The following is a 57,274-nucleotide window of genomic DNA, read 5'->3' on the forward strand; positions in this document are numbered from 1 at the left end:
ATCTCGCCACGCGCACGCTTACCAAGAACGGCCAGGAAATTCCGCTGACCACGGGCGAATTCTCGGTGCTGAAGGTGTTTGCACGGCATCCGCGTCAGCCGCTCTCGCGCGAAAAGCTGATGGAACTCGCGCGCGGCCGTGAATACGAAGTGTTCGACCGCAGTCTCGACGTACAGATTTCCCGCCTGCGCAAGCTGATCGAGCCGGACCCGAGCAGCCCGCGTTTCATCCAAACGGTGTGGGGCCTGGGCTACGTGTTCATTCCCGACGGCGCGGCCTGATGCCTCATGCTTTGACGCGAGTCCGCCACGCTTTTTTTCCTCCATCGAGCCGAACCCGATAGACCCATGCGCATCGACAGGCGGCTACTGGCGCTTGCGTTCGGCGGCCTGTTCTGGCGAACCTTCGCGCTGATCGCGCTGCTCATCGCGGTCAGTCTCACGGCATGGTTCCAGAGCTTTCGAGTGATCGAGCGGGAGCCGCGCGCGCAGCGCGTGGCGCTTCAGCTCGTCGCCGTGGTCAAGCTCACGCGCACGGCCCTGCTCTATTCCGATCCCGATCTTCGTCGCGCGCTCCTGCAGGATCTGGAGAGCAACGAAGGCGTGCGCGTGTATCCGCGCGAGACCACCGACAAATACCGCCTGCAGCCGGATGAATCGCTCAACCGTCTGATCGAGCGCGACGTGCGCGGACGCCTTGGCAACGACACGATCATCGCGCAATCCGTGAACGAGATTCCCGGCGTGTGGATCAGCTTCAAGATCGACGACGACGACTATTGGGTTGCGCTCGACCGCGATCAACTGGATACCGTCACCGGTCTGCAATGGGCCGGCTGGGGCGTCTTCGCGCTCGCGCTGTCGCTCTTCGGCGCGGCGTTTATCACGAGTCTCGTGAACCGGCCGTTCGCGCGACTGGCGCTCGCCGCGCGCAAGGTCGGTTCGGGACAATCGCCCGAGCCCTTGCCGGAGCGCGGCATGGGCGTCGCCGCGGAAACCAATCGAAGCTTCAACCAGATGGTGCAAGACCTCGAACAGCTCGAAGCGGACCGCGCGTTGATGCTCGCGGGCATTTCGCACGATCTGCGCACGCCGCTCGCGCGTTTGCGGCTCGAAACCGAAATGAGCCCGTCGGACGAGGCCACCAAGCTCGCGATGATCGACGACATCGAACAGATGGACATGATCATCGGGCGCTTCCTCGACTACGCGCGGCCGATGCAGCGCATGCCCGAGGCCGTCGATCTCTCGATGATCGCGAGCGAACTCGTCGCGCGCTTCCAGGCCGACGAAGGCGTCGTGATGCGCACCGACCTCGCGCCCGGCGCGGTGATCGAAGGCGACCCGACGGATGCGCGCCGCGTGGTCGGCAATCTGCTCGAAAACGCGCGCAAGTACGGGCGCAGCGAGCAGGACGACATCGCGCGGATCACCGTGCTTACGCGCGTCACGCATGGCAAGGTCGAACTCTCGGTGATGGACGAAGGCCGCGGCATCCCCGACGACCAGGTCGCGCTCATCACACGGCCCTTCTATCGTGTCGACGCCGCGCGCACGCAGGCGAACGGCACGGGTCTCGGCATGGCGATCGTGCAGCGGCTCGTCTCGCGTCAGCGCGGCACGTTGCGCCTGCGCAATCGCACGCCGCTTGCGGGCTTCGAAGTCACCATCGATTTCCCGGTGATGAAAGGCGCGCGTTTCGACGGCGTCTGACACCTCCCGCGTTTCCTGGAAATTCGTCAAAAACTATTTGAAGTTATAGTCAAATACTATTGCTTCGATTTAGTGATACGCTTAATATGGATTTGTGCAGCGCGATGGCATGACGATTGTTTTCATGTCCGCGTTACGAAGATTCAGTAGCCTCATTTTGCGTTTGTCCTTTCAACGAACACAGGAGTCACTGCATGAAGACCGTTGGCGATAAAGTCGAAGCATTCACCGTCACCGCTGCCAAGCCGGGTTTCAATCACCACGAAGAAAACGGCCAGTCGGCATTCGAAGAAATCACCGAGCAGTCGTTTCCGGGCAAGTGGAAAATCATCTACTTCTACCCGAAGGACTTCACGTTCGTCTGCCCGACTGAAATCGTCGAGTTCGGCAAGCTGGCGAAGGACTTCGAAGACCGCGACGCCATTTTGCTCGGCGGCAGCGTCGACAACGAGTTTGTCAAGCTCGCATGGCGTCGGGAGCACAAGGACCTGAACAAGCTGAACCACTACTCGTTCGGCGACGTGAAGGGCGAACTCATCGACCAGCTCGGCGTGCGCGACAAGGAAGCCGGCGTGGCGCTGCGCGCGACGTTCATCGTCGATCCCGACAACGTCATTCAGCACGTCTCGGTCAATAACCTGAACGTCGGACGCAATCCGGAAGAAGTGCTGCGTATTCTCGACGGCCTGCAAACGGACGAACTCTGCCCGTGCAATCGCGCGGTCGGCGGCTCGACGCTCTGATCGCACGAGCCTTTAAGCGCCTCGGGCAACGCCCGTAGCCCGCCCTCTTTCGAGCGCCCGCTTGGAAGCCGGCGGGCTTTATTGACGCCATCGAATAAGGAGAACGCATGGAATTCCTGTCATCGATCAAGGAGCTGGTGCCGGACTACGCGAAAGACATTCGCCTGAATGTCGACGGGACGATCGCCCGTTCGTCGCTGGAAGGCAACGACGCGGTCGGCGTCGCGCTCGCCGCCGCGTATGCCGCGAAGGCGACGAAGATCGTGAATATCATCCGCGAGTCGGGTGTCATGGCGCCGGAAGAAGTCAATGCCGCGCTCACGGCGTCCGCGCTGATGGGCATGAACAACGTCTGGTATCCGTACCTGGAGATGGCCGACAACGCCGATCTCAAGACGCAGCCGGCTGGACTGCGCATGAACGCGTATGCATCGCACGGCGGCGTCGACAAGCGGCGCTTCGAGATGTACGCGCTCGCGGCGTCGATCATCGGCAAGTGTCACTTCTGCGTGAAGTCGCACTACCAGAATCTCGTCACCGAAGGCATGTCGACGACCCAGTTGCGCGATGTCGGGCGCATCGCGGCCGTGATCAACGCGGTGGCGCTCGCCATCGAGGCCGAGGCGAAGTAAGCCCTTGACGCCACGCGCGCGTGGCGTTCGATTTCAACTATCGATCGACGTGCGCCGCAACAGCACCGCGGCCTGCGCCTCGATACCTTCCTTGCGGCCGAGATAGCCGAGCTTTTCGTTGGTCTTCGCTTTCACGTTGACGCGATCGACGGCCAAGTCCAAGTCTTCCGCGATATTCGCGCGCATCGCCTCGATGTGCGGCGCGAGCTTCGGCGCCTGCGCGATGATCGTGCTGTCGATATTGGCGATGGCGAAACCCGCTTCCGACACGCGCTTGAACGCTTCGCGCAGCAGCACGCGGCTGTCGGCGCCGGCGAATTCCGTCGCGGTATCCGGAAAGTGCCGGCCGATATCGCCGAGCGATGCCGCGCCGAAGAGCGCGTCGGTGATGGCGTGCAGCAGCACGTCCGCGTCCGAATGGCCGAGCAGGCCGCGTTCGTAGGGAATCGTCACGCCGCCGATGATGAGCGGGCGGCCCTCGACGAGCTGATGTACGTCGTATCCCTGTCCGATTCTGAAATCCATCGATGCAACCTTGCTGTAGAAAGTGTGTGTCGGAGCCGTCAGGCCTTCGTGGCGAGCATCGCGCCCGCGAGCGCGAAGTCTTCCGGATAGGTCACCTTGAAGTTGCGCAGGCTGCCCTGAACTAATCGCGGCGAGTGGCCGAGCCATTCGACTGCGCTCGCTTCGTCCGTGAGATCGTGACCGTCGTGACGCGCACGTTCGATCGCTTCGCGCAACATGCCAAGGCGGAACATCTGCGGCGTTTGCGCCTGCCAGAGCCCGTCGCGCGATTCCGTGCGGGCGACACGCGGGTGGTCATCCGCTGCATCGGGCATGCTCGGTGCGACCCGTTTCAGCGTATCCGCGACCGGCAATGCGAGAATGCCGCCCACGGCGTCGTGACGCAGGGCGCCGACGAGCTTGCGAATCAGTTCCGGCGTGATGCCGGGACGCGCGGCGTCGTGGACGAGCACCCAGTCGTCGTCGCGTGCGCCGAAATCGGCCAGCGCGACGAGACCGTTATACACCGATGCCTGTCGTGAAACCCCGCCACAGCGCTGCACCGCGAAGCGCAGGCCGGCAAACCGGCGCGCATCGAAGTGATGATCGTCGGGAGCGAGTACGACGAGGGTCTGCGAGAATTCGGAACACGCGTCGAAGGCGGATAACGTGTAACCAAGCATCGGGCGGCCCGCGACGGTCTGATATTGCTTCGGCATGGGTGCGCCGGAGCGGCTGCCGTTGCCGGCGCACGGAATCAGCGCGAACAGGCGCGAGGTAGTGGCGGGTGAAATCGTTGGCGCAGTAGACGGCGCATTTGACGAATTTGCAGTCGTAGTCACGGGCAGATCACTGAGCCAGGTCAAAGTGGAGCCCGGATTTTATAATAGGTCTTTAGCGACCACGTCCGGCGCGTCCTCGAAGAGGGCGAAAGAGCCGACGGTTAATTGCATATATATGTCCTCGAAAGCCGTCAACGCGCAGTCCAGTTCTCCCATCCCGCTCGTGAAGGCGGGTCAGCGCTTTGTCTTCGACGGCGCGCCCGGTTCATCCGATGCCCTCGCCATCGCGCGTTATTACACGGCTAATCGCGAGTCCGTGCGGCTCTTGACGGTGCTCTGCGCAAGCGCGGTCGATGCGCAACGCCTCGCAACCGAAATCCCCTATTTCGCGCCGGATGCCCGCGTGCGTCTCTTGCCGGACTGGGAAACGCTGCCGTACGACACGTTCTCGCCGCATCAAGACCTCGTGTCCGAGCGTCTCGCGACGCTGCACGATCTCGGCGAAGGACGTTGCGACATCCTGCTCGTGCCGGCGACCACGGCGCTTTATCGCATGCCGCCCGCTTCGTTTCTCGCGGCTTACACGTTTTCGTTTACGCAGGGCGAGCGCCTCGACGAAAGCAAGCTCAAGGCGCAGTTGACGCTGGCAGGTTACGAGCACGTGAGTCAGGTCGTGCGTCCCGGCGAATATTGCGTGCGCGGCTCGCTGATCGACCTTTATCCAATGGGCTCGCCGCTGCCGTATCGCCTCGACTTGTTCGACGATCAGGTCGATTCCATCCGCGCCTTCGATCCCGACACGCAACGCAGCCTGTATCCCGTGCGCGACGTGCGCCTCTTGCCGGGCCGCGAATTTCCGTTCGACGAAGCCGCGCGCACCGCGTTTCGCAGCCGCTGGCGCGAAGTGTTCGAGGGCGATCCGAGCCGCTCGCAAATTTACAAGGACATCGGCAGCGGCGTGCCGTCGGCGGGCATCGAATATTACTTGCCGCTCTTCTTCGACGACACCGCAACCCTCTTTCACTATCTGCCGGAGAACTCGCAACTCGCGTTCGTCGGCGACATGGATGCCGCGATCAAACGCTTCACGGCCGACACGAAGCAGCGCTACAACTTTCTTTCGCATGACCGCGAGCGGCCTTTGCTCGAACCGCGCCGCCTCTTTCTCAGCGACGACGACTTTTTCACGTTCGCCAAGCCATTCGCGCAACTGAAGTTCCCGGCGTCGCCCGAAGGCGGCTGGGCCGTGCCGCTGCCAGGGCTTGCTATCGACCGCCACGCGGACGAACCGTTGCTCGCGCTGCGCCATTATCTGGAGCAGACCGAAAACCGCGTGATGCTGGTCGCGGAATCGGCGGGACGGCGCGAAGCCATCCAGCAATTGCTCGTCGATAACGGCCTGCGCGGCGAACTGCGCGACACGTTCCAGGAATGGCTCGGCGCGGATGCCAAATTCACGCTCGGCATAGCGCCGCTGGCGAACGGTTTTTCGTTGCCGGAAGCGAAGCTGTCTATCGTCACCGAGACCGAGCTCTACGGGCCGCTCGCGCGCCGCGCCGGACGCCGCCGCCAGGAACAGGCGAGCAATGTCGATTCGATGGTGCGCGATCTCGCCGAACTGAAAATCGGCGATCCGGTGGTACACGCGCAGCATGGCATCGGCCGATACATGGGTCTCGTGTCCATGGACCTCGGCGAAGGCGAAACCGAGTTTCTGCACCTTGAATACCAGAACGACGCCAAGCTCTACGTGCCCGTCGCGTTGTTGCATGTGATTTCGCGCTATAGCGGCGCCGATCCCGAAAGCGCCCCGCTCCACACGCTCGGTTCGGGCCAATGGGAAAAAGCCAAACGCAAGGCCGCGCAGCAGATTCGCGATACCGCAGCCGAACTGCTCAACCTCTACGCCCGCCGCGCCGCGCGCGAAGGCTACGCGTTCAAGCTCGATCCACGCGACTACGTAAAGTTCGCCGAGAGCTTCGGCTTCGAGGAAACGCCCGACCAGGGCGCCGCGATTGCCGCGGTCATCGGCGACATGACGAGCGGCAAGCCGATGGATCGGCTCGTGTGCGGCGATGTCGGCTTCGGCAAGACGGAAGTGGCCTTGCGCGCGGCGTTCATCGCGGTGATGGCGGGCAAGCAAGTGGCGATACTTTCCCCCACCACGCTGCTCGCCGAACAGCATACGCAGACTTTCACCGACCGCTTTTCCGACTGGCCCGTGCGGATTGCTGAACTGTCTCGCTTCAAGAGTTCGAAGGAAGTCACGCAGTCTATCGCGCAGATCAACGAAGGCAGTGTGGATATCGTCATCGGCACGCACAAGCTGTTGTCGTCGGATGTGAAGTTCAAGCGGCTCGGGCTCGTGATCATCGACGAGGAACATCGCTTCGGTGTGCGGCAGAAGGAAGCGCTCAAGGCGTTGCGTGCGGAAGTGGATGTACTCACGCTCACCGCGACGCCCATTCCACGCACGCTCGGCATGGCGCTCGAAGGCCTGCGCGACTTCTCCGTGATCGCGACCGCGCCGCAGAAGCGCCTTGCCATCAAGACCTTCGTGCGGCGCGAGGAAGACGGCGTCATTCGCGAAGCCATGCTGCGCGAGCTGAAACGCGGCGGGCAAGTCTACTTCCTGCATAACGAAGTGGAAACCATCGAGAATCGCCGTTCCATGCTCGAAGCACTCGTGCCCGAAGCGCGCATTGCCGTGGCGCACGGCCAGATGCACGAGCGCGAACTCGAACGCGTGATGCGCGATTTCGTCGGCCAGCGCGCGAACGTGCTGCTGTGCACGACCATCATCGAAACGGGTATCGACGTGCCGAGCGCGAACACCATCATCATGCATCGCTCGGACAAGTTCGGACTCGCGCAGCTGCACCAGTTGCGCGGGCGTGTCGGGCGTTCGCACCATCAGGCTTATGCGTATCTGCTCGTGCACGACCCGCAGTCGCTGACCAAGCAGGCGCAGCGCCGGCTCGAAGCCATTCAGCAGATGGAGGAACTCGGCTCGGGCTTCTATCTGGCCATGCACGACCTCGAGATTCGCGGCACGGGCGAAGTGCTCGGCGACAAGCAATCGGGCGAGATTCACGAGATCGGTTTTCAGCTTTACACCGACATGCTCAACGACGCCGTGCGCGCACTGAAGGAAGGCCGCGAGCCGGATCTCAACGCGCCGCTCGCCGCCACGACCGAGATCAATCTGCACGCACCTGCCATCTTGCCCGCCGACTATTGCGCGGACGTACAAGAGCGTCTTTCGCTCTACAAGCGGCTTGCGAACTGCGAATCGAGCGATGCCATCGACGGCATTCTCGAAGAGCTCGTCGACCGCTTCGGCAAGTTGCCGCCGCAAGCGCATGCGCTCGTGGAGACGCATCGGTTGCGGCTTGCGGCGAAGCCGCTCGGTATCTCGAAGATCGACGCCAACGAGAGTTCCATCGGCTTGCAGTTCGTGCCGAATCCGCCTGTCGATGCCATGAAGATCATCGAGATGGTGCAGAAGAACAAGCACATCAAGCTCGCGGGACAGGACAAGTTGCGCATCGAAACGCGCAGCCCCGATCTCGCGGTGCGCATTGCCACGGTGAAGGAAACGTTGCGCGCGCTCGGCGCGCCGGTGCGGCAGTCGGCGGCCGTGGCGCGCTAGGTTCATCCGGCGCGTTGGTATCGACGGGAGACACGGCGCGCACATCGACCGGAAGAAGGATCAAGCGCCCGGCCCAACGCACCCCGTCATTGCCGCTCTTTTGAAAGGCAGTGACGGGAGCCATGCCGCAGCGCATATATTGACCAGAAGGTCAGCAAGCGTGGTTTCGGCTATGATCGGCTTCTACCCCGCAGGAGCGAAAAATGTCCCAAATCGCCGCTGAGGCGCAACAAGCCACGACCTCCGCCACGCCTCAATCCTTACCTTGGATCGAACGTCTCGTTTCCTTCGATACAGTCAGCCGCAATCCCAACCTCGGCCTCATCGAAACCGTGCGCGACGAACTGCGCAAGGCGGGTGTCGAAGCCAGCATCACGACCGATTCACGCGGCCAGTGGGCCAATCTCTTCGCCACGGTGCCCGCGCACGACGGTCAGACGAACGGCGGCATCGTGCTGTCGGGACACACCGACGTAGTGCCGGTCGACGGTCAAAACTGGAAAAGCGACCCTTTCAAGCCCGAAATCCGCGATGGTCTGCTCTACGGTCGCGGCACCTGCGACATGAAGGGGTTTATCGGCGCGGCGCTCACAATGCTGCCGAAGATGCAGGCGACAAAGCTCGCCAAGCCGATCCACTTCGCGCTTTCGTTCGATGAAGAAGTAGGCTGCGCGGGCGCGCCGCTCATGATCGCCGACTTGCAAAAGCGCGGCGTCAATCCGGATGGCTGTATCGTCGGCGAACCGACTTCCATGCGCCCGGTCATCGCGCACAAGGGCATCAACGCGTTCCGCTGCTGCGTGCGTGGCTTTGCGGCGCATTCGTCGCTTACGCCGAAGGGGCTGAATTCGATCGAGTACGCCGCACGCCTCATCTGCTTCATTCGCGACGTCGCCGATGAATTCCGCGCCAAGGGCCCGTTCGACGAGTTCTACGACGTACCCTTCACCACCGCGCAGACGAGCACGATCAAGGGCGGCAACGCGCTCAACACCGTGCCCGCGGAATGCACTTTCGACTTCGAATTCCGCAACTTGCCGACCATCGACCCGGACCCTATCTTCAAGCGCATCGAAGCGTTCGCGCGCGACACGCTCTTGCCGAAAATGCAGAAGGAGCACGAGAACGCGGCCATCGAATTTTCGAAGATCGCCGCCGCGCCCGGACTCGACGCCACCGAGCAGGCCGCCATCACGCAACTCGTGCGCGCGCTCACCGAGAATCAGGAGAAGCGCAAGGTCGCTTACGGCACCGAAGCGGGACTTTTCGCGATTGCGGGCGTGCCGAGCATCGTGTGCGGACCGGGCAACATCGAACAGGCGCACAAGGCGAACGAATACGTGTCGCTCGACCAACTCGTCGCTTGCGAAGCGTTTCTCGGCAAATTCATCCATAGCATGTCGGTCGAAGCACAGGCGCGCTAGTCATCGACCGTCGCACGATCCATCGAGCCATGTCCACAGCAACGCATTCCGACCATACGATCGACGGCACGCCCATTCCGACCCTCGACGAGATCGCCGAGCAGCATATGGCGCTTACGCCCTGGGTAGCGCGCACGCCGATCTTCGAGCGGCACGATTTTCCGACGCTCGAAGGCACACCCGTCACGTTCAAGTTCGAGCTGCTGCAGGCAAGCGGCACGTTCAAGGCGCGTGGCGCGTTCTCGAACATCCTCGCGCTCACCGACAGCGAACGCGCGGCAGGCGTGACGTGCGTGTCGGCGGGCAATCATGCGGTCGCGGTGGCTTACGCGGCGCAGCGCATGGAAGTGGGCGCGAAGGTGGTCATCACGAAGAACGCCAGTCCGACGCGCATCGCGCTTTGCCGGCGCTTCGGCGCGGAAGTCGTGCTGGCGGAAAATGTGATCGAGGCCTTCGAGATCGTGCGGCGCATCGAGGCCGAGGAAGGACGCTTCTTCGTGCATCCGTTCAATGGTTATCGAACGGTGCTGGGCACGGCGACGCTCGGTTACGAGTGGACGTCGCAGGCGCCGGATCTCGATGCGGTCATCCTGCCAATCGGCGGTGGCGGGCTGTCCGCCGGCGTTTCGACCGCCATGCGTCTCGCCAACCCTTCGCTGCATGTCTATGGCGTGGAACCGGAAGGCGCGGATGCGATGAGCCGCAGCTTCGCCGCCAATCACACGATCAAGCTGAGTTCCCTGCACAGCATCGCCGATTCATTGATGGCGCCGCATACCGAGCAATACAGCTATGAACTGTGCAGGCGACATATCGACGAGATCGTCACCGTATCGGACGACGCGTTGCGGCACGGCATGCGGCAGTTGTTCAACGAACTGAAGCTGGCTGTGGAACCGGCGTGCGCGGCGGCGACCGCTGCGCTGCTCGGACCGTTGCGCGAGCGTCTGCAAGGCAAGCGCGTGGGCGTGTTGCTGTGCGGAACCAACACGGACCCGGCGACGTTCGCGACGCATTTGGCGAGTACGTGAAGTGCCATTGCAGGCGCTGCGTGGAACTGAAGCATCTGGCAATTGCTCGATGCTCACAGTGACATCGTAGGTAAAAAGCGGCTTGAACCGGCGCTTGCCGTGTTCAGGCGAACACGCGGAAAAGCGCCACTCTCGCGGTTCCTCGTCAACGAGAGCAGACTAACGCGCCTGCGTTCACAGTACCTCGGCCAGCCTTCTGCGCTCATTGCGCTGCATGAAGTAATTCGCGGCGATCACCCCGACCGTCACCAGCGCGATGAACAACGTCGCGAGCGCATTCATTTCCGGATTCAGCCCCAGCCGCACGCGCGAAAACACGACGAGTGGCAGCGTGGTCGATCCCGGTCCCGACAGAAACGCGGAAAGCACGAGATCGTCGATCGACAAGGTGAACGACAGCAGCCAACCCGCCACGAGCGCCTGCGATATCAGCGGCAGCGTGATCGCGAAGAACACGCGCAGCGGTGTCGCGCCGAGATCGAGCGCGGCCTCTTCCAGCGACGGATTCAGCTCCCGCACGCGTGACTCCACGATGATCGCCACATACGAGATGCATAGCATTACGTGGCCGATCCAGATGGTGAAGAGCCCGCGCCCCGCCGGCCAGCCGATCAGCTTGGCCATCTCCACGAAAAGCAGCAGCAACGAGATGCCCTGAATGACCTCGGGAATCACGAGCGGCGCGTTGATCATGCCCGTGTAGAGCGTGAAGCCGCGAAAGCGTCCCATGCGCGCGAGCACGAACCCCGCCCACGTGCCGATCACGACCGACGCGCACGCCGTCAGAAACGCGATGCGCAACGACAGCCATGCCGCCGCGATAAGCTCGTCGTCGTACCAGAGCGCCTTGTACCAGCGCAGCGAAAACTCCGTCCACACGGTGACCAGCTGCGACTCGTTGAACGAATAGACGATCAGACTGAGGATGGGGATATACAGAAACGCGAACCCGATTCCGAGCGCGGTGATCTGCAGCGGACGGCTCGGCTTGATCATCGTTTCTCCTCCAGTTGCTTCGCCTGGAAGTGCTGGAAAAGCGCCATCGGCACGAGCAGGAGGAGCACCATCGCGCAGGTGACTGAGGATGCCATCGGCCAGTCGGCGTTATCGAAGAACTCGTTCCACATGACGCGGCCGATCATCAAGGTATCCGCGCCGCCGAGCAGCTCGGGAATGACGTATTCGCCCACCGCCGGAATGAACACGAGCAGACATCCGGCCATAATCCCGTTCTTCGACAGCGGCAAGGTAATCTGCAGGAACGCCTTCCAGGGCTTGGCGCCGAGATCGTAAGCGGCTTCGAGCAAGGTGAGATCCATCTTCACGAGATGCGCGTAAAGCGGCATGACGAGAAACGGCAAGTACGAATACACCATGCCGATATAAACCGCGACATTCGTGTGATAAAGCTCGATTGGCGAATGGATGAGGCCGATCGACATCAGGAAGTTGTTGAGCAAGCCGTTGTTCTTGAGAATGCCGATCCACGCGTAGACGCGTATCAGGAACGACGTCCAGAACGGCAGCATGACGGCCATCATCAGCAGATTGCGCGAGGCCGGATTCGCCCGCGCGATGTAATACGCCATCGGATAGCCGATCACGAGGCACAGCAAGGTCGAAACCGCCGCGACCAGCAGCGAATTCATGTAGGTCGCGAAGTACAGGCTGTCGGTGACGAGAAACGCGTAGTGCGAGAAATCGAGCGCGATATTCAGCACGCCCTCTTTCAACGCCACGATATCCGTGTACGGGGGAATGCCGAGCTGGCTGTCCGCGAAGCTGATCTTCACGACGAGCAGGAACGGCACGAAAAATAGCAGCAACAGCCACAGGAACGGCCCGGCGATGACCGCGGTGCGGCCGCTCACGCCCATGCGGTCGAGCAGTTTCATCATCATGCCGTCAGCACCACGCCCGCCGACGCGCTCCAGCGCACGTAGACTTCATCGTCGAAAGTGGGGGAATCGATTTCGCCGAGCGCGAGGCTCGATACGTTCGCGACCACCGTCTTGCCGCTTTCGAGCGTCACGTGATAGAGCGTATAGCCGCCCATGTAAGCGATATTCGTCACATGCCCGCGGCCCCAGTTGAACGCGCCCTCGGGCGGCTTTCTCATGAGCGCGATACGTTCCGGGCGCACCGAGATGGTCACCGGCATGCCGAGCGGCCCGGTAATGCCGTGGTTCACATAGAGCCTGACCGGCAGTTCCGGCGACTCCACGAAGATATGGTCTGGCTCGTCCTCGACCACGTTGCCGTCGAAGAGATTGGTCGAACCGATGAACTGCGCCGAGAAGCGGCTGTTCGGATACTCGTAGACCTCGTGCGGCGTGCCGATCTGCACGATACGCCCTTCGCTCATCACGGCGAGGCGCCCGGCCATGGTCATCGCCTCTTCCTGATCGTGCGTGACCATGATGCAGGTGACGCCCACCTGATCGAGGATGTTGACGAGTTCCATCTGCGTGCGCTGGCGAATCTGCTTGTCGAGCGCGGACATGGGTTCGTCGAGCAAGAGCAGCTTGGGACGCTTGACGAGGCTGCGCGCGAGCGCCACGCGCTGCTGCTGGCCGCCCGACAACTGATGCGGCTTGCGCTTCGCATACTGGCCCATCTGCACGAGTTCGAGCGCGGCTTGCACGCGCTCCTTGAGTTCGCCGCCGCGCACGCCTTCCTGCTTCAAGCCGAATGCGACGTTCGATTCCACGCTCATGTGCGGAAAGAGCGCGTAGGACTGAAACATCATGTTCACCGGCCGGCGATACGGCGGCATCTGCGCGAGGTCTTCGCCTTCGATCAGAATCTGCCCTTCGGTGACGGTCTCGAGCCCGGCGAGCATGCGCAACAGCGTGGACTTGCCGCAGCCGGAACTACCGAGCAGCGCAAACAGTTCGCCCTTCGCAACCGACAGGTCGACGCCCCTCACGGCCACCGTCTCGCCGAACTTCTTCACGACGCCGACGACCTGCACGAAGTTGTCGTCCGACACGAGTCCGGTGGACGGAAAATTGTCCGGCGCTTGTCTGCCGGAATTAGGCGCTGCCTTCAACGCGCTCGACTGCTCACTCATGATTGCCTGTTCGACTCCCGCAACGTGTCCTTCATCGATGACTTCGTCTGCCCGGCTACGCGACGATCACGAACAAAGCCCCCGGAGGTCCAGGGGCTTCGTCGGTTCAAAGCATAACCCGCTTTTGCTAACTAGCGGCCGGATTTGAGTTCGGTCCACAAGCGCGTCTGCAGACGCTGGATTTCGGGCGGCAACGGCTTGAGCAGGAACAGCGTCTTGATGACCTCTTGCGGCGGATAGACAGCCGGATCGTTCGCCACGTCCTTGTCGACGTACTTGCGCGCTTCGAGGTTCGCGCTCGGGTAATACACCGCATTCGTGATCGCGGCGTGCACCTGCGGCGTCTCGATGTAGTTAATCCACTCGTGCGCGGCGTCCTTGTTCTTCGCGTCCTTCGGAATGGCCATCACGTCGAACCACACCGGCGCTCCGCCCTTCGGAATGTAGTACTCGATCTTGTAAGCCTTCTTCGCGTCCACGGCGCGATGCTTGGCAATGACGACATCGCCCGACCAGCCGTAGGTGAAGCACACGTCGCCGCCCACCAGGTCGTTGATGTAGCCCGACGAGTTGAATTGCGTGATGTACGGGCGAATCTTCTTGAGCATCGCGAGCGCCTCGCGATAATCGGCGGGATTCGTGCTCATCGGGTCCTTTCCGATGTAATGCAGCGCGGCGGCGAACATCTGGTCGGGTGCATCCAGCACGGACACGCCGCACGCCTTTAGCTTCGAAATGTTCTCGGGCTTGAAGAGAATGTCCCAGTTATTGAGTTCGACGTTCGCGCCGAGTATTTTCTTTACCTTGTCGACGTTATAGCCGAGGCCGGTCGTGCCGTACGCCCAGGGCACCGTGTACTTGTTGCCGGGGTCCGCGCCTTCCACGAGCTTCATCAGTTCGGGATCGAGATACTTGAGGTTCGGCAGCTTGGACTTGTCGAGCGGCGCGAAAATGTTTGCCGCGATCTGCTTGCCCGCGTAGTTGCTCGTCGGCACGACGATGTCATAGCCCGAATTGCCCGTCAGCAGTTTGGCCTGCAGCGTGTCGTCGCTGTCGTAGTTGTCGTACTTCACCTTGACGCCGGTTTGCTTGGTGAAGTTGGGGATCGTGTCCTTGGCGATGTAATCCGACCAGTTGTACACGTTGAGCTGCGTGTCTTTCGCCGATGCCGTGAGGGACATCAGCGGCAACAGCGTCGCCGCGCACGCCAGCGCGCCCGCGAATTTGGCCAGCTTGGCCACGGGGGCCGCCAGTTTCTCGTTCATCTCGTTTCTCCCTTGTTCCGACTGTCGACGGCGTCGTGTCGGGCCCGGCTCTCAAGGAACGGCCCGCGAACCCCATAAAAACCCGAAAACTACCATTAAACCGAAGCACGACAAAAATAATGTCCGGCTTGTCGCGCGAATCTCACGTGCGTCGAGGGCAGCCGCCTGGTCATAAGGCCTGCCCGTGCCACGGTTCATTGATCTGCTGTACCGAAAGTGCGCGCATTTTAGCGTCTAATGTCGCCGTGCGACACCTGATAAAACCACACTCGTCAAAGGGAACCACGCCGCGAAAGCATCGCGAAATGTCATTATCGATGGAAGGGACTTGAGGCATCCACGTGCGACCGTCGCTCGTAAAGACAGAAGAGCAGCGCGACGGCACGGGTTGAGCCCAATTCCTTGCCTGACGAATAGCCAGCGGAACACTCGTTGCTAGCCAATTCGGATGTGCGTTGATTTTTCCCACGCATTCTCAACCGGCAACGCGTGCGCTCGTGCCGCGGCTTCAGAAGCCGTGACACGACAGCGCTGTTGCAACGCTATTCAAGGCAACCGACCGCATGAACACCAATCCGTCCGCGCTTGCGCAGCTTTCGGCTACCGAGCCCGACGTACCGCCTCAATCCGGCAATCGTCAAGACCGGCCCCGCGCGCCGCGCGGCCGCTGGTACACGTTCGTCGGCGCGGGTTCGCTCGTCGCGGTCGGCTACATGGACCCGGGCAACTGGGCGACGGCGCTGGCGGGTGGCGCGCGTTACGGCTATCAGTTGCTCTTCGTCGTGCTGCTCGCGAGTCTCATGGGCATGCTGCTGCAATGGGTGGCGTCGCGCGTGGGCGTCGTCGCCGGCCGCGATCTCGCGCAGTTGTGCCGCGAGCGCTATAGCCGCCGCACGACGCTCGTGCTGTGGCTCGCGTGCGAAATCGCCATCATCGCGTGCGACGTGGCCGAAGTCGTCGGCAGCGCGGTCGCCTTGCAGATGCTGTTCGGCGTCTCGCTGACCGCAGGCGTGTTGTTCTCGGCGGTCGGCACTTTCATCATGCTCGCGTTGCAAAGCCGTGGACAGCGGCCGCTCCAGCGTGCCATCACGGCGATGATCCTTTTCGTCGGCTTCTGTTTCGTCGTCGAACTGGCGCTGGCGCATCCCGTCTGGAGCGATGCCTTGCGTGGCTTCGCGCCCCCGCGCGAGCTTCTGCGCGATGCCGGCATGCTCTGGCTCGCCGCCGGCGTGCTGGGCGCGACCGTCATGCCGCACAACCTTTATCTGCACTCGGCGCTGGTGAAGGAACATGCCCCTCACCACGACGACGCAACCATCGGCCGCGCGCTCAAGGGCGTGAATATCGACACGTTCGCATCGCTCGGGCTGGCGTTTATCGTCAATGCGTCGTTACTGGTGGTGGCCGCGTCGGTGTTTCATGCAAGCGGCCACTTCGATGTCGATGATCTCGCGGACGCGCATCGGCTCATCGCACCGCTCGTGGGAAGCCACTGGGCGGGCATTGCGTTCGCCGCCGCCCTGCTCGCGTGCGGCTTGAACGCGACGGTCACGGGCACGCTCGCCGGTCAGGCAGTGATGGAGGGCTTCCTGCAGCTGAAGATGGCGCGCTGGGCGCGGGCGCTTTTGACGCGCTCGCTTGCCATCGGCCCGGCGCTTTTCGCCGTCGCGAGCTTCGGGCAGCACGGTTCGAATACACTGCTGGTCGCGACTCAGGTCGTGCTGAGTCTGCAATTACCGCTGGCAGTGATTCCGCTCGTGCGCTTCGCTTCCGATGCCGGTCTCATGGGACGCTGGCGCGTCGCCCGCGTGCCGCTTGCACTTGCCTGGGCTTGTGCAGGACTGATTCTTGCACTCAATGGCGCGCTGTTGTGGCAGATGGTGGGTTCGGTCTGAGCGAAAGGCGTTGGTATCGGCGTCGGCGCCTGGGCAATCCTCCCGCGCGCTTGAGCAAGAAATGCCTGCAAGCGCGATAGTGCGAGTGCCCAACCAATGACTCGGCACAGCGCGCCGCGTCAGCAGCCCTGCCGCACACCCCGACAACAAAACGCCAAACTACCCGATGCATCGTCCAAATTCGTTTGTTTTGCCGACACTCCTTCGTGCGGCTCATGCCCAAACCGGCGCTCGGCGCCGTCTACGCGCCGCGACGTTCGCCCTTGCTACGCTGAGTGCAGCGAGCACGGCGCATGCCACTGTCTCCGTGCTGCAACCGGCACGCGAAGCGGCGGCGTCGCAGCCGCTCGAAATCACGCTGCTTTATACCGATGACGGTAGCAAACCGCTTTCCATCGATGTGCCGAAGCAACTGACGGTGAATCTCACCAATGGCGATCTGCCGCCTGCGCCACTCACGCTCGCCCGCGATCCGAAGGTGCCGGACCATGTGCGCCTCGCGCCTGGGCAGTATCGCCGGGTGCGCTTTACGGCTGCGTGGCCCGAAAGCGCGCGCGGCACGATGAAGATCGATCCGGTCGGCTTCGATGCTTCACCCATGCTCGTCACGCTCAACCGCGGCAATACGCAGACGCAGGTGGTCGCCGCCGAGAAACGCGAAGCGCAGGCGACGACGCCCGCGCAAATGGCCACCGCCACCGCCGCCGCGAACACGACGGCCGTGCCGACGACGACCATCGACACCATGCTGTCCGGCCGCCTTTCGACCTTCGAGCCGATGTACTTCGCCGATGGCGAAAACGGCGACAATCTCGCCAAGTTCCAGTTCAGCTTCAAATACCGGCTGCATCTGCCGGACGACCCGCGCTCGCGCGGCTTCCTCGACAATCTCTACTTTGCGTACACCCAGACGACCATCTGGAACCTCTCCGCGCCGTCCGTCCCGTTTCGCGATACGAGCTATCAGCCGCAGCTTTTCTACTACGTGGAAGACACGGGCGTGAAGAGTCCGTTGTTCACGCGCATGGGCGTGGCGGCGGGTATCGGGCATGAATCGAACGGCAAGAGCGGCGATGAATCGCGCGCGATCAACATCATGTTCGTGCGGCCGACGTGGGATTTTGGCGACCTGAACGGCGAGCATCTGACCATCTCGCCAAAGATCTATTACTACTTGTCGAGAAGCGGGAATCATGACATCGCGGATTATCGCGGCTACACCGACTTCCTGGTCAAATACGGCAGCCCGGATGGGTGGCAGCTCGCGACGACCTTGCGCAAGGGCACGAAGCACTGGTATGGCAGCGTGGATTCGCAGCTCACCTACCCGCTGGCGAAGCTGATCGGCAGCGCATGGGGCGGTTATGTGTTTGCGAGCTACTTCAACGGTTACGGCGAAGATATCCTCGATTACAACCAGCGGCGTCACTGGATCGCGCGAATAGGCTACAGTATTGCCCGCTAATGTCTTTCAATGCGCGCGTCATGGCTTTCGTATGGCGCGCGGCAATCAACGAATCCATGTCTTCGAATCTCCACGATCTTCCTGATAGTCCCTGCATCGGCGTGTGCTCCACGCTTTTCGACGACATCTGCAAAGGCTGCGGCCGCACGGCGGGTGAAGTGTCGAATTGGGTGTTTCTTTCCGATGCCGAGAAGCAGGCCGTGTGGGAGCGGATCAGGCGTGAAGGGACGGCGATGCGGTTTAGGAAGCCAACGTGAACCGGCTCGGCTAAAATGGTTTTGGCGGACCCGGTCGAGCAGCATCCGCCTCAGTCATGGCGAAACCCGGGATGGGCTGCCGATGCGGGGTTGCTGGTTTCCCGACACAACAAAACCAGCGTCATAACCAATAAAAAAGCCGCGCATACGTCTGTATGCGCGGCTTTTGTTTGCAATGCCGACTGCGGCTTTACTGAATGCCCTGACTCGACAAGAAGTCCTCGTAATTCCCACCGAAGTCGCGCAATGTGCCATCCGTCTTCACTTCGATGATCCGGTTCGCCAGCCCGCTCACGAACTCGCGGTCATGCGACACGAAGATCAGCGTGCCTTCGAACTTGTCGAGTGCAATCTGCAGCGATTCGATGGACTCCATGTCCATGTGGTTGGTCGGCTCGTCCATGAGCAGCACGTTATGGCGGCCGAGCATGAGCTTGCCCCAGATCATGCGGCCCTTCTCGCCGCCCGACAGCACCTTGACGTTCTTCTTGATGTCGTCCGCGTTGAAGAGCAGGCGCCCGAGCGTGCCGCGCACCATCTGGTCGTCATCGCCTTCCTGACGATACTGGTCGACCCAGTCGGTCAGCGTCTCGTCCTTCGGAAACTCTTCGTAAGTGTCCTGCGGCATGTAGCCGACGTTCGCGTTCTCCGCCCACTTCACGCGGCCGCCGTCCAGGTCGAGCGCGCCCCTGAGCGACTTCAGAAGCGTGGTCTTGCCCGCACCGTTTTCGCCGATGATGGCGATCCGCTCGCCCGGCTGCACGCTCAGGCTGAAGTTCTGAAAGATCGGGCGGTCGTACTTCTTCGTGATGCCCTCGGCCACCACCGCGATGTTGTGCAGCTTCTTCTCGAACTCGAAGCGGATAAACGGATTCTGCCGCGACGACGGCTTGAATTCCTCGATCTTGATCTTGTCGATCATCTTGAGACGGCTGGTCGCCTGACGCGCCTTCGACTTGTTCGCCGAGAAGCGGCGCACGAAGTCCTGCAGGTCGGCCACGCGTTCCTTCGCCTTCGCGTTCGCGTTCTGCTGACGCTCGCGCGCCTGCGTGCTCGCCAGCATGTAGTCGTCGTAGTTGCCCGGCCAGAGCTTGAGCGTGCCGTAATCCATGTCCGCCATGTGCGTGCAGACCTGGTTCAGGAAGTGTCGATCGTGCGAGATGATGATCATCGTCGAGTTGTACTGGTTGAGCACGTCTTCCAGCCAACGGATCGAGTTGATGTCCAGGTTGTTGGTCGGCTCGTCCAGCAAAAGCACGTCCGGTTTCGAGAACAGCGCCTGCGCCAGCAGCACGCGCAGTTTCCAGCCTGGCGCAACGTTGCTCATCGGGCCATTGTGATCGGCGATATCGATGCCGATGCCAAGCAACAATTCGCCCGCGCGCGCTTCGGCCGTATAGCCGTCGTATTCGGCGAACTTCGCTTCGAGGTCGGCGGCGCGCATGTAGTCGTCGTCGGTGGCGTCGGGGTTCGCGTAGATCGCGTCGCGCTCGGTCATCGCGGCCCACATTTCGCTGTGACCCATCATGACCACATCGAGCACGCGCATGTCTTCATACGCGAACTGGTCCTGACGCAGCTTGCCCAGACGCACGTTCGGCTCGAGCATGACGTTGCCCGAACTCGGCTCCAGATCGCCGCCCAGGATCTTCATGAAGGTCGACTTGCCGCAGCCGTTCGCGCCGATCAAGCCATAGCGGTTTCCCTCGCCGAACTTGACCGAGATGTTCTCGAAGAGGGGCTTGGGCCCGAATTGCATGGTGATATTGGCGGTAGACAGCACGGCGCGTCCTTTGAATGATGTACGGCGAAAAACCTATGATTTTAGCAGATTTTGGTGGCGATTCTGGCCGGGAGCGGCATGAGCCTTGGCATCCCGGCAGATTACGCGGATCAAAAAACATCGGGGCGCCGGCCGAACCGGCCGCGCCCCGCGCTCAACCGCTCTCGATCCGCGCGCGGCGGATGCGCTTTAAGTCCGTTCAGCGATAAACGCCTTCACCACGGCTGCATCCGCAGGAACGATATCGAACCTTTGTGGCAGTTTTTCAAGTCCCACGAACGCGACGGGACGCTCCGGCTCGCGGTTCAACGCCTCGCGGATGGTCTCGCCGAATTTGATCGGCTGCGCGGTCTCGAGCACGATCATCGGCACGCCGGGTTTGAGGTTCTCGCGAGCAACCTTCACGCCGTCGGCGGTGTGCGTGTCGATCATCGTGCCGTAACGCTCGAACACATCGCGAATGGTGTTCACGCGGTCGTCGTGATCGCTCTTGCCCGACACGAAGCCGAATTGCTTCACCCGCGCAAAGTCGCCGCTCGCCGCGAGATCGAAGCCGCCCTTCTCGTCGACGTCGCGGAACAGTTGCAGCACGCGCGCCGGGTCGCGGCCGAGCAGGTCGTACACAAAACGCTCGAAGTTCGACGCCTTCGAAATATCCATGCTCGGGCTGGTCGTGTGATACGTCTCGTCCGCGCCGCGCACGCGATAGATGCCCGTGCGGAAGAATTCGTCGAGCACGTCGTTTTCGTTGGTGGCGACCACGAGCTGATCGATCGGCAGACCCATCATGCGCGCGATATGCCCCGCGCAGACGTTGCCGAAGTTGCCCGACGGCACCGTGAACGACACGCGCTCGTCGTTGCTCTTCGTCGCGGCAAAATAGCCCTTGAAGTAGTACACGACTTGCGCGACCACGCGTGCCCAGTTGATCGAATTGACCGTGCCGATCTTGTGCTTCGCCTTGTAGGCGTGATCGTTCGATACGGCCTTCACGATGTCCTGGCAATGGTCGAAATTGCCTTCGACCGCGAGGTTGAAGATGTTCGGGTCTTGCAGCGAGAACATCTGCGCCGTCTGAAACGCACTCATCTTTTTATGCGGCGAGAGCATGAACACACGCACGCCGGTCTTGCCGCGCATGGCATATTCGGCGGCGCTGCCGGTATCGCCCGACGTTGCACCGAGAATGTTGAGCGTTTCGCCGTGCTTTTCCAATGCGTACTCGAAGAGATTGCCGAGTAGTTGCATTGCCATGTCTTTGAAGGCGAGCGTCGGACCGTTCGACAGTTCGAGCAACGACAGCGGCGTGCCGTTCTCCATGCCCAGCGTCTTCAGCGGCGTGATCTGCGCGGCGCTTTCTTCGTGGCGCACGTTGCTGTAGACCTGCGCGACGTAAGTCTTGCGCGTAAGCGAACGCAGGTCGTCGGCGGGAATGTCATCGCTGAATTTCGACAGCACTTCGAAGGCGAGATCCGCATACGACAGCGTGCGCCAGCGCGCGAGTTCATCGGCCGATACGCGCGGATATTCCGCCGGCAGATACAGACCGCCGTCCTTTGCGAGACCGCCGAGCAAGATGTCCGAGAACGTGTGGCGCTCGTTCGAGCCGGCGCCGCGCGTCGAGATGTAGTTCATGTCGCGTTCCTGTGCTTAATTCAGCGTTGCCATGCGCAGTTTCGTCACCTTGGAGACGACCGTGGAGAGCGCTTCGATCTGGGCGATCGCCGCGTTCGCGTTCTTTTCCACCGTCTCGTGCGTGATGAGGATGATGTCCGTCTCGCCCTTGTGCTCGCCGCCGACGTCTTCCGATTCCTTCTGCAGCAACGCGTCGATGGAGATGCCCTTGTCCGCGAGAATGCGCGTGATGTTGGCAAGCACGCCCGTCACGTCGGCGACACGCAAACGCAAGTAATAGCCGCTCGTCACTTCGTCGATTGGCAAGATGGGCGTGTTCGCCAGACTGCCCGGCTGGAAGGCCAGATGCGGCACGCGATGCTCCGGGTCGGCCGTATGCAGACGCGTGACATCCACGAGATCGGCGACCACGGCCGACGCCGTCGGCTCCGCGCCCGCGCCCTTGCCGTAGTAGAGCGTCGTGCCGACCGCATCGCCATGCACGACGACCGCGTTCATCGCGCCTTCGACGTTGGCGAGCAGACGCTTGGCCGGCACCAGCGTGGGGTGCGTGCGCAACTCGATGCCCTTCTCCGTGCGCCGCGCGATGCCGAGCAGCTTGATGCGATAGCCGAGATCCTCCGCGTAACGAATGTCGATGGCCGCGAGCTTGCTGATGCCTTCCACGTACGCGCGGTCGAACTGCACCGGCACGCCGAACGCGATCGCGCTCATGATCGTGACCTTGTGCGCGGCGTCGACGCCTTCGATGTCGAAAGTGGGATCGGCCTCCGCGTAACCCAGATCTTGCGCGCCCTTCAACGCGGTCGCGAAGTCCAGCCCGCGGTCACGCATCTCCGAAAGAATGTAGTTCGTCGTGCCGTTGATGATGCCCGCGATATATTCGATACGGTTCGCGCTCAGGCCCTCGCGAAGCGCCTTGATGATTGGAATGCCGCCCGCCACCGCTGCTTCGAACGCAACCATCACGCCCTTTGCGTGCGCGGCTTCGAAAATCTCCGTGCCGTGCACCGCGAGCAGTGCCTTGTTCGCCGTGACCACGTGTTTGCCGTTGGCGATGGCGCGCAGCACCAATTCGCGCGCGAAGCCCGTGCCGCCGATCATTTCGCAAACGATGGATATCGCCGGGTCGTCGACGACGGCGAGGAAGTCGTCGGTGACCGCCACGTCCGCTGCCGCTTGCACCTTCGACGGTGTACGCACGGCAATGCGCGTGATTTCGATACCTCGTCCCGCGCGGCGTCTGATTTCTTCCTGATTGCGGCGCAGCACCGTGAAGGTGCCGCTGCCAACCGTGCCGAAGCCCAACAGTCCTACCTTGATCGGTTCCATACAGCGTGAGTCTTCTAAGAAAAGTTAAGCGGAGTGACGTTTGCGATAGCCGTCGAGAAAGCGCGCGATGCGGTTGATCGAGTCGGCCAGATCGTCGAGGTTCGGCAGGAAGACCACGCGGAAGTGATCCGGCGTCGGCCAGTTGAAGCCCGTGCCTTGCACAAGCAGCACGCGTTCTTCGAGCAGCAGGTCGGTGATGAATTGCTGATCGTTTTCGATCGGGTACATCTTGGGATCGAGCTTCGGGAACATATACAGCGCGGCCTGCGGTTTCACGCACGTAACGCCCGGAATGGCCGTGAGCATGTCATAGGCAAGCTCGCGCTGTTTGAACAGCCGCCCGCCCGGCACGATCAGGTCGTTGATGCTCTGATAACCGCCGAGCGCCGTCTGGATGGCGTATTGGCCAGGCACGTTCGGGCACAAGCGCATGGACGCGAGAATGCCCAGACCTTCGAGATAGTCTTTCGCGCGACGGCGATTTTCCTCGATGAGGCCCGACACGGCCATCCAGCCCGCGCGATAACCGCACGAACGGTAACTCTTCGAGAGACTGTTGAACGTGACGGTAAGCACGTCCTCGGAAAGCGCGGCCATGGACGTGTGCGTCATGCCGTCGTAGACGATCTTGTCGTAGACCTCGTCCGCGAAAATGATCAGGCCGTGTTCGCGCGCAATGTCGATCAGTTCGAGCAGCAGTTCGTCCGAATACAGCGCGCCCGTCGGATTGTTCGGGTTGATGACGACGAGCGCCTTGGTGTTGGCGGTGATCTTCGAGCGGATGTCGTCGAGATCGGGCATCCAGCCATTGCCTTCGTCGCACATGTAGTGACGCGGCGTGCCGGCGGAAAGACTTACCGCGGCCGTCCAGAGCGGATAGTCGGGCGCGGGCAGCAACACCTCGTCGCCATCGTTCAGAAGCGCCTGCATGGCCATGACGATAAGTTCCGACGCCCCGTTGCCGATGAAAATGTCGTCGAGCGTCACGCCCGTCACGCCCTTTTGCTGCGTGTAATGCATGATCGCCTTGCGCGCGGCGAATACGCCCTTCGAATCCGAATAGCCCGACGAACCCGGCAGATTGCGGATCATGTCCTGAATGATCTCGTCCGGCGCTTCGAAACCGAACGGCGCCAGATTGCCGATATTGAGCTTGATGATGCGATGCCCTTCTTCTTCGAGACGCTTCGCGTGTTCGAGCACGGGCCCGCGAATGTCGTAGCAGACGTTTTGCAGCTTGTTGGATTTGAGAATCGGTTTCACGGGCGCGGCTCTTGTGTTTGGGCTGTCTGGTGGATTCGTTTTAAGGATTCGTTCTGGCGTTCTGTCGTTTCGGCGTTTCGATGCAGCAGGTGCTTCGGTCGATGCTCCGGCGGTTCGTGTCCGCTTCCGGAACGCGCACGCGAAGCGGGATGACACGAAGTGACGCGGGATGGCGACGGGTTGCGGCAGACTACGGCATGTTACTGGACTGCCGCCGCTTCTCGGGATTTCGAACCCTGGGCGAGGAACACCGCGCCGGATAGGGGCGCAGGCGTAACGGTACGGATTGCGTGTCGAAGGCGGCTTGTGGCGGCACGCGAGCGCAACGGGGGCCGCGCGAGCGGTCCGCGCGGCTGGAAAGTTATAATTTACTGATTATGGCCCGGTTCCGCAATGCACCAAACACTGGCGCGAAGCGCCTTTTGGTGCGTTTTCCGCCGCCTTCTCGCGCTTTTTTCAGCCGCGTACGGCGGATGCCGGGTTTTACTCCTTTCCTTGCCGGACCATCGTTTTGAAACTTCATCAAGACTCCAGCGGCGCGCTCAACACCATCACGAGCTACGGAGACGACTTCGTCGCGATCAATCTCGAACGCCATGAGGGCAGCGTGATCGTCATGCCCGAGGCGCCCGTCGTCAAATGGCCGGTGGCATCGTTCGACGCGCTCGCGCCCGAGCATTTCGAGGAACTCGTGAAAGCCGCGCCCGAAGTGGTCATCTTCGGCAGCGGTTCCAGATTGCGCTTTCCGCATCCGCGGCTCACGGCGGCGTTGACCAAGCATCGTATTGGCGTGGAAACGATGGATATCGGCGCTGCCTGCCGCACCTACAACATATTGATGTCCGAAGGCCGGCGCGTGGCCGCCGCACTGCTGATCGAGGAATGAGCGGAAACTAAGGCTCGGCTAAGGATGCGCCGCAATACTTCGGCGACAGGCGCCTCTTTGGCGCACGCGCTGGCGTCGCGACGCCCGGCGTGCGCCAATTTGACGAATCCGGCCTGGCAGTGCGATACACTCCCGCCCGGCGAACGTTGCGCCGAGCCTGAAAGGCGGTAACACGGCGTGCGCCACGGCCAGTCCGGCGCTCATGCGAGCCTGCACGCAAGCGACGGCTTCGCGCCCCGCGCGGCCGGTTGCGCCACTCATTCACAAGCGCCGCGCATGGCGGCATCGAACAGGTCGACTTCATGAACGATACGCCTTCGCGGCTACCGCTCACGCGTCTCTCACTCATTCTTCTCGTCGTCGCGCTGGCCGTCATCTGGTTCGGGCCGCTCGGGCTCAGGCATCTCGTGCCGAGCGACGAGGGCCGCTACGCCGAAATGGCGCGCGAAATGTTCGTCACCGGCGACTGGATCACGCCGCGCTACAACGGCTACAAATACTTCGAGAAACCGCCGCTGCAGACCTGGGCGAACGCGCTGACCTTTGCGTGGTTCGGCGTCGGCGAATGGCAGGCGCGGTTCTATACGGCGCTTTGCGGCTTCGCGGGCGTGCTGATGGTCGGCTACACGGGCGCGCGGGTCTTCAACGCAATGACGGGCTTCGCGGCCGCCGTGATTCTCGCGACCTGCCCGTACTGGAACCTGATGGGCCACTTCAACACGCTCGACATGGGCCTGTCGTTCTGGATGGGGCTCACGCTCAGCGCGCTTTTGCTCGCGCAACGCCCAGGGCTCGCCGTGCGCGAAGTGCGGCTCTGGATGTGGCTTTGCTGGGCGGCGATGGGCGCGGCCATGCTCTCCAAGGGGCTCGTCGGCGTGATCCTGCCGGGCGCGGTGCTGATCATCTACTCGCTCGTGGCGCGCGACTGGGCGCTCTGGAAGCGGCTTTATATCGGCAGCGGGCTGATCGTGTTCCTGATCGTCGTCGCGCCGTGGTTCGTGCTCGTGCAGATGAAGAACCCCGAGTTCTTCAATTTCTTCTTCATCGTGCAGCAGTTCAAGCGCTATCTGACGCCCGAGCAGAACCGTCCCGGACCGTTCTATTACTTCGTGCCGGTGCTCATCGTCGGCTTTCTGCCGTGGCTGTCGATCGCGTTCCAGAGCGTGCGCCACGGTCTCAAGACGCCGCGCCAGCCCAACGGATTCGCGCCCGTGACCATGCTGCTCGTCTGGTCCGCGTTCATTTTTCTGTTCTTCAGCGCCTCGCATTCGAAGCTGCTGTCCTATGTCTTGCCGGTTGCACCGGCGCTCGCGCTCGTCTTCGGGCTTTATCTGCCGTCGCTGACGAAGCCGCGTTATCGCATGCATCTGATCGGCTATGCGGTGTTCCTGATCGCCGCGGCGTTCGGCGCGATCTTCATCGGCCGGGCGGGCAGCGCGAATACGCCTAATGCGCTGTATCGCGCGTTCCAGATATGGGTTTATGCGGGACTGGCGGTGGCGTTCGTCGTGACGCTCGCGGCGCTCTGGCTCAATCGCCGGAACGTGCTTGCGGGCGCGGCAGGACTGGGCGCGGCGTGGCTGCTGCTCGGCACCATCGCGGGAACGGGCCACGACGTTTTCGGCACCGACAGCTCGGGCGTCAAGCTCGTGCCAGCCGTGAAAGCCGCGATGGCGAAACTCCCGCCCGGCACGCCCTTTTACTCGATCGCCAAGCTCGATCACACCATGCCGTTCTATCTCGATCAGCCGATGATCATGGTGCAGGAAGCCGACGAACTCACCTTCGGCGTGCAGACGGAGCCGCGGAAGTGGGTGCCGAGCATCGACCAATGGGTCAAGCTTTGGGACTCGCAACCGTATGCGCTCGCGCTGATGCCGCCTGGCCGCTACGACGACCTCGCCGCCCGCCGTGTGCCGATGCAGGTCATCGCCCGCGACGCGCGCCGTGTGATCGTCGAGAAACCGCAACCGTGATGGCGCACTCTGCCACCTCGCGCGGCACCACGTCTGACACAGTGCGTGCCACGCGCGCAAGCGGATTGCACGACCGTTCGGCCAACCCCGTTGTGGCGGCCCGGCTTTTTCCTTATCGTGTGAGACCAGCAAGACCGTCGGCACGATCAACCAGGCGCCAACCCGCGACTAATCCGCAATGAATCCGATTTCCTTCGCTTGTATCCTCATCGGCGTATTGTTGAACGCGTGCGCGCAGTTGCTGCTGAAGGCGGGCGTCAACGCCGTCGGGCACTTCGAACTCACGGCAAGCAACATTCTGCCAGTCGGTTTCAGGATCGCGACGCAATGGCCGATCATCGGCGGCCTTGCCTGCTATGTGCTGAGCGTGGGCGTGTGGATCGTCGGCCTTTCGCGCGTGGATGTGTCGATCGCCTATCCGATGCTCTCGCTCGGCTATGTCGTCAACGCCTTCGCGGCGTGGTATTTGTTCGGCGAGGTGCTGTCGCTGCAGCGGCTGATCGGCATCGGCATCATTCTGCTCGGCGTGGTCGTGCTGGCGCGCGGTTAGGCGCCGCGACCGGCGTTGAATTCACTCGTGCCGCCAATACATCAGATCAACTCCATTTTCTTAAGCAAATAGTCCATGACTCAGACATCGCGGCCGTTCCTGCCCTTCGTCAAGCCCGACATCGATGAAGAAACCATTCAGGGCGTCGCCGAAGTGCTGCGTTCCGGCTGGATTACGACGGGCCCGCAGAACCAGCAGTTCGAGGCGGAATTGTCGGCGTTCGTCGGCGGCAGGCCGGTGCGCGCGTTCAACTCGGGCACCTGCACGATGGAAATCGGCCTGCGAATTGCGGGCGTCGGCGCGGGCGACGAAGTCATCACGACGGCGATGACTTGGGTATCGACGGCGAACGTCATCATCGAAGTCGGCGCGACGCCGGTTCTGGTCGATATCGACCCGGGCACGCGCAACATGGACCTGAACTTGCTGGAACGCGCCATCACGCCGCGCACGAAAGCGATCATGCCGGTGTTTCTGGGCGGCCTGCCGGTGGATATGGACCGGCTTTACGCCATCACGCGCGCCCACAAGCTGCGCGTGATCGAAGACGCGGCGCAGGCGTTCGGTTCGAGCTGGCACGGCAAGCGCATCGGTGCGTTCGGCGATCTCGTTTCGTTCAGCTTTCACGCGAACAAGAACGTGACGTCGATCGAAGGCGGCGCGCTCGTCTTGAACGACGAGGACGAAGCCGAACTCGCGCGGAAGTATCGCCTGCAGGGCATCACGCGCACGGGTTTCGACGGCATGGACTGCGACGTGCTCGGCGGCAAGTACAACCTGACGGATGTGGCGGCGCGCGTGGGTCTCGGGTCGCTGCGCAAGGTGGAAAGCATCACGCAACGGCGGCGCGAACTGGCGCAGCTTTACTTCGATGCCTTCGACGGCGGCGCGGCCGTGAAACTCGGTCTAGGCTTGCCGCCGCGCAACTTTACGGACAGTAACTGGCACATGTTTCAGGTCACGCTGCCGCTCGATCAACTGAATCTCACGCGCGCGCAGTTCATGGGCGAGCTGAAGGAGCGCGGCATCGGCACGGGCGTGCACTATCCGGCCCTGCATCTGTTCACGCTGTATCGCGAGCGCGGCTTCAAGGAAGGCATGTTCCCGCACGCGGAGCACTTCGGCGCATCCACCGTGACGCTGCCGCTTTTCCCGCAAATGAGCGCGGAGGACATCGCGCACGTGGTCACTTCCATCGACGAGATCTGTGCGCAGCACGCCAGACTGCATGCCTAACAAGGACACCCAGCGCAACATGAGTCATACGGATTTCGCGGCGACGGCACCCGAGGTAACGGTCGTCATTCCGGTCTACAACGAGGAAGCCGGCCTCGCCGCCCTCTTTGAGCGCCTTTATCCGGCGCTCGATGCGCTCGACGCATCGTACGAGGTGATCTTCATCAACGACGGCAGCCGCGACAAGTCGGCCGCGCTGCTCGCGCAGCAGTTCCACGTGCGTCCGGACACCACGCGCGTGATCCTGCTCAACGGCAACTATGGTCAGCACATGGCGATTCTCGCGGGCTTCGAGCAATCGCGCGGCGAGATCGTCGTCACGCTCGACGCCGACTTGCAGAATCCGCCCGAGGAAATCGCCAAGCTCGTCGAAAAGATGCGTGAAGGCTACGATTACGTCGGCACCATTCGCGAACAACGGCAGGACAGCCTGTGGCGCAAGAAGGCATCGCTTGCCATGAACCGTCTGCGCGAGCGCATCACCAAGATTCGCATGACGGATCAGGGCTGCATGTTGCGCGCGTACAGCCGGCATATCATCGACACGATCAACCGCTGCGGCGAAATCAACACGTTCATTCCGGCGCTTGCCTACACCTTCGCGCAGAACCCGATCGAAGTGGGCGTGGCGCACGAAGAGCGCTTCGCGGGCGAATCCAAGTACTCGCTTTATAGCCTCATCCGGCTGAACTTCGACCTCGTGACGGGCTTTTCGGTCGTGCCGTTGCAATGGCTGTCGTTCATCGGCGTGATCCTTTCGGTCGGATCGGCGGGCCTGTTCCTGCTGCTGTTGATTCGCCGCTTCATGTTCGGCGCGGAAGTTCAGGGCGTGTTCACGCTATTCGCCATCACGTTTTTCATGCTCGGCGTGATCATCTTCGCGCTCGGCCTGCTTGGCGAATATATCGGCCGGATTTATCAGCAAGTGCGTGCGCGTCCGCGCTATCTCGTGCAGACCATCCTCGAGCAGCGCGACGGCCTGCCCACGGCCAGCCAGCCGCGCCAGCAAGTGATCCATCTGGCGGTCGCCGATCGCGAGGACGAAGGCCGATGAAGCCGCGCGCCGTCGTATTCGCTTATCACAATGTCGGCGTGCGCTGCCTGCAGGTGCTGCTCGCGCGCGGCGTCGACGTGCGGCTCGTCGTGACGCACGAGGACAGCGCAAGCGAGAACATCTGGTTCGGCAGCGTGGCGCAGGTCGCGGCGGATCATGGCATCGACGTGATCACGCCCGCCGATCCCAAAGCGCCCGACGTGCACGGCGCAGTCGCCCACGCCGCGCCGGATTTCATCTTCTCGTTCTACTACCGGCACATGCTGCCCGTGACGCTGCTCGCGTTGGCCAGGCGCGGCGCGTACAACATGCACGGCTCGCTGTTGCCGAAATATCGCGGCCGCGTGCCGACCAACTGGGCGGTGCTCAACGGCGAAACAGAAAGTGGCGCGACGCTGCACGAAATGGCCGAAAAGCCCGACGCCGGCGCGATCCTCGCGCAGACGTCCGTGCCTATCCTGCCGGATGACACCGCTGCTCAGGTCTTCGACAAGACCGTGGTCGCCGCCGAGCAAACGCTCTGGCGCGTACTGCCCGCCCTGCTTGCCGGCGAAGCGCCGCGTCTGCCGAACGATCTCGCCGCCGGCAGCTACTACGGCGGGCGCAAACCGGAAGATGGCCGCATCGACTGGAAGGCGAACGCGCAACGCGTCTACAACCTGATTCGCGCGGTGGCGCCGCCCTATCCCGGCGCGTTCACGGACATGGGCGGCGAGCGCTTCATCGTCGCGCGGGCGCGGCTCGTTCCTGAAACCGGTGCGCCCGGCGTTACGCGCGAGCGGCTCGCCGCGCTCAGGGATTTGCCCTGCGGCCTGACGCTGGCGGATAATGCGCTGTTTGGCGTCTGCGGCGATGGCCGCGTCGTCGCCGTGCACGAGTTGCGTCATCGGCCATTGAATGCCGAAGCGCAGCCCGTGGGCGAGGAGCGCACCGTCGAACCCGCCGAATTCGACCGAATCATTCAATCCTCTCGTCATTCATGAAAAAAGTTCTCATCCTGGGTGTCAATGGCTTCATCGGCCATCACCTTTCCAAGCGCATCCTCGAAACGACCGACTGGGAAGTCTTCGGGATGGACATGCAAACCGATCGCCTGGGCGACCTCGCGAATCACGAGCGGATGCATTTCTTCGAAGGCGACATCACCATCAACAAGGAGTGGGTCGAGTATCACGTCAAGAAGTGCGACGTGATTCTGCCGCTCGTCGCCATTGCCACGCCCGCGACCTACGTGAAGCAGCCGCTGCGCGTGTTCGAACTGGACTTCGAGGCCAACCTGCCAATCGTGCGGTCGGCGGTCAAGTACGGCAAGCACCTCGTGTTTCCGTCGACCTCCGAGGTGTACGGCATGTGCGCCGACGAGCAGTTCGATCCGGAGAACTCCACGCTCTCCTACGGCCCCATCAACAAGCCGCGCTGGATCTACGCCTGCTCGAAGCAGTTGATGGACCGCGTGATCTGGGGTTACGGCATGGAAGGCCTCAACTTCACGCTGTTCCGCCCGTTCAACTGGATCGGCCCGGGCCTCGACTCCATCTACACCGCGAAGGAAGGTTCGTCGCGCGTGGTCACGCAGTTCCTGGGACACATCGTGCGCGGCGAGAACATCAGCCTCGTCGATGGCGGCGCGCAAAAGCGTGCGTTCACGGATATCGACGACGGCATCGGCGCGCTGATGAAGATCATCGAGAACAAGGACGGCATGGCGTCGGGCAAGATCTACAACATCGGCAATCCGGTCAACAACTTCTCGGTGCGCGAACTCGCGCACAAGATGCTCGCGCTCGCCGCCGAGTATCCCGAGTACGCGGAGACCGCGAAGAAGGTGCAACTCGTCGAGACTTCGTCGGGCGCGTACTACGGCGCGGGCTATCAGGACGTGCAGAACCGCGTGCCGAAGATCGACAACACCATGCAGGAACTGGACTGGAAGCCGGAAGCGAGCATGGACGACGCGCTGCGCAAGATTTTCGAAGCGTATCGCACGCTCGTCGGCGAAGCTCGCGCGCTCGTCGAGCAGTCTTAAGGAACGGCGCGTGGCCCGTATCGTTCTCAAGATCGACGTCGACACCCTGCGCGGCACGCGCGAAGGCGTGCCCAATCTCGGCAGATTGCTCGACAAATACAGCGCCCGCGCGACGTTTCTGTTCAGCCTTGGGCCGGATCACACCGGCTGGGCGCTGCGCCGCGTGTTCCGGCCGGGCTTTCTCAAGAAGGTGTCGCGCACGTCTGTTGTCGAGCATTACGGTGTGAAGACGCTGATGTACGGCGTACTGCTGCCAGGGCCGGATATCGGCCGCGAGGCGAAGGCCGAAATGCGCGCCATCCACGAAGCCGGGTTCGAATGCGGCATCCATACCTGGGATCACGTCTACTGGCAGGACAACGTGCGCGCGCGCGATCAGGCGTGGACCGTGTCGCAGATGCAGCAAAGCCATGCGCGCTTCATCGAGATTTTCGGCGCGCCGCCCGTCACGCATGGCGCGGCGGGCTGGCAGATGAACGGCTTCGCGTTCGAACAGATCGACGCCTGGGGCATGCGCTACGCATCCGACGGGCGCGGCCATACGCCGTATATTCCAGTGCTCAATGGCCGCACGCTCGATCACATTCAGATGCCGACCACCCTGCCGACCCTCGATGAGATCCTCGGCGTCGATGGTGTCGACACGACCAACGTGGCCGCGCATCTCCTGCGCCACACGCAGAACAATCCGCGCGACCAGGTTTTCACGCTGCACGCCGAACTCGAAGGCCAGAAGCTCGCGCCGGTGTTCGAGCAACTGCTGGCGGGCTGGCGCGCGCAGGGACACAGCTTCGCCACGATGGGCGACTATCATGCGACGCTGGACCGCGCTTCCCTGCCCACGTACCCTGTTACGTGGGGCGAGATCCCTGGCCGCGCCGGCGAGTTGATCGTTCAGCCGGGCTGATCCGCTTCTGCTTGCTAGTCCCTCTGCTTCAAATAAACAACATCTGGCCAAGGTTGGGCTACGCGCCCGACCCTGGCCGACAAAGGAGAAACTTCGTGTCAGTCGCAGTCGATCAGCCCGTTCCCGACTTCACCGCACCCGCCACCGGCGGCGAGTTCACGCTCTCGAACCTGCGCGGCAAGAAAGTCGTGCTGTTCTTTTATCCCAAGGACAACACGCCCGGCTGCACGACGGAAAGCCTGCAATTTCGCGACCACTACGATCAATTCCAGGCCGCTGGCGCGGAAGTGGTTGGCATCTCGCGCGACAGCGTGAGATCGCACGACAACTTCAAGGCCAAACTCGAGCTGCCGTACACGCTGGTATCGGACGCCGACGAAGCCATCTGCTCGCTTTTCGATGTCATCAAAATGAAGAAGATGTATGGCAAGGAAGTGCGCGGCGTCGAGCGTTCCACGTTTCTGCTGGATGCAAAAGGCGTGCTGCGCCGCGAGTTTCGAGGCATCAAGGTGCCGGGGCACGTCGAGGCCATCGTCGAGGCTGTACAAGCAATTTGAGGCGCGCTATATTGGTCCGCAATGAGCGCCTGTCCACCCCATGACCTTCTACCGAGCGAAAGCTGCCGTACGCCTTTAGGCGCAATCGGCAGGAGCCCGGGCTATGCGAGGCATCTACGGCGGTACAGCGCACCAGACTCGAAGTCAGCCGCTGGTTCCGGTAGTCGGGACGGCGGCTTTTTTATTGGCGTCGCGCGAATGCCACAGTCGGCCACGAGGTTTTCCAGACCTTCGCACGACACCAGTGGACGCACACTCAAGGAGCAGATCGAAACTTAGGCGAACCGGCGTTTTCGACAAACGAAGCGCGCCGCCGGACGCAGACTGCGAACCACGATTCGCTGCGAGGGCGAACGAGCAGAATGCGACAGGCGGCGCGCAATATACGACCCGATTCCTTTCGAGGGAACACCATGCCTTTGCCTACCGCCCCGGCCAAGCTCGGCCATCTCCTCCCGGCTGAGGAATACAAAGCCAAAGCCCGGCCGTCGAAGCAGAAGAAACAGACGTCGTCATCCGGCGACGAGGAAAACGGCGCGGTCCAGACCGTCGCCGCCGAGCGTCCCGCGGCGAATGCCGCGCATACGCTGCGTTCCATCGCAAGCGAGGTGCTGACCCAGATTCCGCTCGAAGCGCCGAGCGAAGCCGTCATGCCCGCCGCGCCCGCACCCGCCACGCGCGCACGCCGCACCAAACAGACCGCCGCGCTCCTGCAGCCGGCGCCGAACGCGCGTCAGGCAGCCGATGAAGCCGCGCCCGCAACGCCTGCCGAACCCGCCGCGCGCGAAGCCCGTACCGGCCGCGCGGATGCACCCGTCGCGCCCGCGGCCACGACCGCCGCGCGCGCCGCGAAAGAGCCGGCCGCGCAGAACAAACGCCGTCAGCGCGGCGTGCAGGAAGCCGAATTGCACAAGCTTTTCGTGCTCGATACCAACGTGCTGATGCACGATCCGAGCTCGCTCTTCCGCTTCGAGGAGCACGACGTCTATCTGCCGATGATGACGCTCGAAGAACTCGACAATCACAAGAAGGGCATGTCGGAAGTCGCGCGCAATGCGCGTCAGGTGAGTCGCACGCTCGACGCGCTCGTTGCGCACGCGGGCGAGATGTCGGCGGGGCTGCCGCTCGCCGCGCAGGGTAATCGCGACGCGCTCGGACGGCTCTACTTCCAGACGACGCTCACCGATATCGAACCGGTCGAAGGCTTGCCTGTCGGCAAGGCGGACAACCAGATTCTCGGCGTCGTGCGCGCGTTGCAGAAAGAGCGCCCGGACCGGCAGGTCGTGCTGGTGTCGAAAGACATCAACATGCGTATCAAGGCGCATGCGCTCGGCTTGCCCGCCGAAGACTACTTCAACGATCAGGTTCTCGAAGACAAGGACCTGCTCTATTCGGGCGTACGCGCGCTGCCGCAGGACTTCTGGACCAAGCACGCCAAGGGCATGGAGAGCTGGCAGGACACGAAAACCGGCACCACGTATTACCGCGTGACTGGTCCGCTGTGTTCGTCGATGCTCGTCAACGAGTTCGTCTATCTGGAGCCGCAGAACGGCGAGCCGTCGTTCCATGCGGTGGTGCGCGAGTTGAACGGCAAGACGGCGCTCTTGCAGACGCTGCGCGACTACGGCCATCACAAGAACAACGTGTGGGGCATCACGGCGCGCAATCGCGAGCAGAACTTCGCGCTCAACTTGCTGATGAACCCGGAGGTCGATTTCGTCACCCTGCTCGGTCAGGCCGGCACCGGCAAGACGCTCATGGCGCTTGCCGCCGGCTTGGCGCAAGTGCTCGACGACAAGCGCTACAACGAGATCATCGTGACGCGCGCGACCGTGCCGGTGGGCGAGGACATCGGCTTTTTGCCGGGCACCGAGGAAGAGAAGATGCAGCCGTGGATGGGCGCATTCGACGACAACCTCGAAGTCCTGCAGAAAACCGACGATGCCGCCGGCGAATGGGGCCGCGCGGCGACGCAAGAACTGATTCGCTCGCGTCTCAAGGTGAAGAGCATGAACTTCATGCGCGGCCGGACGTTCGTGGATAAGTACGTGATCATCGACGAGGCGCAGAATCTCACGCCCAAGCAGATGAAGACGCTCGTCACGCGCGCGGGTCCGGGCACGAAGATCATTTGCCTGGGCAATATCGCGCAGATCGACACGCCTTATCTGACTGAAGGCAGTTCCGGCCTGACGTACGTGGTGGATCGCTTCAAGGGATGGACGCATAGCGGCCATGTGACGCTTGCGCGCGGCGAGCGCTCGCGTCTGGCGGATTACGCGTCGGATATTTTGTAAGCGCTTTTGACTTGACGAAACGGCCCGGTGAAGCGATTCGCCGGGCCGTTTCTATTCGTCCGATCGTTTCGCCACTGCAACACTTACGACGCAAACTTCATGTGATGTCTCAGGAAAACTTGCCGCACGTCCGTTCGGCGGTCTAGTATCGACAGACTGCCCTCTTTTGGCGAGATGCTGCTCGCCGTCTGCAATGCGTCGAATCTGGCTGCCGCTTCTTGTCTCCGTTCTGCTCGCCGCGTGTGGAAGCGTGCCGCAGGAGAGCGCGCGCAAGCCGGCGGCATCGTCGACAGCCGCGAATCGCACGTACAAGCCGCCTGCTGGTTTCCCGACTTTCGTCGACCATAGCGTCGGGCGCGAGGAAATCTCGATTCAGGCGATGGCGCTCGTTGGTGTGCCGTATCGATGGGGTGGGAATACGCCGGAAGCGGGCTTCGATTGCAGCGGACTCGTACGCTACGTGGTGGATCGCGCGGCATCGGTGAATCTGCCGCGAACGACCGCCGAGATGAGCGGGCGCGGGGAATCGATCGAGCCGGACGGCGTTGCGCCCGGCGATCTGATTTTCTTCAACACGACGGGGCGGGCGCATTCGCATGTCGGGATTTATGTCGGCAAGTTGCGGTTCGTGAATGCGCCATCGACGGGCGGGACGGTCCGGCTCGAATATTTGACCAATCCTTATTGGGCAAAGCGTTTCGACGGAATCCGGCGCGTTGCGCCGCCGAAGAGCGAGCCCGCGCCTTTCGATGCGCCGACGTACTTGGCGTCGCCTGCTGGATCTGACGTGCCGACGGCGGCGGGTGCGAGCGCTCAGGCTTCGGCCAATGGACGGTTATCTTCGACGCCTACCGATTCATATGCTCGGGAAAGCGCGGCGGGGACGGGTAACGAGGCATATCAACCGGCTGTATCGGCATTGAATGCGGGGGAACGGCGAAGCACGGTGACCAATGCCGCACGATCCAACGCCGATGCGTTCGAGCCGCCGCCATCCAGGTTGAGTGCAGCGCAGCGGCAGGCGCTTGCGGCCGGCGCGACGGCCAGTTCCGCGCGATCGAATGCCGATGTTTTCGAGCCGCTCCCATCGACCTTGACCGCGGCGCAGCGGCAGGCACTCGCGGCTACCCGTACTGCACAATCCAGTACCGATGCCTTCGAGCCGCCGCCACCTTCTTTGAGCGCAGCGCAGCGTCAAGCGCTTGCGGCAGGTGCAAGCACCAATACCGCACGATCCAGCGCCGACGCCTTCGAACCTCCGCCACCCGCCTTAAGCGCCGCACAACGCCAAGCCCGCCTTGCCGGTGCAATCGCGCCATCCGCGGTGGCAGGCTCGGCAAACGCTTCCCCCGATCCTATCCAAGCCGCCGCTGACGCCTTCGAACCGCCGCCGCCGACGTCGAACGTCGCACGCAAGCAAGCGCGCGCGGCGCAGGCAACGAGCGATCCCGCCGATCCGCCCGCGCACGTCATCCGCGCATCGACCGGCTCGCTTACCGCGCCGCGTTCGAACCAAGCTGACGATCCCATCGCGCGCTTCGCCACCGGCAGCAACTGAGACTCACACGAGATTCAAGGCGCGCGGTCGCGTCCCGAACACCGGCTTTAAGGCCGGAATCTCTTCGTCGCGCTGTTCGCGTCTGCCGTTTCGTGTCTGTCCGCGTTGCCCTATATCGCCGGATTTAGGCTTCATGGATAGAAATAGCCCTTCGGTTACGGCACCGCCGCGCGCGGCTCAAGCGCATCCAATACATATCGAACCGAGCGAAACGCAACCCCATCGCCATCCACAGTCGTCGCCCCTCTCTGCTATCGTGACTGGATCCCGCCGCGACAGGCGGCGCAATCAGAAGGAGCCAATCACCATGGACTTGGGTCTTGCCGGGAAAGTCGTCCTGATCACGGGCGGCAGCAAGGGAATCGGTTTTGCATGCGCGAAAGCCTTTGCAAGCGAAGGCGCAAAAGTCGCGATCGTCTCGCGCGATGCCGCTAACCTCGCGCGCGCCCGCGAACAACTCGCGAAAGAAGGTCATCACGTGCATCTCGCCCGCGCCGATCTGCACGAAGCGCACAGCGCCGAAGATGTCGTCGAGGAAGCGAGCGCCGCGCTCGGCCCCATCGACATCCTGATCAACAGCGCCGGCGCCGCGCGACGCTACGATCCCGACACGCTCGACGCTGCCGCGTACAAAGCCGCGATGGACGCGAAATACTTCTCCTACGTCTATCCGCAGCAAGTGGTGCTAAAGCGCATGGCCGAACGTTTGCGCGGCGATCCGAACATCGAGCCGGGCGCGATCGTGAATATTGTCGGCATGGGCGGCAAAATCGCGTCGGACATTCATATCGCGGGCGGCGCGGCCAATGCGGCGCTCATGCTCAATACCGTCGGCCTTGCGCATCACTATGCCAAGCTCGGCATTCGCATCAACGCGATCAATCCGGGATCGACGCTCACCGAACGCGTCGAGGAAGCCCTCGCGCTCGAAGCCGAACGGCAAGGCACGACACGCGACGCCGTGCTCGCCGAGAGCCAGTCGAAGGTGCCGCTAGGCCGCTACGCGAAACCCGAGGAAATCGCCGACGTCGCGCTGTTCCTGGCGAGCCGTCGCGCGAGTTATGTATCGGGCGCAATCATTCCGATGGACGGAGTGTCGTCGCCGATCATCTGAGAGCGACGCCGCCGAGCGCGGCAATCGATTTGCAACAGATGCAAAACGGCCCCGTCGTGAACGGGGCCGCTGAAGAAACCGACTACAAGATACGGTGGCCGATCCACCAACCGACCGCCGCGAGCACCGCGGATGCCGGAATAGTCAAGATCCACGCCCACACGATATTTCCCGCGACGCCCCAGCGCACCGCGCTGAATTTCTGCGTTGCCCCGACACCGACGATGGCGCCCGTGATCGTATGCGTGGTGGACACTGGAATGCCGAGGAACGATGCGACGAAGAGCGTGATCGCCCCGCCCGTTTCCGCGCAAAATCCACCGACGGGCTTGAGCTTGGTGATCTTCTGGCCCATGGTACGCACGATGCGCCAGCCGCCGAACAAGGTTCCAAGACCCATCGACAGGTAACACAAACCGATGACCCAGATAGGCGGCGCGTCTGCCGCGGAAGAAGCGTAGCCAGTCGCGATCAGCAGCATCCAGATGATGCCGATGGTCTTCTGGGCGTCATTCCCACCGTGGCCGAGCGAATAGAGCCCGGCGGAAATGAGCTGCAAGCGCCGGAAGCGCCTATCTACCTTCGATGGTGGCGTGCGGAAATACAGCCACGACACGAGCAGCATGAAAAACGAGCCGAGCACGAAGCCGAGCAGCGGCGAAATGAAAATGAACGCGACAGTCTTCAGAAGACCGTCCATGTTGAGCGATCCCCAGCCCGACTTGGCGAGCGCGGCACCGACGAGTCCGCCGATCAGCGCGTGCGACGAGCTAGACGGAATGCCGTAGTGCCATGTGACGATATTCCAGCCGATCGCGCCGACGAGCGCGCCGAAAATCACGTAGTGATCGACGATATCGGGATCGATCGTTCCCTTGCCGACGGTCGCCGCGACCTTCAGGTGGAAGATGAAATACGCGATGACGTTGAACGCCGCCGCGAAAGCGACCGCTTGTTGCGGCTTGAGCACGCCGGTGGAGACCACCGTGGCGATGGAGTTGGCCGCGTCGTGGAAGCCGTTCATGAAGTCGAACGCGAGCGCGACTATGACGAGCAAGGCGACTGCCCAGATGGCGAGTTGAATCGAATGCATCGGTTGCTTTTGTTTTGACCAGCTGTGAAAAGCGCCGGTTTTGTCCTCTTGACCCGCCGCACGGAGCTTTGATCACGCGCTGGCGGGCATGGCCGGCGTGGTCAGGCGTTTTCCAGAACGATGCCTTCGATGATGTTCGCGACGTCTTCGCACTTGTCGGTGATCGTCTCCAGCAACTCGTAGATGGCCTTCAGCTTGATCAGCGTCTTGACGTCGTCTTCCTCGCGGAAAAGTTTCGACATGGCGGAGCGCAAGACGCGGTCGGCGTCGGATTCCAGGCGGTCGATTTCTTCGCAGATCTTCAGGATTTCGCTCGCGCGCTTCATGTCCGCGAGCAATTCGACCGCCTTCTGCACACGCAGGCACGTCGCCGTGCAGATGTGCGCGAGCTGGCTCGCCTCGGAAGTCACCGCGCGTACGTCGTAGAGCGAAATGGCCGTGGCGACGTCCTCCATCAAGTCGAGGATGTCGTCCATCGTCGTGATGAGCTTGTGGATTTCGTCGCGATCGAGCGGCGTGATGAAAGTCTTGTGCAGCAGATCGATGGTTTCGTGCGTGAGCTTGTCGGCGCGCTTTTCGGCCGTCTGGACGTTCTGCTTGTGGACCTCGGCTTCGTCGAGGTTATCGATCAGCAATTCGAGCTCGCGGCTTGCATCGATGATGCATTTCGCGTGCGCGTTGAAAATCTCGAAGAATTTGCCCTCGGTGGGCATGAAACGACCGAACATGAAAATCCCGAAAAATGGGTCAATGAGACAGACATCAAACCGACATATTGTACCTTTGCCCGGCAGCCCACGCACCGCGCGCGAAGCGCCGCGCGGCGCGTGTCGACACGAAGTCTTGACATCGAGCAGAAGGGATGCGCAGCTTCGGGCGTTATTCGCCGTAAAAACTCTGCGCGCCGGCAAAATTGTCGAACTTCGTGTATTGGCCGTGAAAAGTCAGCCGCACGGGCCCGATCGGACCATTACGCTGCTTGCCGATGATGATTTCCGCCGTGCCCTTGTCCGGGCTGTCGGGGTTATAAACTTCGTCGCGGTAGATGAAGAGAATCACGTCCGCGTCCTGCTCGATAGCGCCGGATTCCCGCAAATCCGACATGATCGGACGCTTGTTGGGGCGCTGTTCCAGACCGCGATTCAACTGCGAAAGCGCGATCACCGGCACGTCGAGTTCTTTCGCGAGCCCCTTGAGCGAGCGCGAGATTTCCGAGATTTCGGTCGCGCGGTTTTCGCCGCCGCCGGAGCCGGACATCAGCTGCAAATAATCGACGATGATGAGCCCGAGCTTGCCGCACTGCCGCGACAAACGCCGCGCGCGCGAGCGCAGTTCCATGGGGTTCAGGCCGCCCGTTTCATCGATGAAAAGCTGTGCCTCGCTCATTTTTTGAACCGCGTGCGTGAGCTTCGGCCAGTCTTCGTCGGTGAGGCGGCCGGTACGCATTCTGTGTTGATCCAGCCGGCCGACCGAGCCGAGCATACGCATGGTCAGTTGCGTGCCAGGCATTTCCATCGAGAAAACGGCGACGGGCAAACCATACTCCACCGCCACGTATTCGCCGATGTTCATCGAGAACGCCGTCTTACCCATCGACGGACGTCCGGCCACGATGATCAGCTCGCCGCCGTGCATGCCCGACGTCATGCGGTCGAGGTCGACGAAACCGGTTGGCGTGCCCGTGACATCGCTTGGATTGGCCGTGTGGTAAAGCGTGTCGATGCGCTCGACAACTTGCGTAAGCAGCGGTCCAATTTCCAGAAAGCCCTGCGTGCCGCGCGCCCCGTCCTCGGCGATGGAAAACACACGCGATTCCGCCTCGTCCAGAATCTGGCGCACTTCCTTGCCTTGCGGATTAAAGGCATCGGCGGAAATTTCATCGGCGACGGAGACCAGGCGGCGCAGCACCGCGCGATCGCGCACGATTTCCGCGTAACGGCGAATGTTCGCCGCGCTCGGCGTGTTCTGGGCAAGCGCATTCAGATACGCGAGCCCGCCCACTTCCTCGGCCTTGCCCGCCATGTTGAGCGCTTCGTAGACGGTGATGACGTCGGCGGGCCGCGTGGTCGAGATCAGCTTGCCAATGTGCTCGTAAATGATCCGATGGTCATAGCGATAAAAATCGCCTTGCGACATCACGTCGGCGATTCGGTCCCACGCCGCGTTGTCCAGCAGCAAACCGCCGATCACCGATTGCTCGGCTTCGATCGAGTGCGGCGGAACCTTCAGCGCGTCGAGTTGCGGGTCTTTGGACGGAGCGTTCATGGGGTGGAATTATCGATGAAATAGACGCAAGCGGACAATAAAAAAGGCAGGAACCTGAAACGGTTCCTGCCCTTCTTTCTGCCGGACTCGGCTGGCTGGGCGTGAAGCCTTACCAGCGGTCCGCAGCGACCTTAGGCGTGCTCGCCCAGCACCGACACCGTGACGTCGACCAGCACGTCCGTATGCAGCGCCACTTGAACAGCGTGGTCACCCACCAGCTTCAGCGGGCCTTGCGGCAGACGCACTTGCGCCTTTTCCACTTCTGCGAAGCCTTGAGCCTTGAGTGCTTCGGCGATGTCGGCGTTCGTGACCGAGCCGAACAGACGGCCGTCCACACCTGCCTTCTGCGAGATCTGAACCGTGAAGCCGTTCAGCTTTTCGCCTTGCTTTTGCGCGGAAGCCAGCTTTTCAGCGGCAACCTTTTCGAGATCGGCGCGGCGCACTTCGAATTCGGCGATTGCGTCTTTCGTTGCGCGGCGAGCCTTCTTGCCGGGGATCAGGAAGTTACGTGCGTAGCCGTCCTTGACCTTGACGATGTCGCCCAGGTTGCCCAGGTTGACGACTTTTTCCAAAAGAATGATTTGCATTTTGGCTTGTTCCTTATGCGTCGTCTGATTAGGCCTTGTGCAGGTCGGTGTACGGCAGGAGCGCGAGGAAACGCGCGCGCTTGATTGCCGTGTCGAGCTGGCGCTGATAGTGCGCCTTCGTGCCAGTCAGACGAGCCGGCGTGATCTTGCCGTTTTCGCCGACGAAGTCCTTCAGCGTTTCCGTGTCTTTGTAGTCGATGTACTCGACACCGGCTGCCGTGAAACGGCAGAACTTCTTGCGCTTGAAGAGCGGGTTTTGTTGCTGACGACGCTTGTCGAATTTTTTACCAGTCGGGCGGGGCATGTTCAGTCCTTTCCAATGTCCTGCAATTCTGTGATGTGAAACACCAGGGTTCGTGCGTTGCGGCTTTTTTTAGCCAGAAAGCCGGTGAAGCGTGTTTCCACGCCCATCTGACAGCTTTCCAGTCTGCCGCTCACCTCGCCGGCGGCTACGGCCGGCATTGTCAGTTCGACTTGACGGGCAATGCCCGCTTCGACGACTTCCGTTCGGTGATGCAACGTGCAGCTTGCGATTGGTACGCCGGCGGGCGTGTATCGCACCGGTTCGCGTTCCACGACGCTTGCTGTCAGTTGCAGCCTGTTCACTTAATTCCTGGTGGCTGACGAAAATCTTCGCCTTAAGCCTGCGCTTCGGACGGCTGCGAGGCCGCCTTCTTAGCTTCTTCGCGCTGCACTTCCTTCATCATTGGCGACGGGCCGGTTTCGGCCTTCTTCATCTTGACGATGAGGTGACGCAAAACGGCGTCATTGAACTTGAATGCGTGCTCAAGTTCTTCGAGCGTAGCTTGATCGCATTCGATGTTCATGCAGACGTAGTGAGCCTTCGCGAGTTTCTCGATCATGTAGGCCAGTTGGCGACGGCCCCAGTCTTCGATACGGTGGATCTGGCCACCGTGCGAGGTGATCGTGCTCTTGTAGCGCTCGATCATGGCGGGCACTTGCTCGCTCTGATCGGGATGCACGATAAATACGATTTCGTAATGACGCATATTCACTCCTTGTACTGAACTTTTGGATTAAAGCCACCCGGGCGTCGGACCGGTGCGGCAAGTGAGAAGCCCAAGACTATAACGCGATGCCTTCCCCAAGGCAAGCCAAATCGGCGGTTTCCGAAAGACTTTGGCCATGATTTCAAGCAGTTACAACGTGGCCGCACAAAGCCGCACGAGCCGTACAAAGCCGCACAAAGCCGCACGAGCCGCACAAAGCCGCGCGAGCGACGCTCAAGCTGCGTGCGTTCCGGCGGGCAATGGTTCGCCGGGAAGCGCGAGCGGACGGCTCCAATAACCGTCCTGCGCGTAAATTTCCTTCAAATAATCAATAAAGTAGCGCACGCGCGCCGGAACGTAGCGCTGCTGCGGATAAACCGCGAGGATGTCGTAGTCGGGCAGCTCGAAGTCGTCCAGCACGGTTTCGAGTTCGCCCGACGCCAACTGACGCTGAATCTCCCAGGTCGAACGCCAGCCGAGCCCGAGCCCCTCCGACGCCCAGCGATGCAGCAACTCGCCGTCGTTGCAGTCGAGATTGCCGGTCACGCGCACCGTCACGAGCTTGCCGTTACGGCGAAAGTACCAGCCGCGGTTCTGTCCGCCTTGCAGATTGAACGCAAGACAATTGTGATTCGGCAAGTCTTCGAGCGTCTTCGGCCGGCCGTGCTTCCTGAAATACGCGGGCGTGCCGCAAACCACGCGGCGGTTGCTCGCGAGCTTCACGGCGACGAAGTTCGGGTCCACCGCCCCGCCGATGCGGATCGACAAGTCATAACCTTCGCGCACCAAATCGACGACGCGGTCGGTCAGATTGAACGACATCTGCAATTCCGGTTTGTCGACGAGGAAAAGCGGCGCGTGCGGCGCGACATGCATGCGCCCAAACGCCGCCGGCGCCGACACGATCAGATGCCCGCCCACCGCGCGCCGGCCGGCCGCGAGTTCGTTCTCGGCCTGATCCCACTCCGCGAGCAGATTCTTGCAGCGGTCGAGAAACGCCGCGCCCTCTTCGCTTACGACGAGCCTGCGCGTCGAGCGATACATCAGTTTGACGCCTAGGCGCTTTTCGAGGGCGTCGATGCGCCGGCCCAGGATCACCGGCGACACGCCCTCTTCCAGTGCCGCCGCCGCGAGACTGCCGGCTTCGGCCACGCGCACGAAGGTTTCGATCTGCTTGAAGCGGTCCATCTCTTTGTCTCCGGCCTCATTCGATACTTTTTGTTTGGTAAAAAACGACTGCGGTTGATCTTATCAAACCTTTTGCACGCGCCTAAAGTGCATCGGAAGCCTGCTGCCATGCGCACGACCAAGACAGCAACCCCGAATAGAGACCCCTGGAAGGAGACAACCATGCCCAAGATGAGAGCCGTCGACGCAGCCGTCCTCGTGCTGGAGAAGGAAGGCATCGACACCGCGTTCGGTGTGCCCGGCGCCGCCATCAACCCGTTTTACTCGGCGCTCAGAAAAGCCGGCAGCATCAGCCATGTGCTGGCGCGCCACGTCGAGGGCGCCTCGCACATGGCCGAAGGTTATACGCGCGCGGCTCCCGGCAATATCGGCGTTTGTATCGGTACGTCGGGGCCGGCGGGCACGGACATGATCACGGGCCTCTACTCGGCTCAGGCGGATTCGATCCCCATTCTCGCGATCACGGGCCAGGCGCCGCGTGCGCGTCTGTACAAGGAAGACTTCCAGGCCGTCGATATCGAATCGATCGCCAAGCCCGTCACCAAGTGGGCCGTCACCGTGCGCGAACCGGCGCTCGTGCCGCGCGTGTTTCAGCAGGCGTTCCATCTGATGCGCTCGGGCCGTCCGGGTCCGGTGCTGGTCGACTTGCCGATCGACGTGCAGCTCGCCGAGATCGAATTCGATATCGACACCTACGAGCCGCTGCCGATCTACAAGCCGAAAGCCACGCGCGCTCAAGTCGAAAAAGCGCTCTCGATGCTCAACGACGCCGAGAAGCCCTTGATCGTTTCCGGCGGCGGCGTGCTGAACGCAGCGGCGGAAGATCTGCTCGTCGAGTTCGCCGAAACGCTCGGCGTACCCGTGATCCCGACTTTGATGTCGTGGGGCGCGATTCCCGACGATCATCCGCTGATGGCAGGCATGTGCGGTCTGCAGACGTCGCACCGCTACGGCAACGCGACCATGCTCGCGTCGGACTTCGTGCTTGGCATCGGCAATCGCTGGGCGAATCGCCATACGGGCAGCGTCGAGGTCTACACCAAGGGCCGTAAGTTCGTGCACGTGGATATCGAGCCGACGCAGATCGGCCGCGTGTTCGGACCGGACCTCGGCATCGTGTCGGATGCGAAGTTCGCGCTCGAACTCTTCGTCGAAGTGGCGAAGGAATGGAAGGCCGCGGGCAAGCTTGCGGACCGTTCGCAATGGGTCAAGGACTGCCAGCAACGCAAGAGCACGATGCTGCGCAAGACCCACTTCGACAACGTGCCGATGAAGCCGCAGCGCGTCTACGAAGAGATGAATCTCGCGTTCGATCGCGACACCTGCTTCGTCTCGACGATCGGTCTTTCGCAGATCGCGGGCGCGCAGTTCCTGCACGTGTTCAAGGCGCGTAACTGGATCAACTGCGGCCAGGCCGGCCCGCTCGGCTGGACCATTCCCGCCGCGCTCGGCGTGCGCGCCGCGGACCCGCAACGCAAGATCGTCGCGCTCTCGGGCGACTACGACTTCCAGTTCATGATCGAGGAACTCGCTGTCGGCGCGCAGTTCAAGCTGCCTTACGTGCACGTGGTCGTGAACAACTCGTATCTCGGTCTGATTCGTCAGGCGCAGCGCGGCTTCGACATGGACTACTGCGTGCAGCTCGCGTTCGACAACATCAACGCGCCGGAGCTCGAAGGATACGGCGTGGATCACGTCGCGGTCGCCGAGGGTCTTGGCTGCAAGGCGCTGCGCGTGCACAAGCCCGAAGACATCGCGCCGGCGTTGAAACAGGCGCAGGCGCTCGCGGCGCAACATCAGGTGCCGGTCGTGGTCGAGATGATTCTCGAACGCGTGACCAACATCGCGATGGGCACCGAGATCGACGCGATCAACGAGTTCGAAGAGCTCGCCGAAACGCGCGCCGATGCGCCGACCGCCGTGACCGTGACGCCGCTCGACTGAGCGTCCTAGAACTGACCGACCATCAGGAATAAAGACATGCCGAAATTTGCCGCGAACCTGACCATGCTGTTCAACGAAGTCCCTTTCCTCGACCGCTTCGCGGCGGCGTCGAAGGCGGGCTTCAAGGCGGTCGAGTTCCTGTTTCCGTATGCGTACTCGACCGGCGATTTGCAAGCGCGCATCGAGGAACACGACCTGCGGATCGTGCTGCACAACCTGCCCGCGGGCAACTGGGAAGCGGGCGAACGCGGCATCGCCTGCCTGCCGGATCGCGTGAGCGAGTTCCGTGAAGGCGTGCCCCGCGCAATCGAATACGCGAAGGCGCTGAAGGTGCCGCAAGTGAACTGCCTCGTTGGCATTCCGACGGCGGGGGTATCGAAGGAACAGGCGCGCACGACGATCATCGAAAACCTGCGCTTCGCCGCCGATGCATTGAAGAAGGAAGGCATCCGCCTGCTAGTCGAGCCGTGCAATGCCTACGATATTCCGGGCTTCGCGCTGAACCGTTCGTCCGAAGGGCTCGACGTGATCCGTGCGGTCGGCTCGGACAATCTGTTCCTGCAATACGACATCTATCACATGCAGCGCATGGAAGGCGAACTGGCCGCGACGATCAAGAAGAACCTGGCGTCGATCGCGCATATCCAGCTCGCCGACAATCCGGGGCGCAACGAACCGGGCACGGGCGAGATCAACTACGCGTTCCTGTTCGATCTGCTCGATTCGATCGGCTACGAAGGATGGATCGGCTGCGAATACAAGCCGCTTGCAAGCACCGAAGCGGGCCTTGGCTGGCTTCGCACGATCGCCGCCGCAAAGCCGCGCGCCGCCGCTTAAAACCCGAGACACAAGGAGAGCAAGAGAGTATGGCAACCATTGGATTCATCGGCCTTGGCATCATGGGCGCGCACATGGCGCGCAACCTTTTGAAGGGCGGTCACAAGCTCGTCGTGAACGGCAAGTTTCCGGTGCCCGACGACATCCGCGCACAGACGCAAGTCGCGGCCGATTCCACCGGCGTGGCGCAAGCGAGCGAGATCGTCATCACGATGGTGCCCGACACGCCCGATGTCGCCAACGTCCTCTTCGCCGATGACGGCGTGGCCAACGGCCTCACGAAGGGCAAGCTCGTGATCGACATGAGCTCGATCAACCCGCTCGATACGCAGGACTTCGCGAAGAAGATCAACGCGCTCGGCTGCGACTATCTCGATGCGCCCGTATCCGGCGGCGAAGTCGGCGCGCGCGAGGCATCGCTCACGATCATGGTGGGTGGCCCGCAGAAATCGTTCGATATCGCGAAGCCTCTGTTCGATCTCATGGGCAAGAACATCTCGCTCATCGGCGACAACGGCGCGGGTCAGACCTGCAAGGTGGCGAATCAGATCATCGTCGCGCTCAACATCGAAGCCGTCGCCGAGGCCTTGTTGTTTGCCTCGCGTTCGGGCGCCGATCCGGAACGCGTGCGCCGGGCGTTAATGGGCGGGTTCGCCGCGTCACGCATTCTCGAAGTGCACGGCGAGCGCATGACGAAGCGCACATTCGACCCGGGCTTCCGTATCGAACTGCATCAGAAGGACTTGAATCTTGCGCTCGAAGGCGCGCGCAAGATGGGTCTCGCCCTGCCCCACACCGCGAGCGCGCAGCAGTTGTTCAGCGTGTGCGCGGCCAATGGCGGCAAAGCCTGGGATCACTCGGGACTCGTGCGGGCGCTTGAAATCATGTCGAACTTCCAGGTTGCTCAAGAACCGCAGAAGGCGAAAGCCGCGGCTTGAACGACCGGTACCGTGGGGCGTCCCGCGTATGGGCACGCGGGACAAATGCCGCTCTGGGCTGAGGGCGGCAAGTGGGGTCCGAGAGCGGCACCCGTCGGTCGAGCCGGGTAAGCCTTGGTCGGTCAGACGGTTTTCCGTCGGGTGTCCGCGTCGGATTGTTGGATCGTGCATGAACCAGCCATTGTCACAATCTCCGAACTATCCTTGAAGTGATGCGACTAACGAAGCCTTGCCCTGGCGCAAGCGCTCACCATCGACACTTAAGGAGTTCAGCAATGGGAATCCTCAGCTTTATCAAGGAAGCAGGCGAGAAGCTCTTTGGTGCAACCTCGCAAACCGCGCAGGCCGCGCCCGCGGCCGTGGATGTCGCGGAGCTCAATCTCAAGGCCGGTGAAGCCATCGCGACGTACATTCGTTCGCAAGGGCTCGAAGCGCAGGATCTGCAAGTGAAGTACGACGGCGCGTCGCACACGGTCACCGTATCGGGCGAAGCGGCGGATCAGGCCACGAAGGAGAAGATTCTCGTCGCGGCGGGCAACGTGCAGCACGTGGACAAGGTGGATGACCAACTGACCGTGCCGTCGTCCGCTCCGGAGTCGCAATTTCATACGGTCGTGGCCGGCGACAATCTCTGGAAAATCGCGGAGAAGTATTACGGCAGCGGCGCGAAGAACGATGTCATCTTCGAAGCCAACAAACCCATGCTCAAGAGCCCGGACAAGATCTATCCGGGACAGGTGCTACGCATTCCGGCTGCAAGCTGAAGCAACGAAAAACGCGAACTCCGGTTCGCGTTTTTCGTTTCAGTTTCAGTATGTCTCGAAGATGCGCTGCAGGCCGGGCGCATCGCTCACGCCTCTCGCGAGCGCCAGTTGCAACAGCACGCGCGCCTTGTACGGATTGAGCGTGCCCGCGCTGACGGTGCCGAGCGCATCGTCGGGTGCGGCACCGTTGCGCATCACATGGCCCGAGCCGACGCGCGATGAACGCACCACCGCCACGCCTCGCCCAATGGCATCGGCGAAGGCTTGCGCGAGCGTCGAACTCATGGAGCCGTTGCCGGTACCCGCAAGCACGATGCCCTTCACGCCAGCGCCGACGAGCGCATCGACCGGAACGCGCGATACGCCCGCATAACTCGCGACGATTTCGACCATCGGCCAGTCTTGCGGCACGGTGAATTCGCTCGCGAGCGTGTGCGGCCGCACGACCGTGCGTTGAAACTCGACGCGTCCGTCCTGCACGAAACCGAGCGCGCCCGCTTCGGGCGAACGGAAGGCATCGACGGCATAGGTGCTCGTCTTCGTGACTTCGCGTGCGCTGTGGATCAAATTATTGAACACGATCAGTACGCCCTGCCCCGCCGACTGCCTCGAAGCGGCGACCGTGAGCGCGTTGAGCAGATTCAACGGACCATCGGCGGACAGCGCACTGGAGGGCCGCATCGCCGCGGTCAGGACGACGGGCTTCGCGCTCTTCACCGTCAGATGCAGCAAGTAAGCGGTCTCTTCGAGCGTGTCCGTGCCGTGCGTGACGACCACGCCATCGATATCGTCTTGCGCGAGCAGTGCATCGATCCGCCGCGAAAGCGTCGTCCACAGCGCGGGCGTCATGTCCTTGCTGTCGATGCTCGCAATCTGTTCCGCGTGAATGCGCGCGACCGAGCCGAGCGCGGGCACGGCTTCGAGCAGCTTGTCGACGCCGACCACGCCTGCTTTGTAACCCGCTGTCCTGGATGCATCGCCAGCTTGTCCGGCGATGGTGCCGCCCGTCGCGAGAACGGCGAGGCGCGGCAAGGTATCGAGAGAAGTGTTCATGCCGGCGATTGTAAATCAGCCGGGATGAACCTGAACTCGCTCAAGCCGCTTCGCGCAGTTGCGCCGCGATCTGCGCTTCGTCGAGTTGCGGCGCGAACATCTCGATCAGCCGGTAAGCGTAAGCCCGCAAGAACGCGCCCTTGCGCAAGCCGACGCGCGTCGTGCTCGCCTCGAACAGATGCTGCGTATCGAGCGCGACGAGTTCGCTGTCGCGCTTCGGGTCATACGCCATCGCCGCGACGATGCCGATACCCATGCCAAGCTCGACATACGTCTTGATCACGTCGGCATCGATGGCGGTGAGGACGATATCGGGAATGGCACCCGCGCTCGCGAAGGCCTGGTCGATATGCGAGCGTCCCGTGAAATCCTGATCGTAGGTGACGACCGGATACTCGGCGATCTGTTCCAGCGTGATGTTCTCGAGTCCGACGAGCGGATGGCCCTTCGGCACGACGACCGTGTGATGCCACGAGTAGCACGGGAACGTGACGATGTCGGGATAGCGGTCGAGCGCTTCCGTCGAGATGCCGATATCCGCTTCGCCGTTGATGATCATCTGCGCGATCTGCTGCGGACTACCCTGACGCAGCGCGAGATGCACCTTCGGGAACACTTCCGTGAACTGGCGGATCACCTTCGGCAGCGCGTAACGCGCTTGCGTGTGCGTCGTCGCCACGACGAGATGGCCGTTGTCCTGATCCGCGAACTGGCGCGCGACGCGGCGCAGGTTTTCAGCGTCGAGCAACATGCGCTCGATCAGCTGATGCACCTGTTTGCCAGGCTCGGTAAGTCCGGTCAGACGCTTGCCGCGTCGGATGAAGATATCGACGCCGAGTTCGTCCTCGAGGTCCTTGATCTGCTTCGACACGCCAGACTGCGACGTATAGAGCACGTTCGCGACCTCGGTCAGATTCATGTTCTGACGCACTGCTTCGCGCACGAAGCGCAATTGCTGGAAGTTCATTTCAGCCTCTCTTTATGCCGTTGCTTTTGTTTGTTGTGCCCCGTTCGCATCGCCTGCCGGGAAGACGCGCAACGCGCGCGGCACGGCGGTCGCGCCGTCGCCTACGTCGAGTCGCAGCGTGCGCCACGACTCGCGGTCGAGTTCCGCTTCGAGAATGCGCCCCGAGTTGCCTTCGAGTTCCACGCGCACGGAGCCGCCGAGCGTCACCACGCGCCGCACGCCGACCACGATGCCGTCGCGATGCGTGCCATCGACGGGATAGATCGCCAGATCGTGCGGACGCACGTAGGCCAGCGCGCGGCCGCTGAAATGCGCGGGCACGGCAATGGCCTGCGTGGCGCCATCGGCGACGAAGCCGTTGGCATCGACATGACCTTGCAGGCGATTGGCCGCACCGAGGAACTCGTAGACGAACGAGGTCTGCGGATGGTCATACACGTCTTGCGGGCTGCCCACCTGCTCCACGCGCCCGTGATTCATCACGACGATGCGATCCGCCACTTCGAGCGCCTCTTCCTGGTCGTGCGTGACGAAGAGCGTCGAGATATGCAGATCGTCGTGCAGACGGCGCAGCCAGCTACGTAATTCCTTGCGCACCTTGGCGTCGAGCGCGCCGAAGGGTTCGTCGAGCAGCAGCACTTTAGGTTCGACGGCAAGCGCTCGCGCCAACGCGATACGTTGACGCTGACCGCCCGACAGTTCGGACGGAAAGCGCTCCGCGAGCCAGTCGAGTTGCACGAGCTTCAACAATTCATGCACCTTCTCGCGGATGACGGCCTCCGTTGGCCGCTCGCGGCGCGGCTTCACGCGCAAGCCGAAGGCGACGTTCTCGAACACGGTCATGTGGCGGAACAGCGCGTAATGCTGGAACACGAAGCCGACTTGCCGCTCACGCGCGCCCACTTCGGCAACGTCCTCGCCGTTGAGCACGACCTGACCGGCATCGGCATATTCGAGGCCGGCGATCACGCGCAAGAGCGTTGTCTTGCCGCAGCCGGAAGGTCCGAGCAGCGCGACGAGTTCGCCCGACGGAAAATCCAGCGTGACGTTGTCGAGCGCGGTGAAGGTGCCGAAGCGCTTCTGCAGATTGCGAACGATGATGCTCATGATTGATCCACGCCTTCCATTTATACGGTTGCCTTCACGTCGCTCAGCGTGGCCGTCATGCGGCGCTCCGCGAGCAGCTTCAGCCCGAGCGTGACGAGCGCGAGCAATGCAAGCAGCGACGCCACCGCGAAGGCGGCCGAGAAGTTGTATTCGTTGTAGAGAATCTCGACGTGCAGCGGCATGGTGTCGGTCTGGCCGCGAATGTGGCCCGAGACCACCGAGACCGCGCCGAACTCGCCCATCGCGCGCGCGTTACAGAGAATCACGCCGTAGAGCAGGCCCCACTTCACGTTGGGCAACGTCACGCGCCGGAAGATCTGCCAGCCCGACGCGCCGAGCACGTGCGCGGCCTCTTCCTCGTCGTTGCCTTGCGCCTGCATCAACGGAATCAGTTCGCGCGCGACGAACGGGAACGTCACGAAGATGGTCGCGAGCACGATTCCCGGCACCGCGAAGATGATCTGCACATCGTGCGAAATCAGCCACGGTCCGAACCAGCCCTGCGCGCCGAACATGAGCACGTAGATGAGGCCGGAGATCACGGGCGACACCGAGAACGGCAAGTCGATGAGCGTCGTCAGAAGCGCCTTGCCGCGAAACTCGAACTTGGCGATGGCCCACGATGCCGCGAGCCCGAACACCACGTTGAGCGGCACGGCAATCGCGGCGGTCAAGAGCGTGAGCTTGATGGCCGACCACGCGTCCGGGTCCTTGAGCGAATCGAAGTAATAGTCGATGCCCTTCGCGAAGGCCTGCACGAACACGGCGACGAGTGGCACGACCAGAAACAGCGCGAGAAACACGAGCGCGATACCCGTGAGTATCCAGCGCACGGCGCGCGGTTCGGTGACGGGATTGAGCCGGTTGGTCTCGCCGCGCGCGGCGGTGTTCACGGGAAGCGCCTTGCTGTTTGGCGTGCTCATGCGTGACCTCCGCCCGGAGTTCCGGCATGCAGCGAGGGCCCCGCGGCCACCACGGGCGCCGCGCCCGTCTTGCTCGTGCGGCGTTGCAGGAACCATTGCAGCGTGTTGATGAGGAGCAGCATGAGAAAGGACACGCACAGCATCACGACGGCGATGGCCGTCGCGCCGGCATAGTCGTACTGTTCGAGCTTGGTGATGATGAGCAGCGACGTGATCTCCGATTTCATCGGTACATTGCCCGCGATGAAGATGACCGAACCGTATTCGCCGAGCGCGCGCGCGAACGCAAGCGCGAAACCGGTCAGAAGCGCGGGAAAGAGCGCCGGCAACACGACGCGGCGAAACGTCAGCCAGCGCGTGGCGCCAAGACATGCGGCGGCTTCTTCCTGCTCGCGCTCGAAGTCTTCGAGCACCGGCTGCACCGTGCGCACGACGAACGGCAAGCCGATGAACGTCAGCGCCACGAGCACGCCGAGCGGCGTGAACGCCACCTTGATGCCGAGCGGCGCGAGATACTGCCCGATCCAGCCGTTGCTCGCGTACACGGCGGCAAGCGAAATGCCGGCAACGGAGGTCGGCAGCGCAAACGGCAGATCGACGATGGCATCGACGACACGCTTGAACGGGAACGTGTAGCGCACGAGCACCCATGCGACCAGGAAGCCGAAGATCGCGTTGATGACCGCCCCGCCGAGCGCCGCCGTGAAAGTGAGCCGATACGACGCCAGCACACGCGGCCCGGTGACGGCGCGAACGAACTGCGCCCAGTCGAGCGTCGCGGTCTTGGCGAAGGTCGCCGCAAGCGGAATCAGCACCACGAGGCTCAGGTAAGCCACCGTGATGCCGATCGTCAGCCCAAAGCCGGGTAACGCACTCGGCTTTCGGAAAGTGAACGTTGTCATCTTTGCTTCATCCTTGATCGTCCTGCCTTCGGCGCCCGGGGGATAAGCGCACTGTTTTTTAGTCTCGTCATGCGCGGCCTTCTTTGCGGCCGCTTTCATTGCGACTCGAGCGCCTCGCGGCGCCCGGTCTCTTGCCTGCTTACTGCGGCTGATAGATCGAATCGAACACGCCGCCGTCCGCGAAGTGCGTCTTCTGCGCTTTGGTCCAGCCACCGAAGGTGTCGTCGATGGTGTAGAGCTTGAGCTTGGGGAACTGCTTGGTCAGCTCGGCGGGCACCTTGTCCGAACGCGGACGATAGAAATTGCGCGCCGCGATCTGCTGGCCTTCGTCGCTATACAGATACTTCAGATACGCTTCGGCCAGCTTGCGCGTGCCGTGCTTGTCGACGACCTTGTCCACCACCGCGACCGGCGGCTCGGCCAGAATGCTCACCGAAGGAACCACGATCTGGAACTTCTCCGGACCGAATTCCTTGAGCGACAGGAACGCCTCGTTTTCCCATGCGATCAGCACGTCGCCCTGACCGCGCTGCACGAAGCTGGTGGTCGCGCCGCGTGCGCCGGAATCGAGCACGCCTGCGTTCTTGTAGAGCTTGGTCACGAACTCCTTCGCGGTCTCTTCGTTGCCGCCGGGCTTGTGTTGCGCATACGCCCACGCCGCCAAATAGTTCCAGCGCGCGCCGCCCGAGGTCTTCGGGTTCGGCGTGACGATCGACACGCCCGGCTTGGTGAGATCGTCCCAGTCCTTGATGCCCTTCGGGTTGCCTTTGCGCACTAGAAACACAATGGTCGACGTGTACGGCGATGCATTGTCCGGCAGACGCTTCTGCCAGTCCGTCCCGACGATGCCCTTGGAGGCGAGCGCGTCGATGTCGTAAGCAAGCGCAAGCGTCACGACGTCTGCCTGAAGCCCGTCTAGAACCGCGCGCGCTTGGCCACCAGAACCGCCGTGAGATTGCTTGAAAGTGACCGTTTCACCGGTGTCCGCCTTCCACTTCTTCGCAAAGGCCTGGTTGAAGTCCTGATACAACTCGCGCGTCGGATCGTACGAGACGTTCAGAAACGACGTGTCCGCGTGCGCGGTGGCCGAGATTCCGAAACTCGCCGCCGTGATCGCCAGCGCGGCAAAGAGTTGTTTCGCGCCGCCCTTCAATCCAGCCCTGATGCTATGCATTCCCCGTTCTCCGTCTTATCGAATTGACGGAATCAGTCTAAAGGCGAGCTTATATGATTAGAAATAATTGTTTCTCACTTTTTTAGATGCAAAAGTGCTAAAGCGAGGTTTTTCGCAGTCCGAGGGACAAATAGCGACTGTTTGGGCGCGCTGCAGCCTTGTCAGTAAAGGATCTGGCGACGAACTTCAAGTAAAGCTTGAAAAGCGCGAAATACTGTATAAAAATACAGTCATCTGTCCATCCATACAGTGCGCCGAGGCTCCAGCAAGTGACCAAACCCTCAAAACTTACCGCGCGACAGCAGCAAGTGTTCGAGCTCATCCAGCGAGCCATCGACCGCACGGGCTTTCCGCCCACGCGTGCCGAAATTGCTGCCGTGCTTGGCTTCAGCTCCGCGAACTCCGCCGAGGAACATCTGCGGGCACTGGCGCGCAAGGGCGTGATCGAACTCGCGGCGGGTTCGTCGCGTGGCATCCGCCTGTTGGGAGGCTCCGCGCGCATCGACCGTTCGGACGATCTTCCGCATCAGTTCACCTTGCCGCATCAGAGCATCATGCAGTTGTCGCTTCCGCTGGTCGGGCGCGTTGCGGCGGGCAGTCCCATCCTTGCGCAGGAGCATATCTCGCAACACTACGCGTGCGACCCTGCGTTCTTTTCGGGCAAGCCCGACTATCTGCTGAAGGTGCGCGGCTTGTCCATGCGCGACGCGGGCATTCTCGACGGCGACCTGCTTGCCGTACAGAAGCGCAATGAAGCGAAAGACGGGCAGATCGTGGTCGCGCGTATTGGCGACGACGTCACGGTGAAACGCTGGAAGCGCCGGCCAGATGGCGTGGAATTGGTCGCGGAGAATCCCGACTACGAAAACATCTTCGTGCGCTCCGGCAGCGGCGACTTCGCGCTGGAAGGAATCGCGGTCGGGCTCATCCGCTCCGGCGAGTTCTAACGCACGACTCCAGCGCGCGGCGCGTCAACACCGCCGCCCGCTTCGCCTCCTCGCCCTCGCGCGACGCGGCACGTTTCAAAAATTACAAGCATGACGGCCACCGCTCGCGGCGTGCCGCGGTGCGTCCTATCGTCTGTCGTCCGCCGTCTGGAGAGTCATCATGGAACGTTTCGCCCGTTTGCTGCCCTTTCGTCAGTTTGGCCGTCTGCGTCATTTGCGCTCGCTGATCTCATGCGCCGTGGCGCGGCCTGAAGCGGCGCCCGATCTCTTCGACGAGATGCCCGCGTTGCCGTCGCGTCAACCCGCCTTCGCCCGTGTGTCGCTCAATAGCGCGGTGCATGCGGAATCGGAACAGCGCGCGCCGGTGCGGGTGTATCGCAGTGAGTCGCGGGTAATCATGGTCGGCAATATCGGCGAGGTGTCGCGCATGATCGACCGGTGTATCGACGAGGAACGCGCCGGCGTTAGCAGCGGCATTCTGGCCTGAGGGCGGTAGAGCGTTTGCCGAGTGAATTTGAGTTATGTGCAATGCAGGCAGTCCGCAATCTATCGGCTGCAAGGAATGAAGCTCGGGATATATCCGGCGTGAACATGGTCAATCGTTCTTTCATGTCACCCATGTCACGCCGGGGGTCGTTCCTTCGCATGTCCCGCACTACGCGTTATCTCGTCGTCACGCTCGTCATTCTCTTCATCGTTGCAGGGTTAAGCCTTGTCTATGCGTCGCCCTATATCGCACTGAACCGCGTCAAGCACGCGGCCGATGCGCGCGATGCACAGACCGTCAACGAATACGTCGACTTCCCCGCACTGCGTGAAAGTCTCAAAGAGCAAGTCGGCGCACTGCTGACGCGGCGCGTCGATATCCAGAAGAGCGGCAATCCGCTCGCGATCATCGGTGCAATGATCGGCGCGGCGCTCGTAGGGCCGCTGGTGGATTCCTACGCTACGCCCGAAGGCGTCGCC

53 protein-coding genes (2 of these 53 cut by a window edge) are annotated in these 57,274 nt (G+C 62.2%); 29 read left to right on the forward strand and 24 right to left on the reverse strand.

Annotated elements, in window-relative coordinates:
- The 4 genes from ompR to LDZ28_RS06860 form a co-directional block, all read left to right on the forward strand.
- Window positions 1–281: the 3' portion of a two-component system response regulator OmpR gene (ompR, locus tag LDZ28_RS06845; protein WP_008349770.1), read on the forward strand. 445 nt of this gene lie to the left of the window's left edge; the window shows 281 of its 726 coding nt (coding positions 446–726); the start codon falls outside the window, past its left edge; it ends in the stop codon at window positions 279–281.
- A gap of 66 nt (window positions 282–347) precedes the next feature.
- On the forward strand, window positions 348–1,712 hold the full coding sequence (locus tag LDZ28_RS06850; protein ID WP_244827933.1) for an ATP-binding protein: 1,365 nt from the start codon (window positions 348–350) through the stop codon (window positions 1,710–1,712).
- A gap of 194 nt (window positions 1,713–1,906) precedes the next feature.
- A complete protein-coding gene (locus LDZ28_RS06855; RefSeq protein WP_244827934.1) occupies window positions 1,907–2,455 on the forward strand; it encodes a peroxiredoxin in 549 nt (182 codons plus the stop codon).
- A gap of 107 nt (window positions 2,456–2,562) precedes the next feature.
- Entirely contained in the window at window positions 2,563–3,087 is a 525-nt protein-coding gene (locus tag LDZ28_RS06860) for a carboxymuconolactone decarboxylase family protein (RefSeq protein WP_244827935.1), read from the forward strand.
- Window positions 3,088–3,120: 33 nt separating this feature from the next.
- Here LDZ28_RS06860 and ispF read toward each other — a convergent pair whose 3' ends face one another.
- A complete protein-coding gene (gene ispF / locus LDZ28_RS06865; RefSeq protein WP_244827936.1) occupies window positions 3,121–3,612 on the reverse strand; it encodes a 2-C-methyl-D-erythritol 2,4-cyclodiphosphate synthase in 492 nt (163 codons plus the stop codon).
- Between the two features lie 38 nt (window positions 3,613–3,650).
- On the reverse strand, window positions 3,651–4,310 hold the full coding sequence (ispD, locus tag LDZ28_RS06870) for a 2-C-methyl-D-erythritol 4-phosphate cytidylyltransferase (protein ID WP_370652114.1): 660 nt from the start codon (window positions 4,308–4,310) through the stop codon (window positions 3,651–3,653).
- 238 nt (window positions 4,311–4,548) lie between these two features.
- On the opposite strand from ispD, the gene mfd reads away from it, so the two are divergent.
- The 3 genes from mfd (at window position 4,549) to LDZ28_RS06885 (ending at window position 10,480) form a co-directional block, all read left to right on the forward strand.
- Window positions 4,549–8,025, forward strand: a complete 3,477-nt coding sequence (gene mfd, locus LDZ28_RS06875) for a transcription-repair coupling factor (RefSeq protein ID WP_244827937.1) — start codon at window positions 4,549–4,551, stop codon at window positions 8,023–8,025.
- A gap of 203 nt (window positions 8,026–8,228) precedes the next feature.
- Entirely contained in the window at window positions 8,229–9,449 is a 1,221-nt protein-coding gene (gene argE, locus LDZ28_RS06880) for an acetylornithine deacetylase (RefSeq protein WP_244827938.1), read from the forward strand.
- Window positions 9,450–9,478: 29 nt separating this feature from the next.
- The gene (locus tag LDZ28_RS06885; RefSeq protein WP_244827939.1) at window positions 9,479–10,480 is read left to right on the forward strand and encodes a threonine/serine dehydratase; all 1,002 of its coding nucleotides are present in this window, start codon (window positions 9,479–9,481) and stop codon (window positions 10,478–10,480) included.
- 174 nt (window positions 10,481–10,654) lie between these two features.
- Here LDZ28_RS06885 and LDZ28_RS06890 read toward each other — a convergent pair whose 3' ends face one another.
- The 4 genes from LDZ28_RS06890 to LDZ28_RS06905 all read right to left on the reverse strand — a co-directional run bounded on the left by LDZ28_RS06890 (window position 10,655) and on the right by LDZ28_RS06905 (window position 14,818).
- A complete protein-coding gene (locus LDZ28_RS06890; protein ID WP_244828036.1) occupies window positions 10,655–11,473 on the reverse strand; it encodes an ABC transporter permease subunit in 819 nt (272 codons plus the stop codon).
- On the reverse strand, window positions 11,473–12,381 hold the full coding sequence (locus LDZ28_RS06895) for an ABC transporter permease subunit (RefSeq protein WP_244827940.1): 909 nt from the start codon (window positions 12,379–12,381) through the stop codon (window positions 11,473–11,475). Before LDZ28_RS06895 ends, LDZ28_RS06890 begins: the two co-directional genes overlap by 1 nt.
- Window positions 12,378–13,553, reverse strand: coding sequence for an ABC transporter ATP-binding protein (locus LDZ28_RS06900; protein WP_244827941.1), 1,176 nt, complete (start codon window positions 13,551–13,553; stop codon window positions 12,378–12,380). Before LDZ28_RS06900 ends, LDZ28_RS06895 begins: the two co-directional genes overlap by 4 nt.
- A gap of 131 nt (window positions 13,554–13,684) precedes the next feature.
- Window positions 13,685–14,818: a polyamine ABC transporter substrate-binding protein gene (locus LDZ28_RS06905; RefSeq protein WP_244827942.1), complete on the reverse strand. Its 1,134-nt coding sequence runs from the start codon at window positions 14,816–14,818 to the stop codon at window positions 13,685–13,687.
- Window positions 14,819–15,381: 563 nt separating this feature from the next.
- Between LDZ28_RS06905 and LDZ28_RS06910 the strand changes: the two genes are divergently transcribed.
- From LDZ28_RS06910 to LDZ28_RS06920, 3 genes are all read left to right on the forward strand, one after another.
- Window positions 15,382–16,713, forward strand: coding sequence for an Nramp family divalent metal transporter (locus tag LDZ28_RS06910; protein WP_244827943.1), 1,332 nt, complete (start codon window positions 15,382–15,384; stop codon window positions 16,711–16,713).
- 166 nt (window positions 16,714–16,879) lie between these two features.
- Window positions 16,880–18,178, forward strand: a complete 1,299-nt coding sequence (locus tag LDZ28_RS06915) for a phospholipase A (RefSeq protein ID WP_370652115.1) — start codon at window positions 16,880–16,882, stop codon at window positions 18,176–18,178.
- Window positions 18,179–18,234: 56 nt separating this feature from the next.
- Window positions 18,235–18,435, forward strand: coding sequence for a DUF1289 domain-containing protein (locus tag LDZ28_RS06920; RefSeq protein ID WP_244825197.1), 201 nt, complete (start codon window positions 18,235–18,237; stop codon window positions 18,433–18,435).
- 190 nt (window positions 18,436–18,625) lie between these two features.
- On the opposite strand, the gene LDZ28_RS06925 is transcribed toward LDZ28_RS06920, so the two are convergent.
- The 4 genes from LDZ28_RS06925 to LDZ28_RS06940 all read right to left on the reverse strand — a co-directional run bounded on the left by LDZ28_RS06925 (window position 18,626) and on the right by LDZ28_RS06940 (window position 24,448).
- Window positions 18,626–20,218: an ABC-F family ATPase gene (locus tag LDZ28_RS06925; protein ID WP_244825198.1), complete on the reverse strand. Its 1,593-nt coding sequence runs from the start codon at window positions 20,216–20,218 to the stop codon at window positions 18,626–18,628.
- Between the two features lie 189 nt (window positions 20,219–20,407).
- Complete coding sequence (gene thrC, locus LDZ28_RS06930) at window positions 20,408–21,853, reverse strand: threonine synthase (RefSeq protein WP_244825199.1); 1,446 nt, start codon at window positions 21,851–21,853, stop codon at window positions 20,408–20,410.
- A gap of 15 nt (window positions 21,854–21,868) precedes the next feature.
- Entirely contained in the window at window positions 21,869–23,185 is a 1,317-nt protein-coding gene (locus tag LDZ28_RS06935) for a homoserine dehydrogenase (protein ID WP_244825200.1), read from the reverse strand.
- Between the two features lie 24 nt (window positions 23,186–23,209).
- Entirely contained in the window at window positions 23,210–24,448 is a 1,239-nt protein-coding gene (locus tag LDZ28_RS06940; protein WP_244825201.1) for a pyridoxal phosphate-dependent aminotransferase, read from the reverse strand.
- Window positions 24,449–24,959: 511 nt separating this feature from the next.
- On the opposite strand from LDZ28_RS06940, the gene LDZ28_RS06945 reads away from it, so the two are divergent.
- From LDZ28_RS06945 to LDZ28_RS07000, 12 genes are all read left to right on the forward strand, one after another.
- Window positions 24,960–25,334: an Mth938-like domain-containing protein gene (locus LDZ28_RS06945; RefSeq protein WP_244825202.1), complete on the forward strand. Its 375-nt coding sequence runs from the start codon at window positions 24,960–24,962 to the stop codon at window positions 25,332–25,334.
- 302 nt (window positions 25,335–25,636) lie between these two features.
- Entirely contained in the window at window positions 25,637–27,310 is a 1,674-nt protein-coding gene (locus LDZ28_RS06950; RefSeq protein WP_244825203.1) for a glycosyltransferase family 39 protein, read from the forward strand.
- Between the two features lie 178 nt (window positions 27,311–27,488).
- On the forward strand, window positions 27,489–27,860 hold the full coding sequence (locus LDZ28_RS06955) for an SMR family transporter (RefSeq protein ID WP_244825204.1): 372 nt from the start codon (window positions 27,489–27,491) through the stop codon (window positions 27,858–27,860).
- A 75-nt stretch (window positions 27,861–27,935) separates the two neighbouring features.
- The gene (locus LDZ28_RS06960) at window positions 27,936–29,096 is read left to right on the forward strand and encodes a DegT/DnrJ/EryC1/StrS aminotransferase family protein (protein ID WP_244825205.1); all 1,161 of its coding nucleotides are present in this window, start codon (window positions 27,936–27,938) and stop codon (window positions 29,094–29,096) included.
- 19 nt (window positions 29,097–29,115) lie between these two features.
- The gene (locus LDZ28_RS06965) at window positions 29,116–30,150 is read left to right on the forward strand and encodes a glycosyltransferase (protein WP_244825206.1); all 1,035 of its coding nucleotides are present in this window, start codon (window positions 29,116–29,118) and stop codon (window positions 30,148–30,150) included.
- On the forward strand, window positions 30,147–31,133 hold the full coding sequence (locus tag LDZ28_RS06970) for a formyltransferase (RefSeq protein WP_244825207.1): 987 nt from the start codon (window positions 30,147–30,149) through the stop codon (window positions 31,131–31,133). Before LDZ28_RS06965 ends, LDZ28_RS06970 begins: the two co-directional genes overlap by 4 nt.
- The gene (locus LDZ28_RS06975; RefSeq protein ID WP_244825208.1) at window positions 31,130–32,176 is read left to right on the forward strand and encodes a bifunctional UDP-4-keto-pentose/UDP-xylose synthase; all 1,047 of its coding nucleotides are present in this window, start codon (window positions 31,130–31,132) and stop codon (window positions 32,174–32,176) included. The genes LDZ28_RS06970 and LDZ28_RS06975 overlap by 4 nt, the downstream gene beginning before the upstream one ends.
- A 10-nt stretch (window positions 32,177–32,186) precedes the next feature.
- On the forward strand, window positions 32,187–33,083 hold the full coding sequence (locus LDZ28_RS06980; protein ID WP_244825209.1) for a polysaccharide deacetylase family protein: 897 nt from the start codon (window positions 32,187–32,189) through the stop codon (window positions 33,081–33,083).
- 95 nt (window positions 33,084–33,178) lie between these two features.
- Window positions 33,179–33,640: a peroxiredoxin gene (locus tag LDZ28_RS06985; protein ID WP_244825211.1), complete on the forward strand. Its 462-nt coding sequence runs from the start codon at window positions 33,179–33,181 to the stop codon at window positions 33,638–33,640.
- A gap of 413 nt (window positions 33,641–34,053) precedes the next feature.
- Window positions 34,054–35,937 (forward strand): PhoH family protein, encoded by a 1,884-nt coding sequence (locus LDZ28_RS06990; protein ID WP_244825213.1) that lies wholly within the window; start codon window positions 34,054–34,056, stop codon window positions 35,935–35,937.
- Window positions 35,938–36,130: 193 nt separating this feature from the next.
- Window positions 36,131–37,495 carry a C40 family peptidase gene (locus LDZ28_RS06995; RefSeq protein ID WP_244825215.1) on the forward strand — a complete coding sequence of 455 codons (1,365 nt, stop codon included), beginning with the start codon at window positions 36,131–36,133 and terminating at the stop codon, window positions 37,493–37,495.
- 307 nt (window positions 37,496–37,802) lie between these two features.
- Window positions 37,803–38,609 carry an SDR family oxidoreductase gene (locus LDZ28_RS07000; RefSeq protein ID WP_244825216.1) on the forward strand — a complete coding sequence of 269 codons (807 nt, stop codon included), beginning with the start codon at window positions 37,803–37,805 and terminating at the stop codon, window positions 38,607–38,609.
- 82 nt (window positions 38,610–38,691) lie between these two features.
- Here the strand turns inward: LDZ28_RS07000 and LDZ28_RS07005 are convergent, their stop codons facing one another.
- The 8 genes from LDZ28_RS07005 to LDZ28_RS07040 all read right to left on the reverse strand — a co-directional run bounded on the left by LDZ28_RS07005 (window position 38,692) and on the right by LDZ28_RS07040 (window position 44,752).
- Window positions 38,692–39,702, reverse strand: coding sequence for an inorganic phosphate transporter (locus LDZ28_RS07005; protein ID WP_244825217.1), 1,011 nt, complete (start codon window positions 39,700–39,702; stop codon window positions 38,692–38,694).
- 101 nt (window positions 39,703–39,803) lie between these two features.
- Complete coding sequence (locus LDZ28_RS07010; protein WP_244825219.1) at window positions 39,804–40,430, reverse strand: DUF47 domain-containing protein; 627 nt, start codon at window positions 40,428–40,430, stop codon at window positions 39,804–39,806.
- 151 nt (window positions 40,431–40,581) lie between these two features.
- A complete protein-coding gene (locus tag LDZ28_RS07015; RefSeq protein WP_244825221.1) occupies window positions 40,582–41,967 on the reverse strand; it encodes a replicative DNA helicase in 1,386 nt (461 codons plus the stop codon).
- Between the two features lie 131 nt (window positions 41,968–42,098).
- Complete coding sequence (gene rplI / locus LDZ28_RS07020; protein ID WP_244825222.1) at window positions 42,099–42,554, reverse strand: 50S ribosomal protein L9; 456 nt, start codon at window positions 42,552–42,554, stop codon at window positions 42,099–42,101.
- 28 nt (window positions 42,555–42,582) lie between these two features.
- Window positions 42,583–42,858 carry a 30S ribosomal protein S18 gene (gene rpsR / locus LDZ28_RS07025; RefSeq protein WP_060857153.1) on the reverse strand — a complete coding sequence of 92 codons (276 nt, stop codon included), beginning with the start codon at window positions 42,856–42,858 and terminating at the stop codon, window positions 42,583–42,585.
- 2 nt (window positions 42,859–42,860) lie between these two features.
- The gene (gene priB, locus LDZ28_RS07030) at window positions 42,861–43,160 is read right to left on the reverse strand and encodes a primosomal replication protein N (protein ID WP_244825224.1); all 300 of its coding nucleotides are present in this window, start codon (window positions 43,158–43,160) and stop codon (window positions 42,861–42,863) included.
- A 32-nt stretch (window positions 43,161–43,192) separates the two neighbouring features.
- Window positions 43,193–43,564: a 30S ribosomal protein S6 gene (rpsF, locus tag LDZ28_RS07035; protein WP_061117413.1), complete on the reverse strand. Its 372-nt coding sequence runs from the start codon at window positions 43,562–43,564 to the stop codon at window positions 43,193–43,195.
- Window positions 43,565–43,798: 234 nt separating this feature from the next.
- Complete coding sequence (locus tag LDZ28_RS07040) at window positions 43,799–44,752, reverse strand: LysR family transcriptional regulator (protein ID WP_244825225.1); 954 nt, start codon at window positions 44,750–44,752, stop codon at window positions 43,799–43,801.
- A gap of 162 nt (window positions 44,753–44,914) precedes the next feature.
- Here LDZ28_RS07040 and gcl point away from each other — a divergent pair, with 162 nt between their 5' ends.
- The 4 genes from gcl (at window position 44,915) to lysM (ending at window position 49,235) form a co-directional block, all read left to right on the forward strand.
- On the forward strand, window positions 44,915–46,696 hold the full coding sequence (gene gcl, locus LDZ28_RS07045; protein WP_244825227.1) for a glyoxylate carboligase: 1,782 nt from the start codon (window positions 44,915–44,917) through the stop codon (window positions 46,694–46,696).
- A 36-nt stretch (window positions 46,697–46,732) separates the two neighbouring features.
- Window positions 46,733–47,533, forward strand: coding sequence for a hydroxypyruvate isomerase (gene hyi, locus LDZ28_RS07050; protein WP_244825229.1), 801 nt, complete (start codon window positions 46,733–46,735; stop codon window positions 47,531–47,533).
- Between the two features lie 29 nt (window positions 47,534–47,562).
- Window positions 47,563–48,471: a 2-hydroxy-3-oxopropionate reductase gene (locus LDZ28_RS07055; RefSeq protein ID WP_244825230.1), complete on the forward strand. Its 909-nt coding sequence runs from the start codon at window positions 47,563–47,565 to the stop codon at window positions 48,469–48,471.
- Between the two features lie 275 nt (window positions 48,472–48,746).
- Window positions 48,747–49,235 carry a peptidoglycan-binding protein LysM gene (gene lysM, locus LDZ28_RS07060; RefSeq protein WP_244825232.1) on the forward strand — a complete coding sequence of 163 codons (489 nt, stop codon included), beginning with the start codon at window positions 48,747–48,749 and terminating at the stop codon, window positions 49,233–49,235.
- A 45-nt stretch (window positions 49,236–49,280) separates the two neighbouring features.
- Here the strand turns inward: lysM and LDZ28_RS07065 are convergent, their stop codons facing one another.
- The 6 genes from LDZ28_RS07065 to LDZ28_RS07090 form a co-directional block, all read right to left on the reverse strand.
- On the reverse strand, window positions 49,281–50,288 hold the full coding sequence (locus LDZ28_RS07065; protein WP_244825233.1) for an asparaginase: 1,008 nt from the start codon (window positions 50,286–50,288) through the stop codon (window positions 49,281–49,283).
- 40 nt (window positions 50,289–50,328) lie between these two features.
- A complete protein-coding gene (locus LDZ28_RS07070) occupies window positions 50,329–51,255 on the reverse strand; it encodes a CysB family HTH-type transcriptional regulator (RefSeq protein WP_244825235.1) in 927 nt (308 codons plus the stop codon).
- A 12-nt stretch (window positions 51,256–51,267) separates the two neighbouring features.
- Window positions 51,268–52,362, reverse strand: a complete 1,095-nt coding sequence (locus LDZ28_RS07075; protein WP_244825237.1) for a sulfate/molybdate ABC transporter ATP-binding protein — start codon at window positions 52,360–52,362, stop codon at window positions 51,268–51,270.
- 20 nt (window positions 52,363–52,382) lie between these two features.
- Window positions 52,383–53,285, reverse strand: a complete 903-nt coding sequence (gene cysW / locus LDZ28_RS07080) for a sulfate ABC transporter permease subunit CysW (RefSeq protein WP_244825238.1) — start codon at window positions 53,283–53,285, stop codon at window positions 52,383–52,385.
- Entirely contained in the window at window positions 53,282–54,187 is a 906-nt protein-coding gene (cysT, locus tag LDZ28_RS07085; protein WP_244825239.1) for a sulfate ABC transporter permease subunit CysT, read from the reverse strand. The genes cysW and cysT overlap by 4 nt, the downstream gene beginning before the upstream one ends.
- 139 nt (window positions 54,188–54,326) lie before the next feature.
- Entirely contained in the window at window positions 54,327–55,361 is a 1,035-nt protein-coding gene (locus LDZ28_RS07090; protein ID WP_244825240.1) for a sulfate ABC transporter substrate-binding protein, read from the reverse strand.
- 269 nt (window positions 55,362–55,630) lie between these two features.
- Here LDZ28_RS07090 and lexA point away from each other — a divergent pair, with 269 nt between their 5' ends.
- The 3 genes from lexA to LDZ28_RS07105 all read left to right on the forward strand — a co-directional run.
- Window positions 55,631–56,308 (forward strand): transcriptional repressor LexA, encoded by a 678-nt coding sequence (gene lexA, locus LDZ28_RS07095; RefSeq protein WP_244825241.1) that lies wholly within the window; start codon window positions 55,631–55,633, stop codon window positions 56,306–56,308.
- 160 nt (window positions 56,309–56,468) lie between these two features.
- Window positions 56,469–56,795, forward strand: coding sequence for a hypothetical protein (locus LDZ28_RS07100; protein WP_244825242.1), 327 nt, complete (start codon window positions 56,469–56,471; stop codon window positions 56,793–56,795).
- Window positions 56,796–56,953: 158 nt separating this feature from the next.
- Window positions 56,954–57,274: the 5' portion of a DUF2939 domain-containing protein gene (locus LDZ28_RS07105; RefSeq protein ID WP_244825243.1), read on the forward strand. The gene runs 297 nt beyond the window's last position; 321 of the gene's 618 nt are visible here — the first part of the coding sequence; the start codon lies at window positions 56,954–56,956; the stop codon falls past the right edge of the window.

Origin of the sequence: Caballeronia sp. TF1N1, from assembly GCF_022878925.1 — a bacterium.
GTDB lineage: Bacteria > Pseudomonadota > Gammaproteobacteria > Burkholderiales > Burkholderiaceae > Caballeronia.

What these genes read in the sequence shown, in the direction of transcription:
- LDZ28_RS06850 (WP_244827933.1), top strand. Translation starts at nt 348, where the DNA reads ATGCGCATCGACAGGCGGCTACTGGCGCTTGCGTTCGGCGGCCTGTTC.
- LDZ28_RS06855 (WP_244827934.1), top strand. Translation starts at nt 1,907, where the DNA reads ATGAAGACCGTTGGCGATAAAGTCGAAGCATTCACCGTCACCGCTGCC.
- LDZ28_RS06860 (WP_244827935.1), top strand. Translation starts at nt 2,563, where the DNA reads ATGGAATTCCTGTCATCGATCAAGGAGCTGGTGCCGGACTACGCGAAA.
- ispF (WP_244827936.1), bottom strand. Translation starts at nt 3,612, where the DNA reads ATGGATTTCAGAATCGGACAGGGATACGACGTACATCAGCTCGTCGAG.
- ispD (WP_370652114.1), bottom strand. Translation starts at nt 4,310, where the DNA reads ATGCCGAAGCAATATCAGACCGTCGCGGGCCGCCCGATGCTTGGTTAC.
- mfd (WP_244827937.1), top strand. Translation starts at nt 4,549, where the DNA reads ATGTCCTCGAAAGCCGTCAACGCGCAGTCCAGTTCTCCCATCCCGCTC.
- argE (WP_244827938.1), top strand. Translation starts at nt 8,229, where the DNA reads ATGTCCCAAATCGCCGCTGAGGCGCAACAAGCCACGACCTCCGCCACG.
- LDZ28_RS06885 (WP_244827939.1), top strand. Translation starts at nt 9,479, where the DNA reads ATGTCCACAGCAACGCATTCCGACCATACGATCGACGGCACGCCCATT.
- LDZ28_RS06895 (WP_244827940.1), bottom strand. Translation starts at nt 12,381, where the DNA reads ATGATGATGAAACTGCTCGACCGCATGGGCGTGAGCGGCCGCACCGCG.
- LDZ28_RS06900 (WP_244827941.1), bottom strand. Translation starts at nt 13,553, where the DNA reads ATGAGTGAGCAGTCGAGCGCGTTGAAGGCAGCGCCTAATTCCGGCAGA.
- LDZ28_RS06905 (WP_244827942.1), bottom strand. Translation starts at nt 14,818, where the DNA reads ATGAACGAGAAACTGGCGGCCCCCGTGGCCAAGCTGGCCAAATTCGCG.
- LDZ28_RS06910 (WP_244827943.1), top strand. Translation starts at nt 15,382, where the DNA reads ATGAACACCAATCCGTCCGCGCTTGCGCAGCTTTCGGCTACCGAGCCC.
- LDZ28_RS06915 (WP_370652115.1), top strand. Translation starts at nt 16,880, where the DNA reads ATGCATCGTCCAAATTCGTTTGTTTTGCCGACACTCCTTCGTGCGGCT.
- LDZ28_RS06920 (WP_244825197.1), top strand. Translation starts at nt 18,235, where the DNA reads ATGTCTTCGAATCTCCACGATCTTCCTGATAGTCCCTGCATCGGCGTG.
- thrC (WP_244825199.1), bottom strand. Translation starts at nt 21,853, where the DNA reads ATGAACTACATCTCGACGCGCGGCGCCGGCTCGAACGAGCGCCACACG.
- LDZ28_RS06935 (WP_244825200.1), bottom strand. Translation starts at nt 23,185, where the DNA reads ATGGAACCGATCAAGGTAGGACTGTTGGGCTTCGGCACGGTTGGCAGC.
- LDZ28_RS06950 (WP_244825203.1), top strand. Translation starts at nt 25,637, where the DNA reads ATGAACGATACGCCTTCGCGGCTACCGCTCACGCGTCTCTCACTCATT.
- LDZ28_RS06955 (WP_244825204.1), top strand. Translation starts at nt 27,489, where the DNA reads ATGAATCCGATTTCCTTCGCTTGTATCCTCATCGGCGTATTGTTGAAC.
- LDZ28_RS06960 (WP_244825205.1), top strand. Translation starts at nt 27,936, where the DNA reads ATGACTCAGACATCGCGGCCGTTCCTGCCCTTCGTCAAGCCCGACATC.
- LDZ28_RS06965 (WP_244825206.1), top strand. Translation starts at nt 29,116, where the DNA reads ATGAGTCATACGGATTTCGCGGCGACGGCACCCGAGGTAACGGTCGTC.
- LDZ28_RS06970 (WP_244825207.1), top strand. Translation starts at nt 30,147, where the DNA reads ATGAAGCCGCGCGCCGTCGTATTCGCTTATCACAATGTCGGCGTGCGC.
- LDZ28_RS06975 (WP_244825208.1), top strand. Translation starts at nt 31,130, where the DNA reads ATGAAAAAAGTTCTCATCCTGGGTGTCAATGGCTTCATCGGCCATCAC.
- LDZ28_RS06990 (WP_244825213.1), top strand. Translation starts at nt 34,054, where the DNA reads ATGCCTTTGCCTACCGCCCCGGCCAAGCTCGGCCATCTCCTCCCGGCT.
- LDZ28_RS06995 (WP_244825215.1), top strand. Translation starts at nt 36,131, where the DNA reads ATGCGTCGAATCTGGCTGCCGCTTCTTGTCTCCGTTCTGCTCGCCGCG.
- LDZ28_RS07000 (WP_244825216.1), top strand. Translation starts at nt 37,803, where the DNA reads ATGGACTTGGGTCTTGCCGGGAAAGTCGTCCTGATCACGGGCGGCAGC.
- LDZ28_RS07005 (WP_244825217.1), bottom strand. Translation starts at nt 39,702, where the DNA reads ATGCATTCGATTCAACTCGCCATCTGGGCAGTCGCCTTGCTCGTCATA.
- LDZ28_RS07010 (WP_244825219.1), bottom strand. Translation starts at nt 40,430, where the DNA reads ATGTTCGGTCGTTTCATGCCCACCGAGGGCAAATTCTTCGAGATTTTC.
- LDZ28_RS07015 (WP_244825221.1), bottom strand. Translation starts at nt 41,967, where the DNA reads ATGAACGCTCCGTCCAAAGACCCGCAACTCGACGCGCTGAAGGTTCCG.
- rplI (WP_244825222.1), bottom strand. Translation starts at nt 42,554, where the DNA reads ATGCAAATCATTCTTTTGGAAAAAGTCGTCAACCTGGGCAACCTGGGC.
- rpsR (WP_060857153.1), bottom strand. Translation starts at nt 42,858, where the DNA reads ATGCCCCGCCCGACTGGTAAAAAATTCGACAAGCGTCGTCAGCAACAA.
- rpsF (WP_061117413.1), bottom strand. Translation starts at nt 43,564, where the DNA reads ATGCGTCATTACGAAATCGTATTTATCGTGCATCCCGATCAGAGCGAG.
- LDZ28_RS07040 (WP_244825225.1), bottom strand. Translation starts at nt 44,752, where the DNA reads ATGGACCGCTTCAAGCAGATCGAAACCTTCGTGCGCGTGGCCGAAGCC.
- gcl (WP_244825227.1), top strand. Translation starts at nt 44,915, where the DNA reads ATGCCCAAGATGAGAGCCGTCGACGCAGCCGTCCTCGTGCTGGAGAAG.
- hyi (WP_244825229.1), top strand. Translation starts at nt 46,733, where the DNA reads ATGCCGAAATTTGCCGCGAACCTGACCATGCTGTTCAACGAAGTCCCT.
- LDZ28_RS07055 (WP_244825230.1), top strand. Translation starts at nt 47,563, where the DNA reads ATGGCAACCATTGGATTCATCGGCCTTGGCATCATGGGCGCGCACATG.
- lysM (WP_244825232.1), top strand. Translation starts at nt 48,747, where the DNA reads ATGGGAATCCTCAGCTTTATCAAGGAAGCAGGCGAGAAGCTCTTTGGT.
- LDZ28_RS07065 (WP_244825233.1), bottom strand. Translation starts at nt 50,288, where the DNA reads ATGAACACTTCTCTCGATACCTTGCCGCGCCTCGCCGTTCTCGCGACG.
- LDZ28_RS07070 (WP_244825235.1), bottom strand. Translation starts at nt 51,255, where the DNA reads ATGAACTTCCAGCAATTGCGCTTCGTGCGCGAAGCAGTGCGTCAGAAC.
- LDZ28_RS07075 (WP_244825237.1), bottom strand. Translation starts at nt 52,362, where the DNA reads ATGAGCATCATCGTTCGCAATCTGCAGAAGCGCTTCGGCACCTTCACC.
- cysW (WP_244825238.1), bottom strand. Translation starts at nt 53,285, where the DNA reads ATGAGCACGCCAAACAGCAAGGCGCTTCCCGTGAACACCGCCGCGCGC.
- cysT (WP_244825239.1), bottom strand. Translation starts at nt 54,187, where the DNA reads ATGACAACGTTCACTTTCCGAAAGCCGAGTGCGTTACCCGGCTTTGGG.
- LDZ28_RS07090 (WP_244825240.1), bottom strand. Translation starts at nt 55,361, where the DNA reads ATGCATAGCATCAGGGCTGGATTGAAGGGCGGCGCGAAACAACTCTTT.
- LDZ28_RS07100 (WP_244825242.1), top strand. Translation starts at nt 56,469, where the DNA reads ATGGAACGTTTCGCCCGTTTGCTGCCCTTTCGTCAGTTTGGCCGTCTG.